Source organism: Vibrio sinus, assembly GCF_023634645.1.
GTDB lineage: Bacteria > Pseudomonadota > Gammaproteobacteria > Enterobacterales > Vibrionaceae > Vibrio > Vibrio sinus.
In genome coordinates this window covers 1-46,547 of sequence record NZ_JAMKMR010000028.1, presented here as the reverse complement: position 1 = coordinate 46,547, position 46,547 = coordinate 1, and the positions used below count along the sequence as shown (strand labels likewise).

The following is a 46,547-nucleotide window of genomic DNA, read 5'->3' as shown; positions in this document are numbered from 1 at the left end:
CATGTTTAATAAAAAGTAACATTATTATTATCTTGGTTTATTTTAATGTAATTTATAAAAAAGTAACTTTTGTTTTTGTTGATAATAATTAAGGTTAATGATCTAGATTTATATCTTGATTATTATTGGCGGTAGTAAGGGTTACAGCTATGAACATCTATCCTTCCTACTTTTCCTGTTTATTCATAAGCAATTGATTTTATTCAATTAAAAATAGGAAGTGTGAAATAAACCTTTAAAATTACATCAAAATATAACTAAAGAAATCATTATGGTGAAAAATTAGTCATTTGATTTTCATAACTAGTAAGACTTTCATCACGTAAAAGGTTTACTATTTAAAATATAGGTTTACATAAATACGGTTAACATGTATAAATTGTGTAAACCTAGCCGAGGGAGAAAAACATGTCACTACATGAGCAGATGCAAGCTTGCATCAGCGAAGCAAACAACTGGATGTCTGATAGAGCCAAAAAAAAATTCGGAGATGATTCACCAGCAGCACGTATTTTAAAACGTAGATTTGGCATAAATGAAGCCGCAGAGTTAGCTGGTGTAACACGTCAATCCATAGTTAAGGCTGAAAAAGAAGGCAGGTTACCAACTCCTGAATACAAAGACACAAAGGCAAATAGACCTGTACGTAAGGGCTTTACTCTGGCCCAAATCGAAAACATGAGGGAAGTGTTTGGAACTAGGCCACACAGACCAGAAGACATGGAAGCTGTTGTTCTATCCATTCCTGGTGGTAAAGGTGGGTGTTGGAAAACCTCTACTGCAGCCCATTTAGCGCAATGGCTATCATTGAAAGGATATAGAGTTTGGTGCATTGATATCGATCCCCAAGCTCATCTTTCAATGTATTTCGGGTATCACCCAGAAATAAACACCACTGCAGAAGATACTGTTCTCGACTACATGCTAGGTGACAAAGATGACCTATCATATTGCGTAAGAGAAACAGCTTGGCCAAATCTTCACATAACGCCTAGCCATCTACAACTTCAACGCCTTGAACGTGAAATGCCAGAGGCCGAGCTAGAACACCAATTACACCAAATGCTTCAAGCTGGGATTGATGGTTTAAAAGACCATTACGATATCGTCATTGTGGATGGACATCCAGATTTGGGTATTGGCACAACCAACATGATATGTGCTAGTGACATAACCTTAATTGCGACTTCAACTGAAGTAAACGACATTAACTCGACATGCCAGTTAATGGGCCTAATATCAGATATTTATGCTCCAAATGGTGTTGAATGTACACATGAACCAATTGTACGAGTACTACCTACAAAACTAGGTGGAAGCAATACATCAAGCAATCAAAACCTGCTGGATATGCGCCAGTTCTGGGGAGGGCTTCCAATACTCAACGGTTGCTACCACACCGATGAAGTAGGAAAAGGTCAGCGCCGTATGGCAACAATATATGAACAAGCTGATTCAAGTGAGCGTTCAACACCCGCAGCTTGGAAAAGAGCTACTGATATTTTTGATGCAACTTTCAACGAAATTCTAAACGACTTAATAAAGCCACTATGGGCTGAGGAATGACCATGCGCAATGATATAGATATTAAAGCAAAACCAACTAGCGTCTCAGTTCAAGCTGTAAAACGGCAGAAAAAAGGCAAGCTAAGCGCTGGTGATACCATGACCAAACATGTCCTTAGCGCAGAAGTAACATTCAAGCTAGTTGAAATCGCTCCAGAACATATAGAGAAACGCACTATGGTTTTTCTTGAGAATGAACGAGACCAGGAACTGCTAGATGTGTTTGCTATTTCCGACATTGCAGATTCATACCAAGAGCATGGCCAAGAGTTCCCTGCTATAGGCCGAGAGGTAGCAGGTGTCATCGAAATTGCAGAAGGAAGCCGACGTCGCTTTAGCTCAATACATTTTAAGAAACCTTATTTCATCTGGGTTGGTGGTTTAAATGATAACCAAATGAGACACCTATCAGATGTAGGTAACCAGTATAAAGGCGTATCAGCATACGAAAAGGGATCGAGGTATAGAAAAATATTGGCTCGCTGCGGCAATCAAGAGAAAGCGGCTGAAGAGCTGAAACTATCACGCAGAATGCTAATGAAGTACATCAATACAGCCAAACTACCCAAGCTTTTTATTCAGTGTTTTGCTTCTCCAAACGATCTCAGTGTTAACGAAGGTGAACGTCTATATAAGCTTATGGATAAAGCTAATCAGCAGAAAAAAGAGCGATTGGAAGATGAAATGCAAAGCTGGTGGATAGAAAAAGAAGAGAGAAAGTACTCTGCGGAAGATTTGGTGACCATGTTCGCTAATGTGTTGGCTGAAACTAAATCAGATAAAGTAAAACCAAGAGAATTAGCAATGGGGGCCACTGTAACAATGAAGAATGGCAATGCCACCATCAAGATACCGAAGATTTCGGATGATTCTAGGAAGAAGATAGAAGAGTTTATTGAGCAAACGTTATCAAAAGAAGCTTTGGATAACTGCTGATAAAACAAAACCCCCTGCTGTAACAGGGGGTCGAGACACAACAACATAAACCTTAGCCGGGAGAACGTCATTATGTCGAATCATGACTATAGCACCATTCGTTCGCAAAAAGTAGCGGACATCATTCACTTACCTGCACATCTAGTTATTGACTGGTTAAAGACGCAGCGTGGCTTCATGGGCGAAGCCATTGCCAAAGCCTGTTACCAAGAGCTAGCTAGGAGGCAATGATGTTCGGTGACGCCATTAAAGATGCAATTTGGATAATACTCATCACATCTGTCGTACTAGCTATAACAACACTTTGATCGATGTATGTAGTTCAAGGCACTCTAGAGTGCCTTGTGTATTTTACCTAAGATACGCTGGCTCAAGCTTACTCGACTGCTTTCTCTCTCTATAGAGATACAACCCAGCTAAAGCAGGCAAAGCAGCCAGAGATGCATACAAGCCGACATATTGAGTACCAAAGGACGAGACATATTGAACAATTAGAGGACTTAGTCCACCAAAAGTGGCTGAAGAAATATTATAACCAAGACCTAGATCAACTGTACTTCCAAAAGATACAGAAAATAATACACCTGCTAAATTACTAAGTATCATTGCTGATATGAACGTAATTGAGGCTAACGCGAACCAATGCAAAGCAACAGAGTCACTTTTTACAATGAAATAGTAAAGAGGATACTGGAACAATAGCGCCAACAATAACCCCAATCGAAAGCTATTCTTTGGATTACTGATTTTATCTGTCAAAAATCCTACAATAATCATGAATACAAATAGCATCACCGTATTGATAATACCAAAGTGTTCTAAATGTAATGATTTAGCAATAATCCCACTAGAGAATGAAGGAATAAAGAAAGCTACTGAACCTGATGCCGTAATTAAAAACATTCTAAAAATTGAATGGGCATCATAATTTTTTGGTCGTGTGTTTTGGGATGACTCTACTTCTTCAGAAAGCTTCATTCTAAACCAAAAACTAATGCCAATATTAACGACTCCGATAAAAAGCGGTATTCTCCAGCCAAACTCCTGCATTTGTGCTTTGGAAAGGTATGATTGAAGCACAAAGACAACTAGAAATGACAAGATCACTCCGATTAACGAGCTAGCAACAATCAGGCTACTGACGATACCAGACTCTTTACTGCTGGTATTTCTGTGCAAGTATTGAGTGATTGTAGGGAACTCTCCAGCAAAGCTAAATGATTGAATCATTTGCAATAATAAGAATATAACTGCTACCGACTCTCCTAAGCTACTGACAGGCAAACATGCCATTGTTAACGCAGATAAGCCCGTTAATGTACTCGTTAAAATCAGTGCATTTTTTTTACCTTTAGCATCAGCAATCTTCCCCACTACAATAGCACCGAAAGGCCTAATTAAAAATCGCAGTGCAAAAATACCCCAGACAATATAGGTCGAATCATTCAATCCACTTTTCTCTAAGATATGAGATAGATATGGCATAATTGCAGCAAATACAGCAATGTCATAATATTCAAGTGCGTTGCCAGAAACAACACCTAGCTTTTCTTTCCAACTTAACATTTTAATTTCTCTATATTTATTGAAAAATATCACTAAACATGTGCATTAAGAGGATATTTCAATGTGTTTATTGCACAAGACAAAGTAATTCCATAAAAGTTGAGCGCATCATGTACAGAGGATAATGGGGAGCCTTTGCACCCTAATTTCTCCTTGATATTATTTATTCTCTTCTTTTCTGCTTCATAGGTACAACTATGGTACCAGGATATCTCTTTAGGTGATCTAAGTTGAAGAAGAAGCCTAATGGTTTCCATTTCTTTTTTTGTAAATCTTATATCACCAAACCTATAATATTTTCCTTCAATGTCACTATCGCTTGTTACTAAAAGTTCACCGGATGGAGTGTTTGGAACTTGTATTTTTTCTAATCCATGCTCTTTTGATATTATATGTAGCAAGTTACTAACTTTAGGTTTTGCTCTTATTATTTCACTTATTTCAAATCTTGAATTTCTATTCTTCATCCCTATTGAAAATATTTCTATAAAATTGCCATGTCGGGTAGCAAAATCAACCTTTAACTGGGAATTGGTTTTTTCAAAAACCAATCTACTATGTTCATTATCCAGTTCGTCCCAGTATCTCAGGCCCGGCTCACACCTCTTCCCAATTTTTTTATATAGACCCATCCCCCAGTAGTCAACGTGCCAACGGTAGTCACTACAAAGAGAGTCTATTTTATTAGTTTCCAAGCATAAGCTACTAACAGCCACATGATTAACATTAAAACTGCTGACATGTTTTTTAAAAGTATTACAAGCTAACTCAACTCTTGCACTTTGGATATCCATTTTAAAGCCTCGATAATTATTATATTTACATAGCCATTGATTATTTTCATCAAAAAACATTCTCATATAGGGTACCCATTTTAGGAACCTTTTTATTTTTCATATGTGACATAAAATGAACTATGAATCAGGTTCACATAATTGAATGGCATTGATTAATATAAAAAAACAGCGAGGTTATCTTTCATTAATTGAGATTTCTATTACTTAAAGTTATTGGAAAAACTTTAAAAAAACAAAAATGATATTAAGGTGTTTATTTTAATGTATGGATGTTAGTTATATCCGTGGAGAGTAGTTATGGAAGGTAAGCATGTTATTGGAGAAGCGAAAATCTTAATGAATGCCTTACAACCCGGTTTGGTTCTTGATGAGGATATCGTTGAAAGTGCAACCAACACATTGATTGCACTGATAGAGATGGCAATAGAGAAGACGGTTAAAGAGGAATAGTTGCTGTTACATGAAGTCGGTAAGTTGAGCTATAAGACCATCTAGAGATAACTTTGTCACAAGAATACGAACCCTGAGAGTGTTCTGGCCAAGTAGAATCTAATTGTATTAGCCCTTCAGCAACAACAAAAGGATCACCCTCCATATCTATACGTAAGGTTCGACCTTTTCTGTCATTTTCTCTTAGTGACGACTCTGCAGCAGAGTTAGCTTCGCTTTGACTAGCAAAAACATCAGACAGTTTTTTAAATGGCTTACTACCTTTCCGTACCTCTTCTTCAGCTCCATTGTTGACATTTTTCCAGCGAGCAATAACCCCTTTAAATCGAGTTTTACTCGGATTGTCTGTAGCCGCATTAACGAATCCTATTTCGGAAGGGGTGTTTATATTGGGAACAGAGATGGTTTTTACAGGAATATTTTGACCCGTAATCGTTTTGACCTTGCCTCTTCGCGCTAACACGTAGAGGCCATCTACGGGCTTTGAAACCGCATCATATTTTCTAGCAAGACGACGAAGAAAAGCAGTATCGGTTTCATCTGTTTGGCTAATGTGGTCTATTTCAATCCCTTCGAGTTCTGGATCGACTCTAGGAGAAAATCCATGAGGCGTTACCAGTTCTCGAAAAATACTACCTAAGCTGACATTCTCCCAACTATTGGAACGCCTTTCTTTGATTCCTGTAGGATCGCTAATTTTGAATGGGACCGCAGTCGCAATCACTGTAACTTGAGGAGGAAATAACTGAGGAATAACTCTTGTGATAGTAAAAAGACCCTTGTCGACTTCCTTGCCTTTATATCCTTCAAACCAACGAATTTCAGCATCGGCTTTAGGAACACCATCAATATCAGCCGTACAGATTACTAGCTTTAATGTGTCTGATTTATTGCCTGGTGCATCTTGTCGTTCAAAAGACATAAGATTAGCATTAATGATAGCTTCTCCCGGCCCTGATATATAACAACTTGGCTTTAGTCCCATACATTCACCGCTTTCGTTGTATCTTGTACCACTATCTCTGGTAACAAAACCTCTATGCCTGCAGGTAAAGTAGCTTCTGTACCTATTAGTTCATACAAATGAGGGTTGAGTTGAAAAACGGCTTCTTCAATATCGTCATTGTCCAATGACAATTCTCGCCAAGTAATATCGGCAATAGTATCACCGTCAATAGAACGTATGCGCTTACTCATCAGGTGATTCCTCCAAAACAATAGTAAACTCAGCGATTTGAGCTAAACCATCTCGACCAATTCTCTTTTGATTTTCCGTAATGGATTCTATGGTCCAAAAACCCAAGTTGATTCCCTGTGAATTAGACAATACATGAGGTTCAAAACGCATATTGCGAAGTTTAGTCATTGCTGATTCAGCATTTTCTCCAAACCATTTTCCTTTTAAAGTAATTCTATCGAGAGGTATTTCTGAAAGGTGCTTTTTCGGCTTTTGACCAACTCTACCTTGCTTCTTCCACCCCGAAGAACTAGCTCTAACCAGCCCTTCATATTGAGTTTGAGAAGCAACGGTAAAGGGGAAATCACCTAGGATTAATTGAGGTGTCACGATACATCTCCCAAATTCGTGCCTAGTGCTATGTCATAGTCAGGAGGAGAAACGTTAGCCAATGCCATTGCTGTTTTCTGAGCAATATCATTACCAACTTTTTGGTCATAATCAGCATTCCCTGTAGGTGTAACTTCCACCTTAATTTCAATCTTCCGATTATCTTGTCTAGTCGAACTATTGTTAGCAATCTGTGCAAGTTGCTTCTGCTCTTGTGTACTACCCGGTGAATCGGTTTTATTTGAACCAAACCAACCACCAATTTGGGTACCAATCCAATCACCAGCGCTACTACCACCAATACCGCCCAGAAGACCACCAACAACGGTACCTATCCCCGGCAATATCATAGATCCCAAAGCTGCACCTGCTGCGGCACCGCCCATACCACCAACCAAGTCGCCAGCAGTTCCACCTATATCAGAGGCATTACCGTTATTAATCGCATTGACTAAGCCAATGGAGCCTGCAACAACCCCTAAGGGGCGAACTAATTTCCCTGCTATTGAGCCAGCTCCAGCCAACATACCAGTACTTGGTGCCATTTCAGCCAAACTGCTGAACGTATCAAGCAAACCAGCACCCATATTTAATGTGTCACCTGCCATCGCGACACTTGGCGTCATAGTTAATGCAGAAGCACCACCAAGTAAGCCAAGGCGACGCGCCCATTTGTTGCGACCCAAACGCCTTCCGGCTGAAGCAATACGACCCGTTCTTCTTGTTCTTTCCCTAGAACTAGACCCTATACCTCCAGACCCTAGTCCATTTAAACTTCTATTTAATCTATTGATTGAGTTAGATGCATTATCAGCTGCATAGCGAGTATTGGTTAATGAACCTTTAAGTCGTTTTTCACCTAACAAATCTTTACCTGCACCAAGCAGATTCTTACCCAACTTCCAGCCTATAGTGGCGGTCTTCATAGCAATAAGACCGCCTGTGATCGCCATGATACCTGTAGCAACTTCTGGGTACTGTTCCAATCCATTGGCTAACGCATTAGCAACAGTCGTTACCATAGGAGCAAAGGTCTCAACAACAGGAATTAGGCCATTACCAAAAGCTGTAACTAATCGGTCGATGGAAGAGCTAGATTGATCTAGCAAGAACTGAGAGCTTTTTCGTCTCTTATTCAGTTCCCCTTCCCATGCACTTGCAGCCTTGGCTGTATTGCTCGCACGTTCAAAAGTCTTAATAAGACCCTGTTCTCCATGCATGTTACCAATAAGCTTACCTACAGCGCCCTTAACTTCCTCACCAAATAACTGAGAAATAATGGCGCCTCGATCAACGTCATCTGAATTTTCAATTGCTTGAAATACTTCTAGGATTGTGGATTTAGCATCTTCTTGCATTCCTGCCGCAATATCGTTGGCATCCAGACCAAGCATGCTATAAGCATTTTTCTGAGCGCCTGTTGCAGCAAATCCTTTTGTTAATGCCCCAGTAATATTTTTTAATGCTGTAGCGGATGTTTCTTCACTACCTTCAACAGAAAACAAAGAACCGGCTAATGCTGCAGTATCAGATTCATTCAAACCCGCTGTCATTGCAGTTGAGCCTTGACGAGCCAACACAGCAGCTATGTCCTTAGCCTCCGTATTTGCCAAGCTATCAGCAAGCATATTAGATTTCTTTGCTAAGCCCAGAGCGCGATTGCCTCCTAATCCCATTGTGGATTGAAAGCGGGCAAGAGTGTTTCCAGCCTCTGATGGACTAATATCAAAAGCAATAGCCATTTGAGCGGCCTCTGCCGCAAACTTTAATAGATTATCTTCACCGTTAATGCCAGACCGACCTGCAGAGGCCACAATCTCTGCCATACCGACTTGGTTCATTCCGGTTTTAACAGCTAGAGCTTTCATTTTTTGCTGGAAAGCTGCCTCTTGCTCCGCGCTTTCAAAATTGACCACTTTCTTAACATCAATGAAGGCACTTTGATAATCGATGGCTCGCTTACCTGCCATTGCCAACGGTGCTGCAGCAAGCACAGTACCAACTGCCTGACCAGCAAGCTCACTACGCTGAGCAGAGCGAGCTTGTTTTCTAGCCTGAATTGCATTGAGTTCTTTGAGTGTATGTTTTTGCTTTTCCAAAGCAGCAGTTGCTGTTTTGGTTTGACGTGCTAATCGAAGCTGTTCAGCTCCCAGCGCGTCAGTATTAATTCCTGTTGATGACAACTGCTTTCTAAGCTGGCCTGCTTTTGCAGATTGCTCTGAAAACTGCTTAGAGATTTTTTCAACTTGTCTATCCGAGCGACGAAGTTGGTTATCAAGTGAGCCCACTTGTTTCACATGGGCAGCATAGGCCTTATCGAGCTGACGAACTTGTTGTTCAGCCAAACGTAATTCAGCTCTCTGTGATTTACTGGCTTGCTCTGACTTAGCGGTTTCACTGCGAAGCCCAGCTAACTTTACTCGAGCGGACTCTAATTTTTGTTCTTGCTCTCTTAAGACAGAACGCGCCTGTTTTAGCTCTTGAGAATAACTGGCACTCGCTGCTTTCGCGGCCTGAATCTCACTTCTAGTACGCTTTAAATTGGTCTGCATCCCTTTATACTGACCAATTTGTTTTTGCTGAGAATCAAATCTTCTCAATTCATTATTCGCACTAGAGGTTTCCGACTCTAGTTTTCGAATGGTTTGCCCTGCCGACGCTAATGGGGCAGATAGACGGTTTACACCGTCTAAAACAATGCTAAATTTTTGCTTATTATCTGCCATTACTTAATTCCCATCTTGGCTTTTGCTAGACGATAGCGACGGAGGGCATTTTCAGTGGTCCAGCTAAGCAGCTCAGACTCACTGACGTTATATACGATAGGAATAAGGTCTATCATTCGCTCGATGTCGGTTGGCGAAAGTAATCCGCCTGTTGTGACAAAAAATCAGATAACCTATTTTGCATATAGGTCCAATCAGGAGTGGATAACTGGTACAGTTCATCATGTTCTAAGTCAGTACATCCTATTGAAATAGTAAATGTACGCTCATCATCAGTTTTCTGAACTTGCATTGCTCTAGTCACTCGGCCTGTTGGGTATTTAAGTTGATAGCTATTACGCTCTTTAATAGGCTGAAGTAACTTAGGGATCATCTCATCGCCTACCGTCCAATTTCTAAAATCGAGCAAACTAGCTACAGATTCAGAATCTTGAGTAGAAAATGTATGATTCCAGTGCTCAATCGTGTTTATATCAGGTTGAGACAATGCTAAGAGATCTTCCAAACTTAACCCTGTCATTGCACAAGATCTAAGATCGATTAAAGACTGAGGATCAACTTGCTCTTCCCCTTGTTCATCTTTTTTAGTGGCTTTTTTTACCAACTCAGCATCTTCTGCATACGTTAATGCTCGAATATTGACACTAGTTCGCCCAGATACAGGGACAAGTAATTTATGGTGTTTTTGAATTTTCATTGTGGCTTACATCCAAAAAAGCCCTCGCTATAAACGAGGGCTTGAGTGAGTTAATTTTTAAGTTTACGGCTGACCAGTGTTACGGCGATGCGTGGCCATAACATCACCATCACCAAGGTTATATTCATCGGTAATAGCATTGCATTGGTACTCAACGGAACCATTTACAATTTTTTCCGCTTCATCTAATGCACTGAACACTAGCTCACGTACAGATAATGCGGAGTCACTACCTGTCGATTTCGCGCCTGTCTCAGCCGCTGATTTCAACTGACCGCTCCAGTTGTGCTCAATTTTGTACGCTTTCCCAGCACCGTCTTCCATTGAATCCAAGATGTTCACAGCCACTTTTTTCCCGCCATGAACACCAAGTGCTTTAAGCAATTCAGGAGTTGCACCTTTCAGCGTGATTTTTGCGTCGGTCATGGCTTCCATACCAACCCACCTCTCACGCTTACTAAAGCTCCCACCTGATAGATCAGTAAAAACCTTTTCAATCTTTGGCTCTTGAAGCTCGGTTATTTCCAATTTCAGCGCAATACCATTAAGCATGGCAGTACGCTGCATCAAAACAAATTCTTGACTCATTACAAGATACTCCCGATGAATTCATCTACGATACCGTCGTCTTCATCCAACACATAAATCATGTGTTCATTTGGAGAGTACCCGGCATATTCAATCGCTATTGCCCAGCAACCACTTTTGTACTTTTCAGTGCTGTTAAGTGTTGGATGCAAAAAGACCTGACAACCCATCAACGCCTCCTCGACGATCATGGCTTTAAGCATACTGTTGACTGATTTCACCTTCTGGTTCATAAAACGCTCAGTCAAGTTTTTGCCCATATCGCTTTCTGAAGTAGCAGCAAGCTTACGTATGATCGCGTACTCAAGACCTTTCTTATTAACGAAGTCGCCATGAATACAACGATTGCCTTTCAATTTGTAACCTTCGCTGGTATCGACAAACACCGATACACCATTTTTCATAAGCAAGTCGGCCTGAGAAGACTGGTCTAGAATGTCGTAATCGACTTGACGAGACAGGGCTGCTATCACCACTCCACCGTTTGATGCTGGGCTTTCCCAAGGGAGAACACGGCCAAAACAAGTTGCAGCCATTGTTGATGCAGGAATAATTACATTGCTAGATTCTGCTTTGCTATACACGTGCGGCCAGTTATCAACCAAGTAGAAAGCTTCATAGCCAGTACCTACGGCTGGCAAGCCATTACAATAAGTAATCGCGGCTTGGTCCGTTGTATTAGGTGCATCTCCCACAGGAATGGCATACATACGCTTACCAATTGCAACTAATTCGTCAGCTACTGGTTGATTGCTAGAATAACCAGGAGCAAAAATGTGTGTTGGCTTTTCAGTACATTCCGTTAACGCATGAGTACCTGTTCTTTGCCCATCAGCATCCGTTCCACCGATGATGTTATTGATGGTCGCAGCTTCATCCACGCCTTCATCCACGATAACAACATAGATTGGCACTTGAGTAACTTTTAGCACTTGGTTGCAAAAATCCACAGCCGTTCCGCGCTCATTGCCTTTTGTATCCAGCAAAGCAGCAAGCCGAGTGCTGGAGACTCGATAAGGTTTATTCTTTGGAATGCTGGCATCAGCATCAGGCGCTGTTCCAACCACACCTAATACCGTTTTACCTAAAGGGCCATAAGGAGCTGGTGAACGTTCTGAACGAACCTCGGCACCGTTATGAGTAAAATCTTGTATCTGTGACATTATTTATCCTTAACGGCTTTAGTAGTGGGTTTAGCAGGTTCAACTTTTTTCACTGAACCCAACATAAGATCGCGAGCTTCTCGCGGAGTGAGCTCCACTGTGTCACCCTGTTTTACCCAATGCTGAGTTCGTGGGTGACGGAACCCAAACAACACGATATGTGCTGAGGTTTTCTTCTGTTCCATTTAGACGTCCTGTAAATAGAAAACCCAGCACTAGGCTGGGTTTGTTCTGATAGTTTCTGTGAGGTTAATCAGTTGGTGCAGGTGGCCACGGGTTTTCTGCTTGGATTTTCAACCGAGCTGCTAGAGCTTGTTTCTCTAGATCATCTGCTTCAGATAATGCTTTCTCTGTTTTTACAAGATTGCGCTTGATGTAAGCTTCATCAACTAATGGCGTCACCATTACAGAATAAAGACGGCGGCGTGTATCATCTACTTCATTATATTCTGAGATATGTTTATTGCTTTCGTTAGTTACCCACGAACAAGAGTCTTCGCACCATTCATCAAACTCTGTAGACGGTGGAACAATTGTGTAATCATCCGTGACTAGAGATACGTCATCAAACTCTTTCTTCGCCCTAGATGTTTTACTGTAAGCTATAACTGGCTGGGGTTTATCTTGTATAGACCAAGCTCCGCTTGCTTTATCAAACTTACATTGCTGCGTTTCTCTATTAAAAGTTGGGGTTTCTAACCAAGTGGAAAACTGGGGAAGTATATATCCATCGTACCCTTTCACTTGGTAAACCTTACTTTTCCCTGAGAACAAAAACGTTTGTGGATTAAAGTTATACGCTTCTTTCATCACACCCACCCTCTGTGAATTTTAATCGATAAATTTGCGGTGTAAGGCCGATTTTCATCTGCAGTTGGTACGACATTAGAAGCTTTAAATTGAAGACAATCTCGGTTTGATTCAATATTACTTGACGATGTAGTCCACAAAACGGCTCCTCCTCCATCAATAGCAGAGAAAGCACCTTGAGGAAGCATACCATCTACTCCATTACTATTGTTATACGTTAGATTTATCACAGTGCCATCAATGTCACGAATAGCATCACCCTGTGTCTCACCGTGGTTCGCATATGAAGGAGTACCACGCACAAAATGCCCTAAGTGATGATTAGGTAGAGTGAATGTGCTCGAACCATCTCCATCACCAAAATACATTGCATATGCCATAGGATCTGAATCTTTGGTGGCCTGAGTCACCACTAACCCTGTTGACTGAGCATAACTCCAAAGCAATAAGTCTGTAGTACGAGAAAATTCACCACCTTGTAGATCTAGCCAACCAGCTTTTGCTCCATCTGTATGAAACTCACCAATAAGCCCAACAAAATCAGCTAATATATTGGTTTTTTGCAATGCCAAATCTGTATCTTTCGCATACTGAGAATGAGGATCACTCTCGGCTTTATGGGCACTAAGAGCATTTTCTAAATCAGTCGGAGTAGTAAACTGGACAGAAGGATCTATTTTAGCTTCAATGGTTGACGCATTTCCGGGAATAAACTTAAGACGAATGGTATAGCTTTTCGAAGACCCTTCTGCGAGGTTAGGCTTATAGTCACCCGGCTGACGGGCATAGCAATACAAACTGCCATTTTCATCAACGACCTTAACGCCAGCCTCGTTGATGGTGAAACCACCGTGGTCCGCAGGTATTTCAGCTCTTGCTATCCAAACAGAAGCATCATTTTCGTCTTTTTCAATAGTAACGGGATAACTTCTAATTTGGTTGACTAAGTCCGTTTGGGACGCTGGGTTATGTTCATCTGCCAATGTCCCATCACCAATTACCAACACAGCAAAATCTACTTCTGTACCTTGTTGTTTGGCTAATGACTCAAGACCAAAACCTGTCTGAGTTACGTAAGTACGATATCTATCTGTTGTCATTATGTCGCAGGCTCCGATGTCGCGATGAGTCTAATGTGGTTGTGAGTACCAATTACTTGATTTGCCTCACTTGTATAACCAGATGGCACAAACGGCTCTGAGGTTATCGTGATGCCAATTTCTGTCGCTACAGCAACGTATTGATTGCCTTCTGACTGGCGAGAAATATTGACCGTGATACCATCTCTCTCAGATTTGTAAGTGCTTATTCGGGCATCAACCCGACCACTCGTTTCATCGGAGAGTGGCTTATCTTTTAAAAAAGCTTCAACTTCTAATGTGTAAGGAGTTCCACCCTTACTGATTGTTGAATCGAAACCTAATGCGTTAAGAGACTCACGTAAACCAGCTCTGGTTCCCGATTGTTGTAAAAGACGAAACGAGCCATCGACTGTTTCTCTTTTAAAGACTTCGTCATCTGTTTCATACCAATCTATAACCCCACGCTCTCCTGCCAAAAATGGTAAGAAGTCACTAGGAGTATTGTTTGCATTTAACAGTTCTGGGTAAGGTGGTTTAAGTAAAAGAAGAGAATCTCTGAACGCTAAGCGGATCGCCTTTTCAATAGGCTGAGCGTTATCTGAAAAATCGTATTTCGAATTATGCTGAGTCATAAATGATGTCCACCGTTATGCTTGTGCAATAAGGTGCCTCATGAACATCACAAACAATTCCATCGGTGGATATATTACTCACCACCTTGGTGACACCATAAAAACTGTGACCAATGAATTTCACCATTGACTCTTCAATTTTTCCTTTAAGCTGATGAGCTGAGTCGGCGTATTCTTGTAGTTTTGTAATAACGCTGTTTTTATCTACTGTTCCAACTGGGGAATTGGTCGCGTACAGCGTTACTATATGTTGATACTCAACAATACTTGCTGAGTTAACAAATAGCTCATCGGTCTCTTGAATGATATCGTCTCGGCCACCTATGTAAGCATATACTTCATCGAGCAACTCTTGAGTGGCCATTCCTGACGGAGTTTCACGGCTCAACACCCACATGTCGATTTTGCCATCTCTATTACCTTGACCGTTTACTCTTGCTTTCACTCGTGCATCTTTAACTTTCGATGTACTGGCTTCATTAGGAAACTCGTGCTTCAAAATCACGACATTAGGCGCTGGCTTTTCAACGGTAATAATGGGTCGTTCATTAAGTGTCATGGCATGAAAGCGATAACCTAAATTAGTCCCGGCTGTAGACAATCCAAATGGTGCAAGCATATATCTCTGAAGAGCATCTTCATCTGATTCCATTTTTGGCTCTACAGGTGGGTACGCATTAGGGTCACCTGCTTCAATAATTTGTCGCTTCAGACCAAGCTCTGATAACTTTGCATCCAAGTTAGAATCTTTAGCCCAATAAGCTAGCATCTGTGTCGCTTTATAGTCTTCACTACGAATGTAATCACGAAGAGTTTTAACTGCGCCTTCGACTATGATAGTGCCAAGCTCATAAGGGTTTTGTAGTGTCTCTTCTACCGCTTCCACCAGTTCAGGTGCGAGTTCTTGAAGGTGGGTAATAATTCGACTTTTAAATTCTGCTAACTGTACATCGTAAGAAGGCATTACAAACGCTTCAGGCTGCTCTAGCTGATCGCTTTGAATATCAAACATTCATTGGTACCTCAAACTTCACTACTGTGCCGTGATACGTTCCGCTGATAGTCAGCAATACGCCTGTACTTGTTCTACTGGCTAAACATTGCTCAATAGAAAATTCATCATTCATTTGATTGTTTTTGTCGCTGACTGAGCGAATAACTTCAGCTTGAATGGTCACTAACATCGTATCGCCAGCGTTCTTATCTGCGTATTGACGAACTTTACTACCACATAATCGATGTCTAAAACGCGTTGCCAATGGTGTCGTTATCATCCGAGCAAAGCGCATTTTGAACTGTTCAAACCCACTAATGGTCTTCCCTGTTGGCCCCATTCCTATCACAAGAGATCCTTAATATTTTTCGGTAAAACCGTTTGCAAAACCCCTTGTGTACATGGGTCTTTCCACAATGTTTCTATTGTCTGAGATTGAGAATAAGCAGCTAACTTATCCAACAACGTCATACCTAAAGATTGTTCACCATTTGTTAGGGAGGAAATGCTTGCGACCGCAGTCCCAATGCTAGATGAAGCACTTGTCATCATACTTTCTAGCTCAGTAGAGCTAATTTTATCTTCAAGAAAATCAGCGATGCCCTTATTGAGCTCATTGGCTTTTGACTGAGCTTGAGTAAAGGCTTCATCTGCTTCACCTTGTATACTGCCAAACAAATTTGATGTGTTATCACAGCCCTTTGGTAGACCGTCCACTCTCGCATCAAGTTTGTTTATCGCATTACTTCTAGACGTCAATATTAGAGAATCATTCACTGTAGTCGTCATATGGTCTAACGAGCTATTCGCTGAAATATTTGCTGTATTGATGGTAGATTTCGTTGCACTTAGAACACTGCTATCCACCAGTGGCTCTAAAAGTGGATCATCAAGAGAAGTTTGTAACGAAGTAATGTCTCGAATCGCATCACTACCTAAGGTGATAGATGGGCTAGACAGGTTTAACCCTCCACCTTGCATAATGGCTTTATAAATATCAATACTCATAAGCTTACTTCGGCATGTTTGGCGGTGTATTGTTCACATGGTTTGTGTGCGCGTTGTATAACTCGCGATCTTCACTCATAGTTCGTATCGCGTCTGAGATATCACCTGTCCCTTCGACAAGTTCAGTATCTAGTTTTATTTTCTTGGGAGCGCTTAAGATCAATTCCCCTTCCTCGCTATCCCAAAGCATTTTTAATGCACCAAACTCTGTGACAACTTGTTTCGGGTTACTGATAGAAAAAGGGAAAGCATCACTTTCCCATCCACACAGAGCAAGATACTGGCCAGATGCACCAGAGGAAATATCAAGCAGCAATGCTAGCTCACCCTTTGAAGGGCAACGATAGGTATTCATCTCTCCGCTGGCCAACGTGAACCATTTTATAAATGGAGTAACGCGCTTCTCACCATGTTGAACTTTAATCAACTTATTGCTTGAGTGAATTTCGCTGACTTTACCAAACCGTATCATTTGATTAATTCGACGATTAAGCTCTTCAAGCTCATCAGCCATTTCGACAAGTTGATCAGATAAAGGCTGCGTTTTATTCATAATGAGCTGCTCAATATGTTCTTGGCTCATCATGTGTTCAGCTCTTCATAATCGTCTGGGTTATCGACAGAGTCGTTAGTCGCTATGTAAATAGACTCTCGTGATTCTTCTTCTGCGTCAGGTTCACCGTAAATGACTCGCTGAACAAATGTGACACACCAACCTTCATAGCCTTTATTGCCTGTCGCATAAATAGACGGCATACGATCAACGTTTTGCGGCTTTTCAGTGCTATCGCTATCCAACCCCCAGCTCCATCGAGGCGAGCGGTCAACTTTAGGGCCAACATCAAGAACAACAAGGTCTCGAATATCAAAAGAGCAGTTGTTTGCTTGCTTCGCGGCATAATCAACGGAGTTAGGGAATACGGCATGAATGGCCACATCCATATCTTCATACACTCGACCATCAGGGTAAGTATTGGTCCCTTTAGCTTTAGATAGCTCAATGAACAAGGTACGTCTATTGATATTTATACGTCCAAACTCAGCATAGTCTTCAACTTGAAATGAGTGCTCTTGCTCTTGATCATCCTTCCAAATAATCAAATTGCCCAGTGTTGTCTTAATCGCTTCTAGATAATCACTAGGTTGATACACCACGTTTTGAGAGTTCAAAGTTAAGCTCCTGGTCAAATAGGGTTTGAAAGCGACTATTAGTCCGACGCTCAAAGCTTTCAAGTATGTAAGTGGCTGGCTCTTCAATATCCAACCCCAAACGCTGAACGGGGAACCGGCCTTTTAATTCTTCATCACGAATTGAGTTTGGGTTGTTCCCTTTGCTATTGCGACGATAAGTCGTATGACCTTCTTGGGCATTGCGAGCAGCGCGAATATAAACAAACGGCGTATTTCCATAAATACTTGTATAAAATGCCCCATCATATTGACGACCTGCGACTCGAGTACCTAGTGAGTTTTGCCTTGGGCTACCTGCTGCTTCAATTTCAATCGGAGCTAATCCAAACCAAATAGAGGTTTGGCCTGCATTGCGATTGGTGAAAATTTTAATTCGGTCTTTAAGGCGTTTCGTGTTTTTCAATCTGAGTGCAGTTTTTAGCTCTTTTGCTGAATGATAAGCCAGCCAGCGAGTGGTTTTCTTAATCGCTCTAGCCAAAGCAACATCAACAGCATCGTCTAACACCTGCAGCTTCTTCTTCGCTTGATAAGCAATACTACCCAAGTCAATATGAAATGGTCTTGCCGCACTGACGACTCTTTGCTCTGTTCGGGCAAGACCTTCTCTATTCAGTTCGAATAAATCTGCCATTAGTTACACCTTTTTGTGTCGTCGGTGATAGCTGCAAAATGGTAGTCGTCATATCTGGATAAAAGACATCAACAACTGTTCTGGTTCCTACAGGCACTTCAACGATCGCACCTTTGACGAGGCTTCTATCAAGACGAGTATTTAACGATGTAAGAGCTCCCTCTTCGCACATCAATGGAGTCCCATGTTTCATGCTACTACTGGTTTTTACTTCCAGCTTTTCATCGAAGATCGCTTTGATATCTAAACTTTCGCCATTTGTAAGCAATAGGCTAAATTTAGATGCCATAGCATCCTCAATTGCTTGGTCAGCAGTTATCATTGCTTGGTCGAATAGTGAGTCTAAATTCATGCTATTCCTTATAAAAAGCGGAGTTATCTACTCCGCTTTTTTAATACTATTGGCTGGTCATTACTTTTGCTTACCGATAAGAACCGCAACACCTGCTTCTACAGCTTCCATTGCAACATCTTCGGGTAAATAGTGTTTGTTATCTTTCACTACCGTGACACGCTCATCGTCGACTCGACAGCGAAATGTTGAAACTGCTTTAACTTCAATGTTTCCGCTTTTGTCGCTATTTACTTCGACATCTACAGAGTCTTCTATACCTTCGCTCTCTGGTACATCATCCGTTAGAGTAATTTCAACTTCTTCAGAATCACTATTCTCTGGAAGCTTAGCTTCTAGCTCATCAATAATTTTTTCGAGATCAGCGATAGAGTTTTTGTCATCGTATTGAGGTTCAGTAATACCAAGCTCTTCACAGAGACTATCTATTTGCTCTTGGTATGGTTTTTTTGCCTTTGACATGGGTTATTCCTGCAAGAAAACAAAAGAAAAAAGGGAAGCTAAGCTCCCCTAATGGAGATTAATCGACAGTGACAACGACGAAGCTATTCACATCAATCATGTATGGTGCTGGGGCTGATTCTGTTTTAGTGTAACGAGTTGCAGGATCATTACCTTCTATCCAATCACGCACATAACGATCAGCTTCATCAACACCTTCATTTTGAGCATTAAGATCTTGAATGGCTCCATATAATCGCACACCACGAGCAGCTGTATGACCAAGTATCATCGTATTATCTGGTAGTTGTTTTTTAGTTGTACCATCTCTATCGGTGTACTCTTCATTAACCACCCAAATATCGACATCACCGATATTGCCTTTATAGCTCACGGCCTTGCCTAAATCCTTCAGAGTGCTTTCAACTTCAGATTTAGAACCTCGACGCGTCTCTAAAGCCTCTGTGAAATTTTTAAACTTACGCAGCAACGTCCAAGCTTTAGGGTCAAAAATAACAATGTTCGTCTCACCGTCTGAAAGATCTGAATACTCTTCAATATCTCCCCAGATATCGTGACTATCATGGTCAAGCTGACTCCAACGCTCCGTGCTAATTAATGAAATGTTGTTCTCCGATCTACGGCCTGCACTAACTTCATATGGTGTTGGAATATTTTCACCTTCAACCATATACGAACCAGTGAGAATCATCTGAGCAGCCATCCATTCTTCACGCATTGCAATTGCTTGCTCTTCTAAATCCAAATTCTGCATAACCAAAGCTTTCTGTCGGTCTGCTGGAGATTTGTTTCCAGTATATTTTTCACCGGGTAGACGTTTAACTGTATTGCTACCTGTTACTGCATGCTTAGACTTAACGTACGCTGGCTGGAAGGAACTTGTGGAATAGCCTTGATTTTTATCCACCACACCACCAATAAGTGGTGAACAAAATGGAGCAATCTTTGGCTTGTTAGGGATCATGTCCAAATCCACCTTCTCTGTATTAAATGTAAATACATCTGGATAAAACATGCGTAAGAAAAAATTATCTTTACGGATTCCTGCTTCTAATATTGCCATTAGAAGAACACGAGTAGTAAATAGATCCATGAGCAATCTCTTTATTTAATTCTAAAAAAACGACGAAATTACTCGTCGTCTACATTGAGTGCCGTTCCTAGAAACGCTGCTCGTTTCTGAGCATCGGTAAGGCCATTGGGCCAGTTGATATAACTGATACGATAAGTACCTGAAACGATTACTGCCTTAATTTCGTTTGAGGCTGGTGCATCAGCTACGCAAGCACTCAGAGCAATTTCCTTGCCTGCCACACCATCCCACTTAACTAAAGTGTCAGGTTCAGTGGTATCAGCCATAAGTGGAGTTAATACAGGAAAGCTTTCACCTGCCTTGATTGTCTTGCGAACAGTTTCGCCTTGTTTGATAACTGAGTTATCCGGGCTATAAGTGGTTGTGGTGGTCATTTGGGCTCCTTAACCGCGAGGTTTACCGAAAGCAGAAACCAACGCAGCACACTGCTCTTCATCGCTATCGATATCTTTATTTAAAGATGCGCTAGCATCTAATGGTTCACCATGTTCAGCACTAATAGCAGCTATTGCATTCTGAGCTGAATCATTTGAAGTTTCTGTTGCAGCCGAAGCCAGCAATTCTTTAGCATCATCAACACTCATCGATGGCATGCTGGCAAGTTTATGAGCCATCTTTTGGCGACCTTGAGCTTGATCACAGCCCAAAATACCCAATACACGTTCACGTTCAGCCGTTGCGACCGCAGTCCCATCAATCTGAGGTTGTGTATTTTCGTTTGAAGCTTGAGCGACTTTTGGAGCAGCCTGTGCTTCTGGTTGATTTGTTTCCTTTGTCATGGTTGCTCCCATATCGACAATTTTTGAACTCAGAGCATCAAGGTGCTCAATCATTAAGCCAACGGCATCACAGCCATTGACAACTTCATCTGCGAAGCCAATATCGACTGCCTCTTGGCCTGTATACGTTGCCGCTTCAGTATCTAATACGGCTTTCACGTCCATACCGATATTGACTGCGACTTTCTCAGCAAAACTTTGCCGAGCTGTATCTATTTCCGACTGCAGCTTACTTCTGACATTATCAGGCAGTTTTTCGTAGGGGTTTCCATCGACTTTATGCGCACCTGAGTGAATCAGCGTGATTTCTGCCCCTCGGTTTTTCATTAGTTCTTCTAAGTTGGCATGCATCATGACGACACCCACTGAGCCTGCGACACCTGTTTGAGTAATGAGGCGTCGACTGCAAGCAGAAGAAAGCGCTTCACCTGCACTGCAGTGCATGTCGTAGCCAAGTGACCAAACAGGTTTCTCACTACCAAAACGACTGATCATGTCAGCAGCATCAAAACAACCTGCAACTTGACCACCAGGAGTATCAAAATCCATCAATACACCACGAACTTCTGGATCACGAATGGCGTAGCTAAGCCGAGCAATAATGCCGTCATAGCCTGTCATGCCACTGTATGGTCGGATAGAACCGTATTTATGAACCAATGAGCCACTAACAGGTAATACAGCCACACCATTAATCAGTTGATAGTAACGCTGACGATCCTCACCTTCTTTTGAGCCGTTATTAGCCCGATACATTGATGCTTCTTGTGCCATTGCTTTCGCGTCTAACACTTCACCTGTCGAGCCATCTATTAATCGACCAATGCCCATTTCACTGGCTAACACAGAATAAAAAACCCGGGCATAGCCGGGTTCGAGTGCAATTGGACGGTTAAATGCCTGATTGGCAATATGCGCTAAATTCCTAACCATTAACTTGTCCTTCTGGTTGCTCTGGAGCAAAGTCTTCAAACTTCATATAACTTGGGGGTGGAAGTCCTTTTTCTTTTCGTTCTTCCGACTCTCTGACTTGCTGAGCAAATAGCTCTTGGTAATCTTTGCCAAGCTTCGCGGCTTCTTCTTCATAAGTAGATAAACCAGATTCAATGAGTAGAACCGCTTCTTTAACTTCTTTCAGTCCATCAATCGCCATACGGCCTGCACCAATCCAATCGCAGCGGGTCCATGCGTGACGACGCTGATAAAAAGAATAACGAGCCTTGGATGGCAAAGTGATGTACTTTCGAATCATCATTTCTTCAAATAACAACTCGAAAATCAAACTGGCAAAGCGATTAGCAATGATTTTTCGACGGCCCATGAAATACCGCCACGAATCATTCATGGCCGCTCGAATAGTGGAATAGCTCATTTGGCTGTAGTTACGCGATAACTGCGCATAATCCAAACCAAGCCCCGCTGCAATGTAGCGAATAATAGACTGTTCAAGATCTGAAAATCCGTTATCGTCATTTCCAGCAGAGTGAATATTGATTTTATCCCCCGGAAACAGGTGCGGTAACTTAACCCCACCTAGCTTTACACTTGCACCATCGTAGTAGTCGCCATAACCGGATAACAATGTCTCAAGTGGGCTTCCATCTTGGTTTCCTTGGTTCGAGCCAAGAAGAAATTGCATTGCTTCTTCTGTTCCCAGCTCAGATTCAATACTGGCTGCATACATGGCATTCACAATGGCTTTTTGTAACTTAGTGTTTTGTAGCGTATCGAGCATTTTTAATTGCTCTAAGCTACTTAAGAATTTATTAACACCTCGCGTCTGGCCTGCTTCTAATGGTTCAAATACATGAATAAATCCAGTTCGACCACCTCGTATACGCATGGGTATACGACGCCATGTCCGACCTACACCAAATAAGTCACCACCTTGTTCAACATGAACAGCTATGGTTTGACCATAACGATTGATCTCCATGCCTGCTCTGAAGCGGTCAGTGTCCATTTTTCGAGATGGGTTAGTAACTTTTTTCGGGGCCACCATGCGTATGCAAGTTGAAAACGGAGAGTGCGAATCCTTTATCATTTCTGGCTTTGCCATTACATCACCAGAGTAAGCATGAGTAGCCACAGCCTCACGCATCATCATGGTAAAGGTTCGCTTACGCTCCGCATCAATAAAACAGTTAGGGTTTTCCGCTATATCGCGAAAAACAGCTTCCACTTCTTTAACAAAGTCTTTATCAGGCTTAATACCAAGAAGGTGCCAATTAGGTTTGTAACTTAAACGATAATCAGAACCAATAATGTGGTCCTGATGTAACTGAATACCGTTTGCTGCAATACCATTATTTCGAATGACATCATCCGTTCTAGCTTGAGCTCTAGGTAAAACAGGCAATAGAGCCGCATCCACAGACTTCAGTTGTGGATTCCAATCTCGCAACTGTCCACCAAATCCAATGCCTGCTCCGCGATACACTGCGTTTTTTTGCTGAGAAATGGTGTCTCTCAATGGCGTTTTACCATCGGCTGCAAGAATTTTTTTGCTCATCAGAAAATCACTCCTGCAGGTGGTCGCCTACGCGAGCTTGGAGTCCCTAGCTGCGCTTTTAATTCGTCGATATAGTTTTTTAATTGATGAATGTTGGCCCGATTGAAATCAACACGTCGACCATCTTTCATGATCGATACGGCCATCGTGCCCGTTTGCAATTTGTGATAAGCCTCTTCAGCTTGTATAAGCTTTTCCTGTGTTGACACTTATCCTCCCTTTAGCCGCTCAGCTGCAGCTCGTATTCCACTAGTTTTGACGGTTTTCTTTAGTGCTGAAACCTCTGGCTCAATTAATACAAAACCAAACCGCTGCTCTAGAATATTTAAAGCTGCATGAGCATAGTTCCACCCATCAAGAGCTTCATCAAACGGATGGTATTGCTTTATCCATCTCCATACACGTTGGCCATTTTTCTTAATTTCTAACTTTTTAGATGCACTACAAAGCTGCTTGAAAAATTCATCTCCGCAAATTTCATCATCTACAGGAAAATGAATGCATCCGGGAACTGCCTCACCACTAGAAGAGGGTGCTTTCCCTAATCGACTATATAACCGAGCTTTAATACCATCGGTACCAAGGCGAGTGAGATAGACTTTTTTGCCATTTTTCTTACGAGGGAAGTTAGCGATAGGTTTTCCGTATTGGTTTTCACCTTGGATAGGGATGACCCACAACGAGCCATGATTACGGCTCATACTGTATACGTCGTCAGTCTTGTGTCCCATCGCATCCCAACACCACAAACGAACATCCATGATTTCACCGTTTGATTTTTTGTATTGGTTATAGAGTTGCTCTCCTGCAGCTTTTTTAAGCTCATCACTCGATAAGTCACCGAGCAAAACTATATGATCGATAAGCCAGCATTCTTCTCCTGCTCCCCATGCCCAAATAAAAAACTCTACCCGGTCATCTTGGGTATCAATGCCCCCTGTAAGAACACAAGCCCTATCTGGTACTGGATTATCTTTTCGCTCGCCTTTCCACCATACTTCTCGACGATTTTTTAGAAGCTCCCAATCGAGTTTGTCTCGGTTGTCGCCTTCCCATAACTCTCCGAGAACAAGGTTCACAAATGGTTTGAGTTTGGCAGGATCACCTTTACAACTTAAAAATTCTTTCACTAATCCAATCCAGCCTGTTGAAAGATTCAAGCTATATCCAGCCCAGCAATGAATACCAACACTTTCAGGTGTGACTTCACTATCACCTGACTCTGAGAAGAAATGTATTCCGTCTTTTGTCCAAGTACCATCTTCAGCAACCCAACGGCCAGCCTTCTGCATGTTAGATAGTTGGTGGTAGTATATTTTTCCTTGATGTTCTTCTTGGCCATGACAGTTAATGCATGAGTAATGAGCTGTTCTTGCTTTCGCATTTATGCTGGTTTTTGAGTTATCCCATTTCATACCATGTTTAGTGTCAGGAGAACCCCAAACTAAAGTCTGTTCATGCCCACAATGAGGGCAAGGAAGATAAAATCGAAACGTAAGGTCGGCTTGAGCCATTAGGTTTTCTATATGGGACTCGCCAGCAACCGTTGGTGTTGTTCCCCAACGTTCCATCGGGAAGGCCGCACCTTCTAAACGAGTTCTTGCTAATTTTATTGGTGAGCCTTCTTTTCCCAGCTCCCAATCCCATCCGTCCACCTCATCGCCAAAAAGAGCCCCTTTGGTTAAGCGACGCATATTTTTAGGCGTACCTGCACCCTTTATATCGAGTGTCCAACCAAGGCCAACCTTTTTCTTAGTGGTGTTTTTTTCGTTATTTGAGAAAAGAAACGGAAATATTTTCCGCATGATCGGCATTTCTTCCCATGCCGCGTCAATTTCGTCGATAGTAAAATCTTTTGCGTCATCTTCTGTTGGCTGATAGATAACAATATTCGTGCTGTATTGATCTTGTAGAGAACTAACTGCACCAACCAGCACTTTGGTATAACCGATCCGCGCTGATTTCTGCCATACAAAAACGCGAATCGCTCGATTGCACATCATATTAAGAGGAACAATCTGCAAAGGCATGGTGGTCCACTGTCCTGAAGTTTGCGAAGAACCCGCTGGCAATCGGAAGTGCTTATCGCACCACTCCGTTCCTGTGACTGGAAGAATCCTCTTCATCCCCGACAAGCCACGACGGACCGCTTTCTGGATCGCTGTCCACATAGTCAGAGAGGTCGGGTAAGATGTCTGCACACTCATTTACTGCTGCCGTAAGTTCTGCCTCTAAAGCTTCCACTGCAGCTTGAGGTAAATCTGGATATGATATTTTCATTTTCGGGATTAAAGAGTCGTGACGACTTGCGAGCCGAGCACCAACTTGTTGAAGCGTGTCGACGATAATTTCTATCGGCGCATAAGACTTTTCGAATAAATGCCGCTTAGCTTTCATCATGGCCAGCTTCTCTTCGCGCTCTTCAAGCTTTAACAGTTTCTCTTTTCGTTCAAACTGTTCTTCCTCGGTGAGTTCAGGTTCTCCAGCCCCGACTTCCGGTTTTTCCTGAGAGGATTTCGACTTTGTTTTGTAAGTAATATAGGCATGAACACATGCAAGAGGATCGAATCCAGACCTAGGCTTTGCATCTGGTATAAACCCTTCTGATATAAGGGTTCGAAGCTGCCTATCTGATATTTTCAGAAGCGCTGCTATATCCCTTTGTCGATAAATTTTGTCAGGGTTAAATAAATCATTCATTTAACCTCTCAAAAGCGGAAGTAGGAATTAAGAAAAATAAAAAAAATTTTTAACGAGCGACCCACTGCGCGTTCACACACCCGTAGTCCACAGATATGCCCCAAAGGACCCGTGGGACCGAGGTCACATTCTCATGCTGTATGTTCAACTTGCTTAGCTGCTTGAATCGCTTTGCAAACCGATTCTTCCATTAGCTGAATTGCTTCTTCCATCAGGCGAGGGGTAGTTGTAGGCTGATTAGTCATCATTACTTCCAACGCATGGGCTTGAGTATTCAGAACTGCTTCGAATTGCTTAACTGTATTATTCATTTTCTTCTCGCTTACTTATTAGTTCATCTGGCCCTATTGCTAAGCACTTTCGAAAAAGTAATTAGCAATAAAAGGCCCGAATGATATTCGGGCAAAAGTAACAAAAGCCTGTACTGGCAAGGAAAAAGTATGGAGTATCTATATCAAAGTGCGAATGTTATACATTCATTTTCGTCGCTGCTTCTCTTCAACCCATCGACGAGTTCTATCTACTTGTCTGGCACACATGTTGAAATAGGTAAGCCAGATAAGATCTCGCACTAAGGCTTCATTTCTTGTGTAAGGAGGCTCGCTAAAAGGCACTTTGCACGGCAACAGATCAGCCATTGGTGGAAAGATGTATTGTGTCTTCACTTGAGTGATGACCTTGGGTTTTGTAGTGCTCACGCATCCTGTCAATAACAGGCTCAGGCAAGCGATCATCGCCACAACTATTTTCATAATTTACCAACTCCCTGAGCTCATCTACTGCAGTGTTAACATTTGCGACCGCAGTCCCATTGAAATGTTCTTTTGTCAAAAATGCTTTTCTAGCATCTTCTAGTTGCTGAGTTGCTATCTCGATTGAAGATACTAATGACTTGTTAAACTCAGAAGCTAACGTCAAACTAGCCTCTGCTTTCTCTTTCTGAGCTTTGGCCTTAACCAGTTCTGATTTAATCGAAGAGTTTTGATAAGACATAAAAAGCCAAATACAAACAGCTATTAGGTAAGGGATACTAGGCTTTAAGAAATTGAACCAAGGCATAACTTCATTTCCTTCTTGCGACGAATAACTAAACCTTTTAACCTTTTTCCATCGCCATACACCCAAAATCGCAGTTCTCTACACGCAGAGTCATACTTTCCGGCTTTTAGCTTCTTGTAAATACGGGTCTCGCTACCATTTGAATTATGCTGGTATCGTGTACAACCCACGTTAAATATGAACGATGTGAAAGCATCAATTTGGCCCTGACTCAACGCAGCAATATTTGTAGTGGCAGCAAGACAATTCTGAGCTGATTCAATGTTACTCGACCAATCCTGAGCAACTTTCTCAAGAGTGATCGGTTTAGGAGAAACTTGGTGGGTATTTCCTATTCCATTCGTAATCAAACCAGCTGGACATTTATATGGAGTTAATCGGCATTGCTCCGCATTTCCGATCAACTCTAAACCTTGTGGTGAAACTTTTATGTTGTTTGGGACTGTGCCTGTAACCAATAAAGCGATGACTGCACTGACAGAACACACGATTTTTTTTACGTGTTTCATGCTCTATCATCCTCATCAAGAAATGCTTCAACTGACTCACCTCTTTCTATTTTGCTCTTAAGCAAAGTGTGGTTCTTATGTTTATAAGTCCATGTAAGAAAGAAAGAGGCAAGACCTAAAACTAGGCCACCTATAACCCCTAGTTCACTAACAGAAAAAGCGCCCAAGAAAGCAGACAACCACGCAAAAAATTGAGTGACTTTCTCACCTTTAGCAATGAAAAAACTGGCAACACCACCTGCTAAAGCCGTTAGCCATAACTGTTTTTTTTCTAGCATTTTCTAGCCTGCACGCAATGCGTGTCCTACAACTGTTGAAAGGATTCGACCGTTGCGTGATACGTCCCCTCCTCCATTTCAATTCCGATGAATTGTCGATTAAGCTTCAAACAAGCTTTACCTGTAGATCCTGAGCCCATAAATGCATCAAGCACGACCGACCCCTCTCTGCTACTCACACTAATAATATGCTCGAGCAAATCGGCAGGTTTCTCGCAGGGATGTTTACCCGGATAATATTGAACTGGAGAAAAGGTCCATACGTCGGTGTATGGAACATCACTGGTCACAGAGAACGGACGCCGCAAGTTTTCATACTCTGCTTTCAATTCATCGTAATTACGACACAGAGATTGATAGTTTTTATTTAACGTTTCGTACTCTAGAGTTAACTCTTCATGAGAGCGATCAAGCTGGCCTGCATGCTCTTTAAATAATGCCTGCAGCTTTTTGTATTGTTCTTCGTTTGGCAATTTCCATTGACTTGCGCTAAACCAATGCGAGCACATTTGTGTGCCTGTCGCGATGTTAATTTCTTTAGCTGATATCCCAAGGGACTTTCTTGCTTGTCTGAAATAGTTAATCAGAGGTTCAAACACTTCCCTCTTCAGCTCTGCACATTTTGTCGCATATCCAGCAACACCCTTAGCATGACCTTCAGAACCATAGTGTTCAGCAAATAAAATTCTTTCAGTAGAAGGAAAAAAAGAACGCAAGTCAGTCTTGCGCATTCTTCGCCAAGGGCCACTTGGTTTAGCCCAAATAATATGGTTAAGAATGTTAAAGCGCTGGCGCATAAGCAGTTCAGTATCTGCAGAAAGCTTATGACCACAAAATAGATATATAGAACCGGATGGCTTTAATACTCGCCAAAGTTCCAATAACACCTCATCAAGCCACGCTAAGAAGGACTCAGCATCTGGCCACTGATTATCCCAAGCATTTTTCTTAACTTGAAAATAAGGTGGATCGGTCACTATAAGATCAACACTATTCTCTGGTAGTGTTTTTAAATAAGTTAGGCAGTCTGCATTCGCTAAATGAACTTGCCCATTAAAAAGTAAGTGCCTCAAAGTGCCTCCTATTGGCACTCTAGGTACTCTATTTTTTTACCAGTTTTTTGCAACGAGTACATTTCACCTCAACCGAACCGCGAAATCGGCACAGCAATTTATTGCATACTGGACAACGTAATTCTTTTAGTAATGTCATAAGTTTCACTTTCGTGTAAACTCCACATCGCTCTGCAGAGCTGTGTGGGCCTTGGTTTGGCTTATGACTAGCGTGATAGGTCAAATGGCTGTGACGTGTTCCAGCACTTCACAGTCGCCCATTCAATTGCCGAGAATAGGAGCTTCCTCTTCACTTAACGGTTTCTAAGTTAAGCAAGTCTCTGGTACTCGTGGCTGCCTCTATGTATAAAAAAACCCCACCATTGGCGAGGTTCTAGGTAAAGCTAATATACAAATTATCTATTCATAACGTAAATCCATTATTTAATGAATGAAAATATCGCATGATAGGTTTTTTATATACCACCCTCCCCCCTTTTTCAAGCTATATATTGTGTTTTTGTTTTTATTTGACACAATATGTAGTGTTTATGTGATCTAGTATAGACTCGCCTTTATCTGAGGTAATGTATCGACCATCATCTATTTTTATCATGCAACCAACACTAACAAGTTGTTCCAATACAAAACCTACATGGTAAAAGCTTGCTTCTGACTGGCTTGTATTCTCCGTCAGCAATTCATCTACTGTTCGCGGCCCAAAGGCACCACTCTCTAAGATATTTTTAACTAGGGCGTCTTGACCCATTTTAATGCTAAACATGACTTTCTCCCGGCTATGTTGAAGTCATGAACGACACTAGTTTGTACGAAATACGAAGGCCAGTCTTATTTCTATTTACTAGCGAACAGTGTGATTCTGAAGGCAGGTTCCTATAACAAGAAATAAAAAAGGTCACCCAATGGCAACCCTTTATTTTTTCCAACTCATTTCTAGTTTTCGGTGCTTAGTGGCGCAATCTCGCAAGTAAAGGTTTATAAGGCTTTGATACGGGATATCCGACTCTTCTGCCATTTCCTTAAAATAGCTAATTACATCCTCGCTAAGCCGAATAGTCACGGGTTTCTTCAACTTACTTGCATAAGGATTTTTCCGAGACTTCATTGTTGAAAAATCATATTCATCTTTCATATTAATGCCCCCTTCGGTAGTGTTTCGCTTCGTTCTTAGTTGCTTTTCTGGATGATATTATCCTTATAGTATTGCCATCATCTCTCTCACAGTGACAAACAATTAAAACATTAAGGTTATTACTCATACCAAGCATCAAGAACCTATCTTCAATATCGTTGGAGTGGCTATCATCAAAAAATTGAAGAGCATATTCGTCATAAAATACAGACGATGCTTCCTCAAAGGATATGCCATGCTTCTTGATATTTGTCTCAGCTTTCGCCGGGTCCCAATCAAACTTTATCATATGTACATTGTATTTACATTTCGCTGTATTTTCAAGCTACTCCCTGATTACTTAGAAAGTGGGTAAGACATTGGCCTATCGTCATCCAACGCCAAGAAAATTCCGTTGCAATCGAATATTCCTACACAGTAATGATCTAGCCTAAGATCTATTCCTTTAGTAAACAAAGAATTACTTTCAGGGAAATACGTAATTATTCCTTTAATCTTTACAAATTGAACTGGCAATAAAGACTCTCGTTCAAAGTTTCTTACTCCCAGATATGGCAATCGAATAGGGGGGCCGTATTTTGATAGAACCTCTACTGTGGCACCACATATAGCCTTATGATTTTCTAAAACACCGTGCTCATCCATCACTACCGAGCCATAGTGGTACCTTATTCTAATTTTCGACATCACTATAGATATACTGTTTTTATATACAGTAATGTTAATAGCAAAAAATAACCTTAGCAATATTTATCATGCACGATTATTCTTCACCATTTTCACATTCATAAAAACCAACAGGCTCATTAGGCTCTTCTGTCCGCCAGTGTGGTACCCACTTATCAAGCCAAGATTGTGCTTGTTCCTGTGTCATTCCATTGTTTTGCATAACATAAGCTTGAAGTTCGCTAGCATCAGAAGGAAACATGATTACACCTGGTGGCAATAGAGGAAGGAGGTGACCATCAGGTCAGCTAAATTGAAACCTGACTAGCAAGTTTAGGTTCTAGCTCTGGGAAGCCTCCAAGAGCTAGATATAGTTGATCTAAGAAGCTCTCTAACTCCCCAGAAATTAAGCAAAAGTCTGCATCCAACTTTGCTACTTCATCTTCTCGTGGAATATCATCATTTTGATAACGCAGGTCATCAGAGAATTTAAGCCCTTTAATGGCTCCGTCATCAGAGAAGTTAAATACAATTCTGTTCTGCCAATCCATTTGTGCCGAGCACACAGCCATATTGTTCTCAATACAAGTTTGAACCTCATCAGAACTGAGGTCGTAGTATTTAAACGTGGCACAATCTCCAGCTTCAGCTAAAGACTTCAATTTGAGGTTGTCTCCAAGATGAAACCCCAAAGGTAAGTCGCAATGTTTCACCCATTGTGTGAGTGCAATTTCGATAGGCATTTCAGGTATGGCTGGCACTACTGGTAAACTACCGATACTTTTACGTAATAAAGCTAGAATGCTTTCTGCAGTTTTGGCAGATGAACAATCAACGATCAATAACTGATTTTTTGTATTGATAAACACATTAATTTCAGAAAATCTCGAGAAAGCTTTTGGCAAAAAGTCAGAAACTATGCTGTCTTTTATTGCGTCTTTCTCTCGTTTTTTTAGTGGTCTTCCTTCTTCGCCTTCACGCTTTTCAATACGATCCGAAAGCTCCCGGTTAACGACTGAAGCAGGCATCATTTTCTCTTCTTTTTTTGCGGTAATAAGAAGGTTTCTACCAACAACATGCACAAGCTTTTCACCGAATTTACCAAGTGGGCGAGTCCATCCAACTTTTTGCTGATCGAGCTCGCTACAAGGTCTATATTGAAATTCTTGAAGCTGCGCTTCGAGCTTTTCTAAATCAAAAACAAACTCTCGACTAAATCGGTACACCATACAATTTTTAGGAAACATAACTTTATCTCTTAATGTTGAGTATTTTTAAATTCGACTCTTACGCCACACACTGATGGGACCGCAGTCGCATTCGGAAAACCCTTTTTTGTCCAAAGTTCGTTTTGGCAGCGATAGCCCTGCTTCTCCAAAAAAGTCTCTGCTTGAAAAAAGGATTCAAAAGTAAAGTTTTCGTTGCTATTGAATATTTGCATCACCTAAATTCCTATGCTGCTTCTTGCTGTTTTGTCATGCTTTTTGTTTGAGCTTGGTAGTACTTAATCCATTGAAAATATGTGTGCTCATCACCGTGCCTATTTGTTGTTGCCCACATTGCGATAGCAGCATTTCTGTTATTGAATGGCCCCTCGAAATAGTTGCAATTGGGACACATGAGAATGAACTCTTTACTTTTTCGGTTATATCGCCATTCCGGGAGCCAAGTGTTCTCTAGCGCCAGTTTGAAATACTGATTGCACAAGCAAGTCGGCATTTCTGGTGGTAGTTTTTCTGCTGCGTCCGCATTCATACACATGATCAAGTCCCTCCTGATCGAAGCTATCTATAATGGCAAGTAAACGCTTCCAACGTTTAGCCCAGCGTTTCTCCCATTCCGACTGCGTTTTTCCGCTGTATTCGGCAATTCGAGACTGAGAAAGCAATCTGCTCTTATTCCCTTCAATCTCAGAACGCTTCTGTGTGCATGCTAAGTGGGCCAAGTGTTCAATGAGTTTTCTTGTCTTGCCAGCTAATCGAGTGGTTTCCATTTGATAAAATGAATCAAGAATAAAAGTAACAAGTGCTTTCGTGGGTACTTGAGCACCTTCGCTATAACAGTATTTCAACCAATCACTGACATGCTCTTGTGTAGAGTGGACATCGCGGAGCATTTTGGCGTGTTTAAATGCTTGCTGACAAAGTGGCATAGGAGACTGTTTAAACTGTTTGCATGCCAACGTTCGGACCACTTCAGCTTTTACTTTAGTGATGCAGTCTCCGGTTTCATTGGTCACTTCTCGATAAGAGCTTCGCGAATAATTTGAATTGCTGTAGCCATTATTCTCAAATCCATCCAACTGACCTCGTGTACGAGGTACTACAAGCAATGCGTGGCGAAGTTCTTCTCTCATACCTTCTTTATTGTATTTATTGCGCATTTTCTTACCTCTACAATTTAAAAAATGGACTCTGAGACATTGCCCTGTATGCCGCAGGTTCAATACCTGTACCTTGATAAACTCTACCTATTTCGGCAATTGCAGCAGCTGCTACTTCAAGTAATTCATTAGCGTATTGTTGTACTTCTACCGAGTTATCTTTACTGCTATACACTCCGTCCATTGCTGGTTTAGACGTCATAAGTACATCACTGAACTCTTTAGAAAGCTCAGAGAGTTTGGCTTGAACCTCTTTATTTTCTTGATAGGGCGGCTTAGCTGGTGCTATCGGGATGTAATATGACCCTAGAAAGCCACATATCTCGATCATCGCTTTCTGCTTATATTCTTGAGGTAACGATGACACAATCGGAAAGGCCCAATCAGCACGTATGGTTGTCTCCCCTGTCAATATCCTCTCGATTGATTTGCATTTGCTGCTTAACCAACGCTGGTAGCCAGTTGTATCGTCTGGTTCCTTAACTAACTGACGAGAAATCAACTTAGGAATCAAAAGCTCTTTTACAAAGGTATCGCGCTTTGTATAAGAGCTTTCCAAGTACGCATCAACATGGTGAATAACAACATCTGACAAAGTTGTGTCGCATTCTCGACATATCATTTGTGCTCTCCCTGTTTTACTCTTTTCTTTGTAAAGTCACTTTTGATCTCACCATCAGTAATGACTTCAATTTGATATTGACGAAGTTCAGGAACTTCATCTCCCCAATTACTAATGGCCTGTTTCGTCGTATTGAGAACCTTGGCCACGTCAGCCTTCTTTCCGAAGAACTCGATAACTTCAATCGTTTTCATATGGCCAGTGTATGAGTAAAAAATAAAAAAGTAAACCTAGGTTTAGTTGATTTTTGAACTAAGGTTTAGTTTTCAATCTGGGTTGGATTTTTGAAAAAATAGTAAACTTGGGTTTACTTTGCTGCTAATATATAAGTTATGAACAAGATGGGTGACCGCATTAAAATGCGAAGGGAAGAGCTTAAGCTCTCCAAAACTGAACTAGCTCAAGCGGCTGAATGCTCGATTACTATGGTCTCTAAGTGGGAAAAAGGGATGACTATGGGAATTGAGTTCGCGGCAAGGCTATGTGAAAAGTTAGATGTATCATTGAATTGGCTGTACTACGGTATAGGCGATTCTTCGTCTAATTGTGTTACGACCAAAATACCAATAGTTGGTAACACTCAAGCTGGGCCAGATAAAGAGTGGTTCAATTTAGATTACCCATCTGGCTTTGGTGATAGCTATATAGACTTTCCCGCAGAAGGCAGGAATGTTTATGCCCTAAAAGTTGTTGGTGACAGCATGTCGCCGCGAATTTTAGAAGGCGAAGCTGTCATTGTCGATCCTGAATCAGAGCCAGCAACAGGTGAAGAAGTGATTGTTCGCCTGCAAGACGGTGATGTTATGGTAAAAACTCTCGCTGCAATGAGAGATGGACAGATATTTCTTGATAGCTTTAATAATGGCTATTCAAGGATGACTTTCCCATTAAGTGATGTGGCTACCATTCATCCTGTGATAGGTGTGGCAAGATCGAGCAAAATAAAAACCATTTAAAAGTAAACCTAGGTTTATAGGTTGTCAAACTATGTTTAGATCAGCTATTATTGTGGCAAAGGTAGTTGATCAGAGGCATAGTTTTAGGAATGAAATCAAATAGAGATAGCTATGTAACTGATTTTAAACGGAAATTAACAAACAACAGATACAAAAAAAGCCCAGCTGTGGCGGCAAAGGGCTTTTTTAGCGTCTTCTGGTTAGAATGTGGATAAAAACCAAAAAAACTTCAAGATTTGGTTCTAATTCTAACTGGCTATTCGCGTATGCGCAATAAAAAAAGTCTATTTTTTAGATTTTTTTCTGTGCTTATCTGTCAGAAATGGCTAAATAAGAATGAGAACAAACTATATAGAATTGACTCTTTTAGAGGTTGAAGAAGCTCTTAGCTACATCAGCCCCAACCTTCCTTACATAGATTGGTCCAAAATTGGACGCGCCTTATATACTGAGTTTGGCGATGAAGCCAGAAGCGTATTTGAAGAATGGTCAGCGACTGGTGATTCATACCACAAGCGCGAGTTTAACAGTTGGTGGAAAAACTTTAGAAGAACCAAGCGCACTAGCTTTGGATCTTTTATTTATGAAGCCATGCAAGCTGGCTGGACTCCCAAAAAAGACGAACGCACTGAAGAAGAAAAAAGGGAAGCTGCTGCCGAGTACAAAAAACGTAGACAAGTAGCAGAGGAAAAACGAAGAAATTCCGAGGAAAAACAGTGGGCCGAGCTAAAGAAAGAAGAAAAGCTTTTTAATAGTTGGCCGAAACAGTTCGCCCCAACACAGTATATGCTGAAAAAGCAAATGGCCGATATAGGCAAGTTTGCTGACGTTCGTCTTGGAAGAGACCGATATAATAACCCTTGCCTAATCTGGCCTACCTACGAAAAACTCTTCAATCAAGGTCGTTTTTGTGGCTTTGAACATATCTTAGATAAGCATTTTAAAGTTGGTAAGAAATCCATTAATAAAGTATCGAGCGATAATGCACGTACTGACTTGGGTTTTTATACCTTTGGAAAACTTTGGGACTGCGGTCCCAAGCGTGTTTTTGTCGTGGGAGGTTTTGCTGATGCCTATTCTGCGCATGTTGCTACTAGTGAAGTAGTTATAACACCTATCGGTGAAGGTAATATTCCTAACTTAATCAACAGATTAAAATTAGAATATCCTGATATTCAATTTATTTGTTCACCAGACAATGACAAGACTGGCTTAGAAATGGTCAATCGATCTGGTGGCCATTGGTCCCTACCTGCACATGACGGGTACGACTGGAGTGATACTTATATCAATCAAGGCGTGGCCGCTGTCGCTGAACAACTACTAAATATACAAGGCTTTGAAACCATTGAGTCTAGTTCTCGATACCTTCAAACTGAAATTAGGAATGGGCTAAACCTTCTAGCTTCTGGTATGGGAACGGGAAAATCAACCACTGTTAAAAACTTCATAAAGAAAAATAAGCATATGAAAACCCTAATCATTTCTCATAGGGTAGCACTAGCTAAATCGCTAAAATCTGATTTATCCGAAGACAATAATGGACAAGTAACCGTTCATGGTGATGAAGTTTATGTTGAGTTTTACCAGGACTTGATTTTAAAAGACACAGCAGATGGAGTGGATGCAAATATAGCCCTTCGAAACGCTGATATCCTTGTGTGCTCTGTTGATTCTTTATGGCGATTAGGCGGCTCGAGCTGGGATGTGGTTTTCGTCGATGAATTTGAGCAAAGCTTAGGGCAGTACTATGCAAAGACAATTCAGTTTGGAGAGAATTGTTTAAACTACCTCAACTTCGTATTAAAAAACAGCCAAACACAGATCTTAGCTGACGCCCACTTAGGCGACTTTACTTTTGATTTCTGCAATTACATTGGTCTGCATTCTGGTGTTTACGTAAAAAACTCTTTTCAAGTAGCTCAAGGCAAAAAGCTGTTTGTCTACGAGTCTAAAGACCACTTAATGGAAGAAGTAATGCAGCAAGTATTGGCTAAAGGTAAACGTTATATTTATGCCAATTCGAAAGAACAAGTGAAAACGATAGCAACAGCTATTGAGCAAGAACGAGAACGTAAGCACTATGATGGCACTGTTTTAGTCGTTCATGCTGATGTCGCTAAAACTGATGAAGAAGTCATAAAAGCATTAGAAGATATCAATACTATCGTGCCCGAGTTAGATATTTTGATCGCTTCACCAACTCTAGGTACCGGGTTTGACATAAAGTCTAATGCTCATCAATTCGATAAAACCATAGGCTTCTTATCCTCCAATGTTGGTACTTCTGAGGAAGGCCACCAGGGACTAAATCGAGCTAGAGATGTTAATGAATTTCATGTGTACCTTGACCCAACAGAGCGTAGTGAGCCAACCGACCCGACCTATATCCAAAATAAGTTGATAGAAGAAAAATCGGCAGAAACAATGAAAATTCTATCAATTGATCCAGATACTGGTGAGTTTACGTCTAAAAACCCTCTTTACGAATGGTTGTATTGCAAGGTAAAGGCAAAGCAAAACCTTTCTAGAAACCGATACAAAGCACGTTTCTTGGAACTAGCTGAACAAGATGGTTATGAAATTATTCCTGTTCTAAAAAATGAGTTAACAGCAAAATTCGGGGCTACTGTTCGCGAAGAAGCGAAAGAAAGAAACAGCCGCATTACTCTGCGTGAAATAGAACAGGCGCCTGTTCATATCGGAGAAAATTTTCAAACGATGATGAGGAACGGCGAAGACTTTACTGCCGTAGAAATAACCAAGTCAAAAGTGAATTACGAGCTTCACCTAGATGCGGCTGATGATGAACAGTTGGCTAATCTTTTGCCCTTAGCTAAGGAAGTTTACGACGAATTTTCTATCGATGGTCCAAACGCACACCTTAATCAATGTGATGCGGCAATGACTTTACCAAGGTCGAACAGAGATTCAGTTTTGACCGCTTTAACTTACAAGCAAACCAAAAAACGCTTTGTTGATGCTATCAAGAAGCTTTCGTGGGTAAATGTCAACGAACACACGGCTAAAACGCTTGATATGAAAGACGTACAACACGCTGAAAGCAGAGTGAGTTGGCGTCACCTTGCGATTCAGCGTGCCCACATGATTAAGCTGTTACAAGTTGCAGGTATCAACGAAGAGCTGAATTGCAATGGTAAACAATGGTCTGGTGAGCAGCTTAATAGCGACTTAGCCACTTGGTTGAAGAAAAAGAAAACTCAAGACCGCCTCTATAAATATTCCAACATAACCGTTACTGCTAACACTCTTCAAAACCCAGTTCAATGGCTAAATAATCACCTTCGTTCGTTCGGTGTACCAATAGTGAAAACAAAAAAACGAGTTAACGGTAAAGCAATCAATGTTTATTCCGTCAATTCCGAAGAGTGGGAGTCTGTAAAAATTCTAGTCAACCTACGAACCCAAGGTATCGAAGAAAGCCTACAAGAAGTAGAGATGCTCGACATCGAGGTTATTACCAAGCAAGTTTCGACCTTCATTGAAGAACTGAAAGCGAAGCCATTTAAATCGGGCTATCAAGTGCGATACGAAAAACTAGATAAGCAATGTGCTCTTGCTGGCCTCATTGATCTACGTGATGAGCTTGCACAAGTATTTTTACCATTAGCAAGTGATAACAAGGATCTAGAGCTTACCCAATATGATCCACCTTCACCATTAGTTATTAGTAAAAAAGTGGGGCAAGGTGGATCATTTGATATCCCGAATACGATCAGTGATAACGATGCTTTAACCTATTTTGAGGGGAGGGAGGAAGAGCCCACCTTTAAGTTCCCAGAAAACACAACCAACACGCTCAGTAGCGAACAACGCAGTGTTGTTGATGAGATAGCTCGCATTGCTGTAGATAAACATAAGCTGCCAGCCATAAAAGTTATTAAGCTTATGGTTGAGTATGGTTTGGAGAGCTTCACGCATAGTGTAGAGGCATGGGCTGGCTCAATTAGGCAGGCTATAGAGGAAGGGGCTTAAGATTAATTTATGTTTCAGCTACAGCTAGTCAGGTGCGGTGTTAAAGATTAGGATTATCTATGGAATTAGATGATATACAAAAAAAATTTGCTGAAGAAGTTAAGTATGTTGATGATTTATCACAAATTGTGTTGAAGGGGCATTTGGTTTTAGAAAGTATAATGGACAATGCTATAGAGCTTTATTTTATTAACCCTGAACACCTTTTGAATGCTAGGTTTAAATTCAGTCAAAAAATAGAATTATGCAGGGGAATGTCATTACGTGAAAGCCAAAATAACATGTGGAACCTTATCAAAAAAATCAATGTGTTACGTAATTCCCTATCGCATTCTTTAGATGGTAATCGTAGAGAAAGAGCTGTTCAATCTTTGATGGGTATATATGATCAAGAATTTCCATCTGATTCCCGTAAAGTTAAAGATATGTCTGAGGACTCAGCCCTATGTTTAGCTGCTATTACGGGATCATTGGGATTCTTACATAGCTTCGCATCTGACATGAAAAAATTTAAGTCATTGATAATAGATAATATTGTTTAATAGAACTCTACGATTAAGGGGTTGTTATGGACAAACATTTATTAGAAAAGTTAAAAGATAATCAGAAAACAAGAGGCGATATAGGTGCTTTTAAAAACCATGATGATTTTCTTCCTTGGGTGGATGAAGTAATACCACTTTTAGTTTTCGATGAAAAACTTCAGAATCAGTTTATCCATTGGTCTGAGCATGTAAAAACGAATTATCGTATGGGATATGATCACAGAGATGCACTAGGTGAAGCGATTGGAGTAGTTAATCAAGCGATTTCAACATTGGAGATTAAGAGTCATCAGGATACAAAATCTAGTGAAAATAAACATCTAATCTCGGAAGTTAAGTACCCAGAAAAAGTAACGCTGGTTTGGTTATTTAAACATGTACCTATAACTTTGTGGGGTTCTTTTCTTGTACTATTATTTACGGCATTTGGGTTTGGTCTGTATATAGCTAATACTGGATTTTATGCATTGTTAGTGGAAACAGTTAAGTCGTAATACCTCAATAGACTTGTCCATTGGTACTTGTTGAAGTTCCTAACAATAAGAGTCTGAAGTGGAAGTTCCTTGGACTCTGCAGCTAAACTTCTAATATCCATTGTGCAACATCGTATATAAAGCTACCTACCCAACCTGTAGTTAAAGCTAACAAAGAACCACGATGTACTAACATACTATTTTTTTTATTTTGGTATTCCACTAGGGGGCATACCCATCTTAAATAATGGAATAATACTCTGAATAAAAACAGTGTAATTACAAAGCTATATAAATATAGAGCCCCTGATAAGTAAATGTTATTACTCCCGAATGATACTTCTATGGGAACAGAAAATTTACTACAAACCCAAAATGCCAAAGGGAAGCCAAGAATCCACACTAAAACATCGTATACACTATGGTTATGAACTATTGATAACTTTGAAGCTCTTTTGTCGATAAATGACTTAAGCTCACTAAATACACCATTTACCCATGTTGAATCATAGCCTTGAACTTCAATCATCGACTCGTTTGGAGTTTCCGTGTTTGGCATAAAAGAAAAATCAAAAATTTTTGGTTTACTAAAGTCTAAAAAGACTTTAAAAGAGTTGTGTGGATGGTAGTTATGATTAACTCTTAGTGTTAGGTCACTTTCAATGTATAGTGACTTTACACTTTCAGGAAAATTGGGAGAATTAAATACTTCTTCTATAGTTCCCCAGTGTTGGTCACCATCAGCACCAGCAATAGTCACTTTTAATTTGAAAGAGCTTTTTAATGTTGCTTTGTTCTCTTCATACACTTCTTCTGTCTGATTTTCATTCTTAAGAAAAAGCCTAGCTTCTATTTCTGCTGCAGAATTAGCCCTTTGTTGTAAAATATCACAAAATTGTTTTAATTCGTCTTTGTCTAAAGATAATGAAGTAACGGTCATCTTTTGATGAACTTTAACTTGTGTTTGATTATCGATACTCATAATTTATATCTATTGTAATTACTATTTTTGGTTTAAATTTAGTATAGAAGCTTAGGCACAATGTTGACTATGATTGACTCATAAAATCAATCATTTAACTATATTTCCACATTAAACACACCTTATTCACTGATTGTGTTAATAAAATAATTTATACTAGCAATTTCAAATTGTTAATAAGGATGTTGCTGTGTTGAATCGTTCTGTATTTCTGATTGTGTGTGCTTTCGGCTTATCAGGCTGCGGTGATAATGTAAACGTTCCTAACCAGTATCAAGGCAAGTCAGTAGTGTACAGCGATGAGGACTATTCTATTTATGATAAGAATGGCCTTATGGCTATGAATGTCAAAGCATATGTTGGCGGTAGCCTATCTCCAGAACAGCGCGTGGCTACCGTAATGGAACTGGCTAGAAAAAACCAAGCTACTACAAAGGCCAGAATGGTTTTCGCGACTCTGTATGATTCATCGATGAAAAAAGCCGGAGATCTAGCCAGTGCGACATTGTTTGTCGATAAATGTGGTATCGATGAAAAGAGCTGTGATGGTATTCAGTGGAAAGTCTCGTTCTCTGATAACTCACCATCCGATATGGATCGGAAAATTTACAAGCTTTGGTGGGGTAATCGGCATAATTACCAAAAGTCAGGTAGTACCGATGAAACTGCTCTCAAACAAGCGATAGCTAAGAACCTTTCTATTACGCCAAGACAAGTCAGCTTATTCACCTATGATAGTTGGAAAAATAAAGAGTCATTTAAGTAGGTGTGGTTGTTTGTAGCACAGCTTACCTGTTATTGCCCGCAATCATAAACACCCATGCGCGCAATCATCGGGCTTTTCGTGCCCAGATTAAATGCAACTATAAAAATGAGTGTGCCCACAATAAATGATTTTATCGCCGGGCATGCCCACTTTATCTGACTCTATCCAGCCATTATGCCCAGAATAAATGATTCTATCGGCGTAGGTAGGACCAGAACCGTAACTTAGCCCAACGATAGCTTCCATCAGGCGCGATGATAGAGCAAGCCGCGGTTAATGAGGAGCACCGTGATTAAGAGGCTACGGCAACCTATACTTTCAAATGTTATAGGGCTTGAATATTTTGGGTAGTCATATGGGTTATAGAACTACATCATTGTGGAATGATCTAAACGAACTTCGATGTTTAGAAGCATTTAAAATGCTAGAAAGTGAGGGGTTTCCTCGGGGTAAACAGAGTGATTATGCTAGAGAAATATCAAGAAAGTCAGGTTTAAGCGTTGGAAATGTCAGTGCAAAAATATGTAACTATAAGTCTGTCGCTGGCATCAATAATGACTCCCATGCCTCCTCAAATACAAAAGAGTTTTTCGCCAAGTATCATCGACATACTGCTAAAGACATCACTAACTTGATTAAGTCACTAGAGTAAAGAACTGTGAAAAAAATAAGTGACTCTATTAGGGATTTGAAGAAAACCTAGTAACAGCAGTTTTTTTGTATGATTTCGAGCAAAAATATCAGCCGTTTTCTTCGAATAATTCTGTCACTTTAATTGATCGTTTTCGTTATAGGGGTTTGAAGTCCAGCGGTACGAAAACGTACGTTAAGCCCTAAAGTAACCTATTAGTCACCCTGTGAGCGATTAAGCTGGCTGCCCTGCGTTTTCTTTCTCTTTTGCCTGTTCATCCAGCTCAACATTGTACATTTCGAGAGCGATTATTATTAGAAACACTGTCCCTGCATTCACAGACCCAAGACTGCCTTTTTTCTCATACAGGTATCGCCAGTCAACGAAAGCGTTAGCGATGGTCTTGATAGCTTCTTTTATTTGTTCAGGGCTTTTATCTGCATCATTCTGCTTTCGAAGCTGTTTGTAGACCTTGTTGATCTGATACTGGTCTTTATTGTGAAGTTGTTTGTATAGCACGCTAAGGCTGTGGGTTTCTTTATACTCTTTCTTCCTTAGTTCGTAGATTCTTTTGATATATACTTCACACGCAAAAGTAGCATTAACGATAAAGGCTGGAGCGAACTCAGGCTTGATAGGGTGTTTATCGAGGTGAGATTTATGAAGCCCCCGACAAGTCATGTTGAATGCTCGGGCTTGCATAAGCATCTTTTGAACTTTGCTTTGTTGTGGCACTCCTAACTTGTCGTATAGCTTGTCTGCAAGTAATGCGTTTTGATGGTCATCACCTGTGTTATTTATATAGCCTACAACTTGTCCGTTCAGATGAACGGGGAGGATCGCTTTCATTTTTATGGTTCGCCTCTTGTAAAAAACCGCCATTATCTACCACTATCTTCGATAGCGAAAGGCTCACGATGTTTTGATGACTGGCGGGCCGCCAATTCGTAGGGTTTTTGGGTGACCTGTAGGTCTCCGATTCTTAGCGGGGTTCGAAAACTTAATACCCCTTATAGTCGCAAATAATGTGGTCATAACGGACGGATAGAGTCAGATAAAGTGGGCATTAATATTTATAGTGTCAGTTATTGTGGGCATACTCATTTTTATAGTTGCATTTAATCTGGGCACGAAAAGCCCGATGATTGCGCGCATAGCCGTTTATGATTGCGGGCACGTACACTTACCAGACGCGATTATAGCGAGTATTTCAGGCTTGCATTAATCGCGAATGGTTGATCTTATAGCTACTTAGTCAAACCTTATAACCGGCTTATAATGCTATCTAAGGTAGCTTCAATATCCCGGCATATTCCTTGTTCACTAAGCATTTTCATTGCTTGTTCATTCAGCCCTTGCGAAGTTGAAGCACTTTGAATCAACTCGTTGAAGTCAACCTCGGTTTGCCTTGCTAAATGTGTAACTGAGCTCGTTAGATCGTTTAAATAGTTTCTTGCAACCTTTGGTTCAATATCGTTTTTTACTAGCCAGTTCTGTAGGGTGTTTTGAACAGCATAGTGACTGGCAATTAGAGAAGTAATAGCCGCTAAAGGTCTAAAAGCATTTTCATCTTTACAAGGAAACAGTTCGCCCATCCCTGCTAAGAATGGTTTTATCATAGCATCACAAGGGTAGTAAGCTAGAGGTCCATCGCAGTGAGAAATAGAAGGCAAAGGGAATGCTTTATATACAGGTACAGTGTCCCCAATGAGTTTCTGGCACTCTGTATGGGGCAAGGTAGCTATGCAGCTAATGACTGAGGTTTCTTTGCTGAATGTTAGCTTTTGTATTTCGTGAGTGGCCACTGAAGGTGGTAGTGTGAGAAAAACCCAATCACATTCATCCGCTACTGCTTGATTATCTTTAGCAACTCTAACGTGTTTATACCTACGTGATAAAAGTTGGCTGTTTGTTTTATTTCTAGGCGATAAGACAATTTCATCTGCCTTATTTGTTTTGATCAACCCACCGACAATAGCTGTAGCCAGTTTGCCAACGCCTATTATTCCGATTTTCATTTATTCACCGATTGAAGATTATGAGTAATTTCTTACCATGTAGTTGTTTGTAGTCGTAAAAGTAGAGCGACTAAAATTATTGCTTTAGATCTTTGTACATGCGGATACTAGCATCCCGGCTCGCTGTTTTACTTGTGGTCCATGCTTCACACATCGCTTGTCCTTTTAAAACAATTCTGGAATACCACATATCTTTTTCTTTTGTAACGATAGGTTTAGGTGGAGTTTCAGGTAAGCTTTGTTTGAATAGCCAGATTTCCCAAGCTTTTTTACCAGCTTCTTTCATGTCACCAGCTTTATCGATTGTTTCTGCATATTCGATATTATTTACAGTGAAGCTTACGTCCCAACTACCGTCAGCTTTTTGGTGTGGCGGTTTAAACTTCGGCTTTAAGGCTTCAACTTCAGTTGACTCTAATTTTCTTTCAGTTTTCTTCTCAGGTTTAGTCGTAGAGGTTTTGGTTTGATTGGCTTTTACTTGCGCGGCTTTATTTTCCAAAATAGCATCAATAGACCAGTCAAGTTTTAGAGCATCTTCCATAATGGCCATGTATTCTTTGACCATTTTGTAGTTCCTACCTTTTCGTAGGTCGACTGCTTTGAAAGTACGCCAAGGTTCTTCTTCAAGTTGTTGAATAACGAATTCGTGCAGTTCTCTTCTTGCTTTTGTCCCTGAAACCCATCCATTTTCAGACATCTTCTTCACAGCTTCTAATCTGCGTTTGTCTGAATCAACCTCAACAGCTTCCCATTCGCCACCAGCATTATCTACTTTAAATTGCATGTAGTGCTTTTGAGCGTCTAAATTTTCGTGGCCAAGTAGCTCCTGGTAAAACATGTTTTCATCTTTGTTTTTCCATCTTTTATCTGCCTTGAAATACAGCTCAAAGACTATTTTTGCGTATATAGCACGAGTATCTCTATACACCCAAGTGGATTTCGTTTCACCCGATGTTATCGGCATATTGCTCATCAGATCGGTCATGAACTTATTTAGAGGCCCAGCCGTTCTGTTGTTTACTAATTCATTTAAGGTGTAAAACCTATCAGTCTCTAAGTTTTGCAACCCTACTATATTGGGAAATAAACGCAGGCGTTTGAATGCATCTAGAAGTACGTCAGCATCGGTTAAACAGTAGATTTCGAAAGAGTCATTTTCTATTCCTTCTCTTTTTTTTGCTTGGCCAGAGAACATTAGACGGTGCTTATCTATTTTCTCGAACTCTCCTTGCATTAACACTTCAATAGCTCGTCTGCCTGTAGCTAATGCGATACCAATAGCAATCGCTTCCCAGCTATGCGAGGAGGATGGGCCGAGCAAAATATGAAGAACTTGCATTGTTTTTTGGTAATCAATGCTGATAGTGCTTTCTTTTTTACTCATTAGCGCATGAGTTTTCTCGCTTTCTTGATTGCGTTTGGTGAACTCATCTTTGCGCAAATGGCGCATAATTTCATGGTCTATTTTTAGTTTGTCTAGATCTGCGTAGAACGCTTCTACACAACTAAATAGGTGATGAATTTTTTCGAGAGCAGCTTTTCTATCGGTGGTTTTGACAGTCTTTAGCGCCATAACTTCAACTTCCCAATCAGGAAAGGTTTTTGCTATGTTATTGACTACTGTTGCGTAGTTATTTACGGCTGGGTTTATCTTATCTATCTGTTTTTCAAGGCGAATAGTATCTTTCAGCTTATCTCGAACCTTTTTCCAAGCAACACGAGTTTCTGCTCCGGTTTTGCCTTCCATTGTTGATAATAAATATGCACAGGTAGGGTGTTTTTTCTTTAGTAACTCTAAAGATTTATCATAGTTATGATGCTTAACACCTGTTGCAGATATTTGGTTTCTAATACGAGTGAGCGCGCGTGAAGCGCCATCTAAGCTTAAGGCGTTTTGGCTTTTCTGCTTTCGCTTACCATAGATGGCATTGATTGTTTTTGAAGCTAAGCGTCTATGTTTTGTAGTTTTTGCACTTTGAGATAAAGCACTGGTATCTATCTCGTACATTTCCGCTAATAACTCTTTGATAATTCTATCTAAATCTATTTTTCCCGTGCGTTTTTCGATTATATCATCCGATTTATAACTTTTAGGATCAGCTATTCTTGGATTAACTTTATCATCACTCATACTGTCACCAATCATCAAGGTTACAT

56 protein-coding genes are annotated in these 46,547 nt (G+C 40.8%); 10 read left to right on the top strand and 46 right to left on the bottom strand.

Going from position 1 to position 46,547, the window contains the following annotated elements:
- Window positions 1-408 precede the first annotated feature (408 nt).
- The 3 genes from M9194_RS19845 to M9194_RS19835 all read left to right on the top strand — a co-directional run bounded on the left by M9194_RS19845 (window position 409) and on the right by M9194_RS19835 (window position 2,732).
- Entirely contained in the window at window positions 409-1,566 is a 1,158-nt protein-coding gene (locus tag M9194_RS19845) for an AAA family ATPase (RefSeq protein ID WP_250614441.1), read from the top strand.
- A 2-nt stretch (window positions 1,567-1,568) separates the two neighbouring features.
- Complete coding sequence (locus M9194_RS19840; RefSeq protein ID WP_250614440.1) at window positions 1,569-2,501, top strand: ParB/RepB/Spo0J family partition protein; 933 nt, start codon at window positions 1,569-1,571, stop codon at window positions 2,499-2,501.
- 72 nt (window positions 2,502-2,573) lie between these two features.
- Entirely contained in the window at window positions 2,574-2,732 is a 159-nt protein-coding gene (locus M9194_RS19835) for a hypothetical protein (protein ID WP_250614439.1), read from the top strand.
- A 120-nt stretch (window positions 2,733-2,852) separates the two neighbouring features.
- Here M9194_RS19835 and M9194_RS19830 read toward each other — a convergent pair whose 3' ends face one another.
- Together M9194_RS19830 and M9194_RS19825 are read right to left on the bottom strand one after the other, a co-directional pair.
- Window positions 2,853-4,067 carry an MFS transporter gene (locus M9194_RS19830; RefSeq protein WP_250614438.1) on the bottom strand — a complete coding sequence of 405 codons (1,215 nt, stop codon included), beginning with the start codon at window positions 4,065-4,067 and terminating at the stop codon, window positions 2,853-2,855.
- 32 nt (window positions 4,068-4,099) lie between these two features.
- A complete protein-coding gene (locus M9194_RS19825; protein WP_250614437.1) occupies window positions 4,100-4,927 on the bottom strand; it encodes a hypothetical protein in 828 nt (275 codons plus the stop codon).
- A 234-nt stretch (window positions 4,928-5,161) separates the two neighbouring features.
- Here M9194_RS19825 and M9194_RS19820 point away from each other — a divergent pair, with 234 nt between their 5' ends.
- On the top strand, window positions 5,162-5,314 hold the full coding sequence (locus tag M9194_RS19820) for a hypothetical protein (protein ID WP_250614436.1): 153 nt from the start codon (window positions 5,162-5,164) through the stop codon (window positions 5,312-5,314).
- Here M9194_RS19820 and M9194_RS19815 read toward each other — a convergent pair.
- The 40 genes from M9194_RS19815 to M9194_RS19630 all read right to left on the bottom strand — a co-directional run bounded on the left by M9194_RS19815 (window position 5,301) and on the right by M9194_RS19630 (window position 34,217).
- Window positions 5,301-6,236 carry a phage late control D family protein gene (locus tag M9194_RS19815; protein ID WP_250614435.1) on the bottom strand — a complete coding sequence of 312 codons (936 nt, stop codon included), beginning with the start codon at window positions 6,234-6,236 and terminating at the stop codon, window positions 5,301-5,303. The two genes, M9194_RS19820 and M9194_RS19815, sit on opposite strands and share 14 nt — an antisense overlap.
- A gap of 53 nt (window positions 6,237-6,289) precedes the next feature.
- The gene (locus M9194_RS19810; protein WP_250614434.1) at window positions 6,290-6,511 is read right to left on the bottom strand and encodes a tail protein X; all 222 of its coding nucleotides are present in this window, start codon (window positions 6,509-6,511) and stop codon (window positions 6,290-6,292) included.
- Window positions 6,504-6,881 (bottom strand): phage tail protein, encoded by a 378-nt coding sequence (locus M9194_RS19805; RefSeq protein WP_250614433.1) that lies wholly within the window; start codon window positions 6,879-6,881, stop codon window positions 6,504-6,506. The genes M9194_RS19810 and M9194_RS19805 overlap by 8 nt, the downstream gene beginning before the upstream one ends.
- Window positions 6,878-9,607, bottom strand: coding sequence for a phage tail tape measure protein (locus M9194_RS19800; protein ID WP_250614432.1), 2,730 nt, complete (start codon window positions 9,605-9,607; stop codon window positions 6,878-6,880). Before M9194_RS19800 ends, M9194_RS19805 begins: the two co-directional genes overlap by 4 nt.
- A gap of 112 nt (window positions 9,608-9,719) precedes the next feature.
- Entirely contained in the window at window positions 9,720-10,304 is a 585-nt protein-coding gene (locus M9194_RS19795) for a hypothetical protein (RefSeq protein ID WP_250614431.1), read from the bottom strand.
- A 63-nt stretch (window positions 10,305-10,367) separates the two neighbouring features.
- Complete coding sequence (locus M9194_RS19790; protein ID WP_250614430.1) at window positions 10,368-10,892, bottom strand: phage major tail tube protein; 525 nt, start codon at window positions 10,890-10,892, stop codon at window positions 10,368-10,370.
- Window positions 10,892-12,055: a phage tail sheath protein gene (locus M9194_RS19785; protein ID WP_250614429.1), complete on the bottom strand. Its 1,164-nt coding sequence runs from the start codon at window positions 12,053-12,055 to the stop codon at window positions 10,892-10,894. Before M9194_RS19785 ends, M9194_RS19790 begins: the two co-directional genes overlap by 1 nt.
- Window positions 12,055-12,240, bottom strand: a complete 186-nt coding sequence (locus tag M9194_RS19780) for a hypothetical protein (protein WP_250614428.1) — start codon at window positions 12,238-12,240, stop codon at window positions 12,055-12,057. Before M9194_RS19780 ends, M9194_RS19785 begins: the two co-directional genes overlap by 1 nt.
- Before the next feature lie 64 nt (window positions 12,241-12,304).
- A complete protein-coding gene (locus tag M9194_RS19775; RefSeq protein WP_250614427.1) occupies window positions 12,305-12,865 on the bottom strand; it encodes a hypothetical protein in 561 nt (186 codons plus the stop codon).
- Window positions 12,865-13,965, bottom strand: coding sequence for a phage tail protein (locus tag M9194_RS19770; protein WP_250614426.1), 1,101 nt, complete (start codon window positions 13,963-13,965; stop codon window positions 12,865-12,867). Before M9194_RS19770 ends, M9194_RS19775 begins: the two co-directional genes overlap by 1 nt.
- Entirely contained in the window at window positions 13,965-14,579 is a 615-nt protein-coding gene (locus M9194_RS19765; protein WP_250614425.1) for a phage tail protein, read from the bottom strand. The genes M9194_RS19770 and M9194_RS19765 overlap by 1 nt, the downstream gene beginning before the upstream one ends.
- Window positions 14,566-15,591: a baseplate J/gp47 family protein gene (locus M9194_RS19760; RefSeq protein WP_250614424.1), complete on the bottom strand. Its 1,026-nt coding sequence runs from the start codon at window positions 15,589-15,591 to the stop codon at window positions 14,566-14,568. Before M9194_RS19760 ends, M9194_RS19765 begins: the two co-directional genes overlap by 14 nt.
- A complete protein-coding gene (locus tag M9194_RS19755) occupies window positions 15,584-15,922 on the bottom strand; it encodes a hypothetical protein (RefSeq protein WP_250614423.1) in 339 nt (112 codons plus the stop codon). The genes M9194_RS19760 and M9194_RS19755 overlap by 8 nt, the downstream gene beginning before the upstream one ends.
- Window positions 15,919-16,581 carry a DUF7217 family protein gene (locus M9194_RS19750; protein ID WP_250614422.1) on the bottom strand — a complete coding sequence of 221 codons (663 nt, stop codon included), beginning with the start codon at window positions 16,579-16,581 and terminating at the stop codon, window positions 15,919-15,921. The genes M9194_RS19755 and M9194_RS19750 overlap by 4 nt, the downstream gene beginning before the upstream one ends.
- Before the next feature lie 4 nt (window positions 16,582-16,585).
- Window positions 16,586-17,167 (bottom strand): hypothetical protein, encoded by a 582-nt coding sequence (locus M9194_RS19745; RefSeq protein WP_250614421.1) that lies wholly within the window; start codon window positions 17,165-17,167, stop codon window positions 16,586-16,588.
- A complete protein-coding gene (locus M9194_RS19740; protein ID WP_250614420.1) occupies window positions 17,164-17,751 on the bottom strand; it encodes a hypothetical protein in 588 nt (195 codons plus the stop codon). The genes M9194_RS19745 and M9194_RS19740 overlap by 4 nt, the downstream gene beginning before the upstream one ends.
- A complete protein-coding gene (locus tag M9194_RS19735) occupies window positions 17,720-18,403 on the bottom strand; it encodes a hypothetical protein (protein WP_250614419.1) in 684 nt (227 codons plus the stop codon). The genes M9194_RS19740 and M9194_RS19735 overlap by 32 nt, the downstream gene beginning before the upstream one ends.
- On the bottom strand, window positions 18,378-18,755 hold the full coding sequence (locus M9194_RS19730; RefSeq protein WP_250614418.1) for a hypothetical protein: 378 nt from the start codon (window positions 18,753-18,755) through the stop codon (window positions 18,378-18,380). Before M9194_RS19730 ends, M9194_RS19735 begins: the two co-directional genes overlap by 26 nt.
- Before the next feature lie 60 nt (window positions 18,756-18,815).
- A complete protein-coding gene (locus M9194_RS19725) occupies window positions 18,816-19,217 on the bottom strand; it encodes a hypothetical protein (protein WP_250614417.1) in 402 nt (133 codons plus the stop codon).
- A gap of 58 nt (window positions 19,218-19,275) precedes the next feature.
- Entirely contained in the window at window positions 19,276-20,310 is a 1,035-nt protein-coding gene (locus M9194_RS19720) for a major capsid protein (RefSeq protein ID WP_250614416.1), read from the bottom strand.
- 38 nt (window positions 20,311-20,348) lie between these two features.
- Complete coding sequence (locus tag M9194_RS19715) at window positions 20,349-20,684, bottom strand: head decoration protein (RefSeq protein ID WP_250614415.1); 336 nt, start codon at window positions 20,682-20,684, stop codon at window positions 20,349-20,351.
- Window positions 20,685-20,693: 9 nt separating this feature from the next.
- Window positions 20,694-22,022: a S49 family peptidase gene (locus M9194_RS19710; RefSeq protein ID WP_250614414.1), complete on the bottom strand. Its 1,329-nt coding sequence runs from the start codon at window positions 22,020-22,022 to the stop codon at window positions 20,694-20,696.
- Entirely contained in the window at window positions 22,015-23,601 is a 1,587-nt protein-coding gene (locus M9194_RS19705; protein ID WP_250614413.1) for a phage portal protein, read from the bottom strand. The genes M9194_RS19710 and M9194_RS19705 overlap by 8 nt, the downstream gene beginning before the upstream one ends.
- Window positions 23,601-23,810, bottom strand: a complete 210-nt coding sequence (gene gpW, locus M9194_RS19700; RefSeq protein WP_250614412.1) for a gpW family protein — start codon at window positions 23,808-23,810, stop codon at window positions 23,601-23,603. Before gpW ends, M9194_RS19705 begins: the two co-directional genes overlap by 1 nt.
- On the bottom strand, window positions 23,811-25,802 hold the full coding sequence (locus M9194_RS19695; protein ID WP_250614442.1) for a terminase gpA endonuclease subunit: 1,992 nt from the start codon (window positions 25,800-25,802) through the stop codon (window positions 23,811-23,813).
- Window positions 25,684-26,301 (bottom strand): hypothetical protein, encoded by a 618-nt coding sequence (locus tag M9194_RS19690; RefSeq protein WP_250614411.1) that lies wholly within the window; start codon window positions 26,299-26,301, stop codon window positions 25,684-25,686. The genes M9194_RS19695 and M9194_RS19690 overlap by 119 nt, the downstream gene beginning before the upstream one ends.
- Window positions 26,302-26,432: 131 nt before the next feature.
- Complete coding sequence (locus M9194_RS19685) at window positions 26,433-26,612, bottom strand: hypothetical protein (protein ID WP_250614410.1); 180 nt, start codon at window positions 26,610-26,612, stop codon at window positions 26,433-26,435.
- 165 nt (window positions 26,613-26,777) lie between these two features.
- A complete protein-coding gene (gene lysC / locus M9194_RS21860; RefSeq protein WP_431769433.1) occupies window positions 26,778-27,035 on the bottom strand; it encodes an Rz1-like lysis system protein LysC in 258 nt (85 codons plus the stop codon).
- Window positions 26,932-27,360, bottom strand: a complete 429-nt coding sequence (locus tag M9194_RS19680; RefSeq protein WP_250614409.1) for an efflux RND transporter periplasmic adaptor subunit — start codon at window positions 27,358-27,360, stop codon at window positions 26,932-26,934. The genes lysC and M9194_RS19680 overlap by 104 nt, the downstream gene beginning before the upstream one ends.
- Window positions 27,339-27,869: a lysozyme gene (locus M9194_RS19675; protein WP_250614408.1), complete on the bottom strand. Its 531-nt coding sequence runs from the start codon at window positions 27,867-27,869 to the stop codon at window positions 27,339-27,341. The genes M9194_RS19680 and M9194_RS19675 overlap by 22 nt, the downstream gene beginning before the upstream one ends.
- Window positions 27,866-28,147, bottom strand: a complete 282-nt coding sequence (locus tag M9194_RS19670; protein WP_250614407.1) for a phage holin family protein — start codon at window positions 28,145-28,147, stop codon at window positions 27,866-27,868. Before M9194_RS19670 ends, M9194_RS19675 begins: the two co-directional genes overlap by 4 nt.
- Before the next feature lie 26 nt (window positions 28,148-28,173).
- Window positions 28,174-29,220, bottom strand: a complete 1,047-nt coding sequence (locus M9194_RS19665) for a DNA-methyltransferase (protein WP_250614406.1) — start codon at window positions 29,218-29,220, stop codon at window positions 28,174-28,176.
- Between the two features lie 505 nt (window positions 29,221-29,725).
- Window positions 29,726-29,983, bottom strand: coding sequence for a hypothetical protein (locus M9194_RS19660; protein ID WP_250614405.1), 258 nt, complete (start codon window positions 29,981-29,983; stop codon window positions 29,726-29,728).
- Between the two features lie 150 nt (window positions 29,984-30,133).
- Window positions 30,134-30,352: a BrnA antitoxin family protein gene (locus M9194_RS19655; RefSeq protein ID WP_250614404.1), complete on the bottom strand. Its 219-nt coding sequence runs from the start codon at window positions 30,350-30,352 to the stop codon at window positions 30,134-30,136.
- Between the two features lies 1 nt (window position 30,353).
- The gene (locus M9194_RS21855) at window positions 30,354-30,641 is read right to left on the bottom strand and encodes a BrnT family toxin (RefSeq protein WP_431769432.1); all 288 of its coding nucleotides are present in this window, start codon (window positions 30,639-30,641) and stop codon (window positions 30,354-30,356) included.
- Between the two features lie 474 nt (window positions 30,642-31,115).
- Window positions 31,116-31,280, bottom strand: a complete 165-nt coding sequence (locus M9194_RS19650; protein WP_250614403.1) for a hypothetical protein — start codon at window positions 31,278-31,280, stop codon at window positions 31,116-31,118.
- Window positions 31,281-31,326: 46 nt separating this feature from the next.
- On the bottom strand, window positions 31,327-32,265 hold the full coding sequence (gene rdgC / locus M9194_RS19645) for a recombination-associated protein RdgC (RefSeq protein WP_250614402.1): 939 nt from the start codon (window positions 32,263-32,265) through the stop codon (window positions 31,327-31,329).
- A 398-nt stretch (window positions 32,266-32,663) separates the two neighbouring features.
- Window positions 32,664-33,401 (bottom strand): bacteriophage antitermination protein Q, encoded by a 738-nt coding sequence (locus M9194_RS19640; RefSeq protein WP_250614401.1) that lies wholly within the window; start codon window positions 33,399-33,401, stop codon window positions 32,664-32,666.
- Between the two features lie 10 nt (window positions 33,402-33,411).
- Window positions 33,412-34,023: a hypothetical protein gene (locus M9194_RS19635; RefSeq protein ID WP_250614400.1), complete on the bottom strand. Its 612-nt coding sequence runs from the start codon at window positions 34,021-34,023 to the stop codon at window positions 33,412-33,414.
- Window positions 34,020-34,217 (bottom strand): Cro/CI family transcriptional regulator, encoded by a 198-nt coding sequence (locus M9194_RS19630; RefSeq protein ID WP_250614399.1) that lies wholly within the window; start codon window positions 34,215-34,217, stop codon window positions 34,020-34,022. The genes M9194_RS19635 and M9194_RS19630 overlap by 4 nt, the downstream gene beginning before the upstream one ends.
- A 147-nt stretch (window positions 34,218-34,364) precedes the next feature.
- Between M9194_RS19630 and M9194_RS19625 the strand changes: the two genes are divergently transcribed.
- From M9194_RS19625 to M9194_RS19610, 4 genes are all read left to right on the top strand, one after another.
- Window positions 34,365-34,979 carry a helix-turn-helix domain-containing protein gene (locus tag M9194_RS19625; RefSeq protein WP_250614398.1) on the top strand — a complete coding sequence of 205 codons (615 nt, stop codon included), beginning with the start codon at window positions 34,365-34,367 and terminating at the stop codon, window positions 34,977-34,979.
- 336 nt (window positions 34,980-35,315) lie between these two features.
- On the top strand, window positions 35,316-38,975 hold the full coding sequence (locus tag M9194_RS19620) for a plasmid replication protein, CyRepA1 family (RefSeq protein WP_250614397.1): 3,660 nt from the start codon (window positions 35,316-35,318) through the stop codon (window positions 38,973-38,975).
- A 59-nt stretch (window positions 38,976-39,034) separates the two neighbouring features.
- Window positions 39,035-39,517, top strand: a complete 483-nt coding sequence (locus M9194_RS19615; RefSeq protein ID WP_250614396.1) for a hypothetical protein — start codon at window positions 39,035-39,037, stop codon at window positions 39,515-39,517.
- 26 nt (window positions 39,518-39,543) lie between these two features.
- The gene (locus M9194_RS19610) at window positions 39,544-40,014 is read left to right on the top strand and encodes a hypothetical protein (protein ID WP_250614395.1); all 471 of its coding nucleotides are present in this window, start codon (window positions 39,544-39,546) and stop codon (window positions 40,012-40,014) included.
- Between the two features lie 82 nt (window positions 40,015-40,096).
- On the opposite strand, the gene M9194_RS19605 is transcribed toward M9194_RS19610, so the two are convergent.
- Complete coding sequence (locus M9194_RS19605; RefSeq protein WP_250614394.1) at window positions 40,097-40,975, bottom strand: hypothetical protein; 879 nt, start codon at window positions 40,973-40,975, stop codon at window positions 40,097-40,099.
- A 190-nt stretch (window positions 40,976-41,165) separates the two neighbouring features.
- Here M9194_RS19605 and M9194_RS19600 point away from each other — a divergent pair, with 190 nt between their 5' ends.
- Window positions 41,166-41,741, top strand: a complete 576-nt coding sequence (locus tag M9194_RS19600; protein WP_250614393.1) for a DUF4875 domain-containing protein — start codon at window positions 41,166-41,168, stop codon at window positions 41,739-41,741.
- Between the two features lie 355 nt (window positions 41,742-42,096).
- Window positions 42,097-42,393 carry a hypothetical protein gene (locus tag M9194_RS19595; protein WP_250614392.1) on the top strand — a complete coding sequence of 99 codons (297 nt, stop codon included), beginning with the start codon at window positions 42,097-42,099 and terminating at the stop codon, window positions 42,391-42,393.
- Between the two features lie 213 nt (window positions 42,394-42,606).
- Here M9194_RS19595 and M9194_RS19590 read toward each other — a convergent pair whose 3' ends face one another.
- From M9194_RS19590 to M9194_RS19580, 3 genes are all read right to left on the bottom strand, one after another.
- Complete coding sequence (locus M9194_RS19590; protein ID WP_250614391.1) at window positions 42,607-43,221, bottom strand: hypothetical protein; 615 nt, start codon at window positions 43,219-43,221, stop codon at window positions 42,607-42,609.
- A 413-nt stretch (window positions 43,222-43,634) separates the two neighbouring features.
- On the bottom strand, window positions 43,635-44,390 hold the full coding sequence (locus tag M9194_RS19585) for an NAD(P)-binding domain-containing protein (protein ID WP_250614390.1): 756 nt from the start codon (window positions 44,388-44,390) through the stop codon (window positions 43,635-43,637).
- A gap of 76 nt (window positions 44,391-44,466) precedes the next feature.
- Window positions 44,467-46,547, bottom strand: a 2,081-nt coding sequence (locus tag M9194_RS19580; protein ID WP_250614389.1) for a protelomerase family protein, incomplete at its 5' end; no start/stop codon positions are given.

Coding starts and splice junctions, on each gene's coding strand:
- M9194_RS19595 (WP_250614392.1), top strand. CDS start 42,097: ATGGGTTATAGAACTACATCATTGTGGAATGATCTAAACGAACTTCGA.
- M9194_RS19660 (WP_250614405.1), bottom strand. CDS start 29,983: ATGTTTAGCATTAAAATGGGTCAAGACGCCCTAGTTAAAAATATCTTA.
- M9194_RS19845 (WP_250614441.1), top strand. CDS start 409: ATGTCACTACATGAGCAGATGCAAGCTTGCATCAGCGAAGCAAACAAC.
- M9194_RS19675 (WP_250614408.1), bottom strand. CDS start 27,869: ATGAAACACGTAAAAAAAATCGTGTGTTCTGTCAGTGCAGTCATCGCT.
- M9194_RS19610 (WP_250614395.1), top strand. CDS start 39,544: ATGGACAAACATTTATTAGAAAAGTTAAAAGATAATCAGAAAACAAGA.
- M9194_RS19720 (WP_250614416.1), bottom strand. CDS start 20,310: ATGGATCTATTTACTACTCGTGTTCTTCTAATGGCAATATTAGAAGCA.
- M9194_RS19640 (WP_250614401.1), bottom strand. CDS start 33,401: ATGCGCAATAAATACAATAAAGAAGGTATGAGAGAAGAACTTCGCCAC.
- M9194_RS19615 (WP_250614396.1), top strand. CDS start 39,035: ATGGAATTAGATGATATACAAAAAAAATTTGCTGAAGAAGTTAAGTAT.
- M9194_RS21855 (WP_431769432.1), bottom strand. CDS start 30,641: ATGATAAAGTTTGATTGGGACCCGGCGAAAGCTGAGACAAATATCAAG.
- M9194_RS19715 (WP_250614415.1), bottom strand. CDS start 20,684: ATGACCACCACAACCACTTATAGCCCGGATAACTCAGTTATCAAACAA.
- M9194_RS19690 (WP_250614411.1), bottom strand. CDS start 26,301: ATGAATGATTTATTTAACCCTGACAAAATTTATCGACAAAGGGATATA.
- M9194_RS19590 (WP_250614391.1), bottom strand. CDS start 43,221: ATGAAAGCGATCCTCCCCGTTCATCTGAACGGACAAGTTGTAGGCTAT.
- M9194_RS19795 (WP_250614431.1), bottom strand. CDS start 10,304: ATGAAAATTCAAAAACACCATAAATTACTTGTCCCTGTATCTGGGCGA.
- M9194_RS19685 (WP_250614410.1), bottom strand. CDS start 26,612: ATGAATAATACAGTTAAGCAATTCGAAGCAGTTCTGAATACTCAAGCC.
- M9194_RS19705 (WP_250614413.1), bottom strand. CDS start 23,601: ATGAGCAAAAAAATTCTTGCAGCCGATGGTAAAACGCCATTGAGAGAC.
- M9194_RS19605 (WP_250614394.1), bottom strand. CDS start 40,975: ATGAGTATCGATAATCAAACACAAGTTAAAGTTCATCAAAAGATGACC.
- M9194_RS19625 (WP_250614398.1), top strand. CDS start 34,365: ATGGGTGACCGCATTAAAATGCGAAGGGAAGAGCTTAAGCTCTCCAAA.
- M9194_RS19780 (WP_250614428.1), bottom strand. CDS start 12,240: ATGGAACAGAAGAAAACCTCAGCACATATCGTGTTGTTTGGGTTCCGT.
- M9194_RS19650 (WP_250614403.1), bottom strand. CDS start 31,280: ATGTTTCCTTCTGATGCTAGCGAACTTCAAGCTTATGTTATGCAAAAC.
- M9194_RS19760 (WP_250614424.1), bottom strand. CDS start 15,591: ATGTTTGATATTCAAAGCGATCAGCTAGAGCAGCCTGAAGCGTTTGTA.
- M9194_RS19765 (WP_250614425.1), bottom strand. CDS start 14,579: ATGACTCAGCATAATTCGAAATACGATTTTTCAGATAACGCTCAGCCT.
- M9194_RS19840 (WP_250614440.1), top strand. CDS start 1,569: ATGCGCAATGATATAGATATTAAAGCAAAACCAACTAGCGTCTCAGTT.
- M9194_RS19635 (WP_250614400.1), bottom strand. CDS start 34,023: ATGATATGTCGAGAATGCGACACAACTTTGTCAGATGTTGTTATTCAC.
- M9194_RS19655 (WP_250614404.1), bottom strand. CDS start 30,352: ATGAAAGATGAATATGATTTTTCAACAATGAAGTCTCGGAAAAATCCT.
- M9194_RS19725 (WP_250614417.1), bottom strand. CDS start 19,217: ATGTCAAAGGCAAAAAAACCATACCAAGAGCAAATAGATAGTCTCTGT.
- M9194_RS19745 (WP_250614421.1), bottom strand. CDS start 17,167: ATGATGAGCCAAGAACATATTGAGCAGCTCATTATGAATAAAACGCAG.
- M9194_RS19835 (WP_250614439.1), top strand. CDS start 2,574: ATGTCGAATCATGACTATAGCACCATTCGTTCGCAAAAAGTAGCGGAC.
- M9194_RS19630 (WP_250614399.1), bottom strand. CDS start 34,217: ATGAAAACGATTGAAGTTATCGAGTTCTTCGGAAAGAAGGCTGACGTG.
- M9194_RS19810 (WP_250614434.1), bottom strand. CDS start 6,511: ATGAGTAAGCGCATACGTTCTATTGACGGTGATACTATTGCCGATATT.
- lysC (WP_431769433.1), bottom strand. CDS start 27,035: ATGATCGCTTGCCTGAGCCTGTTATTGACAGGATGCGTGAGCACTACA.
- M9194_RS19620 (WP_250614397.1), top strand. CDS start 35,316: ATGAGAACAAACTATATAGAATTGACTCTTTTAGAGGTTGAAGAAGCT.
- M9194_RS19775 (WP_250614427.1), bottom strand. CDS start 12,865: ATGAAAGAAGCGTATAACTTTAATCCACAAACGTTTTTGTTCTCAGGG.
- M9194_RS19825 (WP_250614437.1), bottom strand. CDS start 4,927: ATGAGAATGTTTTTTGATGAAAATAATCAATGGCTATGTAAATATAAT.
- M9194_RS19820 (WP_250614436.1), top strand. CDS start 5,162: ATGGAAGGTAAGCATGTTATTGGAGAAGCGAAAATCTTAATGAATGCC.
- M9194_RS19730 (WP_250614418.1), bottom strand. CDS start 18,755: ATGAATTTAGACTCACTATTCGACCAAGCAATGATAACTGCTGACCAA.
- M9194_RS19680 (WP_250614409.1), bottom strand. CDS start 27,360: ATGCCTTGGTTCAATTTCTTAAAGCCTAGTATCCCTTACCTAATAGCT.
- rdgC (WP_250614402.1), bottom strand. CDS start 32,265: ATGTTTCCTAAAAATTGTATGGTGTACCGATTTAGTCGAGAGTTTGTT.
- M9194_RS19670 (WP_250614407.1), bottom strand. CDS start 28,147: ATGCTAGAAAAAAAACAGTTATGGCTAACGGCTTTAGCAGGTGGTGTT.
- M9194_RS19800 (WP_250614432.1), bottom strand. CDS start 9,607: ATGGCAGATAATAAGCAAAAATTTAGCATTGTTTTAGACGGTGTAAAC.
- M9194_RS19830 (WP_250614438.1), bottom strand. CDS start 4,067: ATGTTAAGTTGGAAAGAAAAGCTAGGTGTTGTTTCTGGCAACGCACTT.
- M9194_RS19770 (WP_250614426.1), bottom strand. CDS start 13,965: ATGACAACAGATAGATATCGTACTTACGTAACTCAGACAGGTTTTGGT.
- M9194_RS19585 (WP_250614390.1), bottom strand. CDS start 44,390: ATGAAAATCGGAATAATAGGCGTTGGCAAACTGGCTACAGCTATTGTC.
- M9194_RS19785 (WP_250614429.1), bottom strand. CDS start 12,055: ATGTCACAGATACAAGATTTTACTCATAACGGTGCCGAGGTTCGTTCA.
- M9194_RS19710 (WP_250614414.1), bottom strand. CDS start 22,022: ATGGTTAGGAATTTAGCGCATATTGCCAATCAGGCATTTAACCGTCCA.
- M9194_RS19735 (WP_250614419.1), bottom strand. CDS start 18,403: ATGGCAGATTTATTCGAACTGAATAGAGAAGGTCTTGCCCGAACAGAG.
- M9194_RS19815 (WP_250614435.1), bottom strand. CDS start 6,236: ATGTCTTTTGAACGACAAGATGCACCAGGCAATAAATCAGACACATTA.
- M9194_RS19750 (WP_250614422.1), bottom strand. CDS start 16,581: ATGAGTATTGATATTTATAAAGCCATTATGCAAGGTGGAGGGTTAAAC.
- M9194_RS19790 (WP_250614430.1), bottom strand. CDS start 10,892: ATGAGTCAAGAATTTGTTTTGATGCAGCGTACTGCCATGCTTAATGGT.